This is a genomic window from Bacillus cereus group sp. MYBK108-1, from assembly GCF_051917185.1.
Taxonomy (GTDB): domain Bacteria; phylum Bacillota; class Bacilli; order Bacillales; family Bacillaceae_G; genus Bacillus_A; species Bacillus_A cereus.
In genome coordinates, this window is record NZ_JBQAHZ010000024.1 from 1 (window position 1) to 57,671 (window position 57,671).

The following is a 57,671-nucleotide window of genomic DNA, read 5'->3' on the forward strand; positions in this document are numbered from 1 at the left end:
ACCAAAAGTAAATGGATCACAACCAGCGATTCCAGCAGCAGGACAAGGAGTTGCGAACGGACCAAAAGTAAATGGATCACAACCAGCGATTCCAGCAACGGGACAAGGAGTTGTAAACGAGCCAGTAGTAAATCAACCCAAAATACAGGCAGCACCTGGTCAATCCGTACCAGCGGTACAGGGTTCAGCACCGACAGGGAGCCAACCAGAACCAAGTGTACAAGGTTCAGCGCCAACAATGAGCCAACCAGCACCGAAGGTACAAGGTTCAGCGCCAACAGTGAGTCAACCGGTACCGAAGGTACAAGGTTCAGCGCCAACAGTGAGTCAACCAGCACCAACGGTACAAGGTTCAGCACCGACAGTGAGCCAGCCAGCACCAGCGGTACAAGGTTCAACACCAGCGATGGGTCAATCCGCACCAGCGCTACAGCGCACAACACCAACAGTGAGTCAACCAGCACCAAGTGTACAGGGTTCAGCGCCAACAGTGAGTCAACCAGCACCAACGATACAAGGTTCAGCGCCAACAGTGAGTCAACCAGCACCAACGGTACAAGGTTCAGCACCGACAGTGAGCCAGCCAGCACCAGCGGTACAAGGTTCAGCGCCAACAGTGAGTCAACCAGCACCAACGGTACAAGGTTCAGCACCGACAGTGAGCCAGCCAGCACCAGCGGTACAAGGTTCAACACCAGCGATGGGTCAATCCGCACCAGCGCTACAGCGCACAACACCAACAGTGAGTCAACCAGCACCAACGGTACAAGGTTCAGCGCCAACAGTGAGTCAACCAGCACCAACGGTACAAGGTTCAGCACCGACAGTGAGCCAGCCAGCACCAGCGGTACAAGGTTCAACACCAGTGATGGGTCAATCCGCACCAGCGCTACAGCGCACAACACCGACAGTGAGTCAACCAGCACCAAGTGTACAAGGTTCAGTACCAACAGTGAGCCAGCCAGCACCAGCGGTAAAAGGCTCAACACCGACAGTGAGTCAACCAGCACCGAGTGTACAAGGCTCAGCACCGACAGTGAGCCAACCAGCGCCGAGTGTACAAGGCTCAGCACCGACAGTGAGCCAACCAGCGCCGAGTGTACAAGGCCCAGCACCAACAGTGAGCCAACCAGCACCAAGTGTACAGGGTTCAGTACCGACAGTGAGTCAACCAGCACCGAGTGTACAAGGCTCAGCGCCAGTGATGGGTCAATCCGCACCAGCGCTACAGCGCCCAACACCGACAGTGAGTCAGCCAGCACCGAGTGTACAAGGTTCAACGCCAACGGCACAAGGTCCAGCACCGACAGGGAGCCAAAAGAAAGTCGTTCAGCAAGAAAATAAGGTTATTCAAAAGACTGAGGTTGTACAAGAGACAGAGGTAATTCAAAGAAATCATGTGAAGCAAGAAACAGGAAGTGTCTCACAAGAAAATAATAAGCAGACTGTATTACAAAGTGAACGTTTGGATGATAATGCTGAACAAAAGTTTAGCGTTCATGAAGATATGTAAGTACTAAATAATAGAAAGGTGAAGATGTAATTGAGTTATGAGATCCCTAAAGAGATAAAATCACCGATTAAATTAATTTTCTCATTGTATGCAAAGGATCTATCCATCATCGGCGTAGGAACACTTTTCCTATTAAATGTTGGAAGTGAATTTGTCCACAATTGGTTTACCATTCCCTACTATATAGTAGGGTTTGGTGCTTTACTTTTTATGGTTATGAGTTCTTCCACAAATCCAGGAAAACGAAATTATGTTGCTTTATATTTTTTAATTAAGCGTAATAAAACTACTTATCATCCTATTGATGCTAATGCGATAGAAAATGAAATTAAATACTCAAATGAAAATAAGGAGGAAAAGAGAAATGAGTACAGAGCAAAAATTAAATGATGCTGCAGGTGTTCCAACAATAGTTGTACCTGTAATAACAGATGAAGAAAAACCAGAGAAATCTGGTTTTTTTTCTATAAAAAAGAAAGAAAAGAAACCGAAAAAGAATATAAAGAAAGAAAAAAAAGAAAAAAAGCCAAAGGTTCGAGTGCCAAACCAAACGATAAGCATGCTTCCTTTTGTACGGTATGAGGGGAATCATATTGTTCTAAAAAACGGAGTCATGGATATTTTACAAATTACTACTACTGATTTAAATACCCTAAATGAATCGGATGAAATGATGATGATCTATCAAAGGGTTAGGTACATGCGGAGTTATGCGTATGATTATAAAGAAGTATCTTTAAATTTTCCTTCTAATACATCTATCCAACAAGAGTATTGGAGAAAAAAAAGAGAAGAAACGCAAGATCCAATTAATCACAAATATATTGATCGTAAACTATTTGAATTGAACTTTTTAGAAGAAAAGAGAACGGATAGGGAGTTTTTCCTATTTATCTATGGTAGTAATAAAGAACAATTATCAGAAAGACGTAGAATGGCAGAAAACCATTTTAAAAATTCTTTTCCATTAGTAAGGATTACAAAAGAAAAGAAAATAGATGTGTTGTGTGTACTAAATAATCAAAATTCTAAATTGTAAGGAGGACTAATCATGGCGTTTGAATTAGCTAATATCATTCCTATGTTAAATAAAAAGAAAAAAAAGGGGGATCAAGATGAAAATAAGCAAAAACAGAAACATGATTTAGAATTTCTTGCGAAAATTCAACCGAAAGGCGGTTTAAGATTTGGTGATAACTTTGTAAGAAAAGGAGACGGTTATGAAGCTTGTATTCACATTGTTGACTATCCTACTAATGTAGATGCAAAGTGGATGAAGACGATTACTACAATGAAGAACGTTATAGTGGTTACAGATGTTTCTACAATGGAGAGAAGTGAGACTGTAACCAATATTAATAAGTCCATGTTAGAACAAAAAATGCGTTTTAGTAATGAAAAACAAGGGATTGCTCAACTAGATGCTGTTCAAAAGCATGATGAGTTAACAAAACTATATCATCAAATATCACAATTGGGAGAAGTCATTAAGTTGGTTCATGTTCGTTTATACGTTCATGGAAAAACGACTTTGGAATTAGAAAAGAGTGTTGGGGACGTTTTAACGGAACTAGAGGCACAAAGCTTCAAGGGGACTGTACTTTTAAATGAACAAGAGCATGAGTGGAAAGCTTTATTTAGCCCGTATGAAGAACAAATTACATACGCAAATAAGAGAGAAGGAAAGGGAATGCCTGGGCTTACATTAGCTGCTGGGCTTCCCTTTCATTATGCGCAATTACGTGATCCGAGAGGATCTTATCTAGGGACTACATTTACGGGTGGTAGTGTGTTATTTGATTTGTTTCATAAAGATAAGCAACGTAGATACTATAACGGTGTACTCATTGGAGAAATGGGTTCAGGGAAAAGTACACTTCTGAAAAAGTTGTTTTTAGATAATAAAATTAGAAATAACTTTATTAGGGGATTTGATGTAACAGGAGAATTTGAAACATTAATTAAAGAAGTAAACGGACAAATGGTGGCACTTGATGGTACACAAGGTTTAATTAACCCGTTGCAAATTTATCGTTCAAGGATAGACGATGAAGATAAAAAAACAATGGAAGAAATAGAGACACATTCTTTCTTACAACATCTTTCTAAGGCAGCTACTTTTTATTGTCTGTTATCTCCACAAGTTACAGATGCGGATATCCAGGAGTATAAAAAAGTACTTAGAGAGTTCTATGAATCATTAGGATTCTTAGAAAAAATAAAAACTACAGGTGTAACTAACTTAAAAAATGAAGAGTATCCTATCTTTTTAGAATTACTCGAATATGTAAAGAAAGAGCTGTACTCGAATGTGGAAGAGAGAATTATTAACCCTGGATTATCCCTTTCTAGATCAGCTAGGCTAGAGAAAATCGAATTAGCTCTTGATGATATTGTAAATGGATACGGTCATCTATTTAATGGACATACAACATTAGAAGACCTAACAAATGAACAAGTTGTATTCTTCTCTGTAAAATCATTACGTAGTTTGGAGAAAAAAGTTTTTAATGCCCAAATGTATAATGCATTTAGTTTGATTTGGGATCACCTCATTCAAATTGGTGAACCACAACGTAAAGGAATTTATAAAGATGGCTTTGACTTTGATCTTATAAGACGTTTGTTAGTTATTTTAGATGAATCACATTTAACGATTAATACGAGTAACCCAATTGCGGTAGACTTTATACTGGAATTTGCGCGTGAAGCCCGTAAGTATTTTGGTGGGCTTCTTTTTGCTTCACAATCAGTTCGAGATTTTGTTTCAGATGCAAAGGATAATGAGGTAGCAATTAAAATTAAAACACTATTTGAACTAACCCAATATAAGTTTGTCTTACAGCAAGATGCGAACTCATTAGATACGCTAAGGTACATTTTCCAAGGTCAGTTATCCGAAAGTGAGTTAAGGCAAATTCCATTATTACAGCAAGGAGAATGTGTTTTAGCCATTAAAGGTGTGCAGAACTTAACAATGACAGTAGAAGCCTCCGAAGATGAAATAAACCTCTTTGAAGGTGGTTTATAATGCATGGATATTAAAAAAATAATAATTAAAAAGATTCTTTTATGGCTTGGGATTCCTGGTGTTTTAATACTAGGAGTCCTTTTTATTGGGGCCATATCAGCAATATCAATATCTGGTTCTCATAAGTCCTCCAGTGGAAGTGGAGGGGGTTCTGGATTAATTATAGGTGCTGGTTGTAAATTAACAGGACAGGTTGATCGTACGAAGTTTGATGCAAAAATAAATCAATCTGGAGCGTTTGCGAATCATGCAGATGGATTTATGAAAGCAGCTGAATCAGCAAAGATTGATCCAGTACTATTAGCAGCTATTGCACTTCATGAAACGGGGTACGGGAAGTCAAATGCGGTTGTTAATAAAAATAATCCTGGCGGATTAATGGACCCAAAAACGAACTGGCAAACCTTACAAATCTTCTCAAGTTTGGAGGAAGGGCTTGTCTATATGGCAGGGAACTTAAATAGACTTTATATCTCACAAGGACTAACAACAATTGATCAAATCGGTGGGAAGTATGCACCAATAGGAGCAGACAATGATCCTGGTGGGCTTAATAAATATTGGGTTCCAACTGTTACAAAAATTGCTCAAGAATTAGGTGGAGCAATGCAATGTGAGGTTGTAGAGGGTGGAGGAACAGGAGAAATTAAAGTGGATGAAAATATGAAAGGAGACTTTCAATTTCCCTTTGTGGGAATCAATTATGTTGTTACAAGTGATTATGGCGGTCGTTGGGGAACACTTCATGCAGGGATAGATTTAGTGGCGTATCGTGGAGCACCGGTTAGCGCTGTAGGTGATGGGAAAGTTGTAGATGCTCGTTTATCTAGTTCGTATGGAAACATGGTTACAATTCAACATCCTAATGGAGTGTTTACACGTTATGCGCACATGGATGGATTAAATGTAACAACTGGACAAGATGTAAAAAAAGGACAACAGATTGGGATACAAGGAAATACAGGAGACTCAACTGGAACACATCTTCATTTTGAAGCTAGAAGAGGAAATGATTATAAACAAGGAACTTCTTTTGATCCAAGACAGCTATTGCCATTTCCACCAAGTCAATCTGCCAATCACTAAATAAAAGGAGGGTTTCGTTTGTCTGCATTTAAAGTTGGAAGTAATAAAAATAAAATTTACTATGCCATTATGATAGGAATTGTTGTTATTTTAACCATTTGTTTAACATCAAAAGAGTTTATGTTTAATGACGATCCTATTGTTCAAACTGAATTTAATCGACCGTTACCTGGATTAAACTATAATACTATTTATCTAAAAAAGTGGGAGTACAATCCAGATAAAGATATAATGCAAGTTCATCTTAAAACAGGAGAAAAAAGTGGAACGTATGTAAGTTCGAAATTATCTTTTACAGCTAAACAAAAAGGAAATGCTAAAGAACTACCAACGAAAGTTGTATTTAATCAAGGAGATACGTATGTTATCCAAGTCAGTGAAGTGCCAAAAGAATATAAGGTCATAGGTTTATTTGTAAATGAAAAAGCTGAGATTGATTCATTTGAAACTAGTACAACTACCGAAGGTGGAACCATTCAAAAAGCAGAAAATAATAATCTAAAGGAAAAGAAAATTGTCTTAACAGGGGATTATCGAAAAATAAAAACAAACAAAGATTTATTAAGAAAAAATGAAAATGAGTACGCACAAGATGAAACGGAAGAAGAATTACAATCTGTAAAGTTAGAAATAAATAATGTAAAGAAAACAATCCCATTACAAGATGAACTAACAGATAAAATAGTAAATGAAATTGAAAGAATTGAAGCAAATAAAGCATATCAAACGGAAGAAGAAAAAGAAAAAAGTGAATCAGAAATTCAAAAAAGAAAGCTTCAAATAGAACAATATAAAAAGAGAAAATTAGAGCTAGAAAGCAAAATAAAAGAGCTAGAAGCAAAAGAGAAAAACCTTCAGAAGAAATTAGAAGATCAGCGTAAAAAGTTTAATGTAGCAGAATGAAATTAAGCTATTTTAAAAGATAAAAAGAAATATAAACATTAAGAATATAATTATCAGATAATTTTCCGATTGTATAGAAAAAGTTATCTGATAATTTTTTTGCCATTATATAAGGAGTTTTGGTTCGAAATAAAGATTGGAATAAGTACATTGAAACTACATTGGATTTACATTGAAATTCCATTGGATTTACATTGAAACTACATTGGATTTACATTGGAAATACATTGAAACCACGATGAAACTACATTGAATTTCTCTTTCTGATGATATCACGTTTTTGTTAGGCTCTGCCTAACCTGTCACCTTCGGTGATAGCAAAAAACCCTTATGCTCTTGCAATTAAAATCACTAATTTGGAGGTTTTCCCCTATGAATGTGTTAATCCGTGATCTTGATGCTAGTTTAGTGAAACGAATTGACGAACTAGCAAAGGCAAAAAAAATTTCTAGACAAGAATTTTTGCATAGATACATTAGTAATCTTGCAGTGCTTCAAGATATGAAAGACCTACAAGATAAACATATAGAATTACAAAAACAAAGCATGAACCTCATAAAACAAAATACACAAACTATGAATCGTGTGTTGCGAGTTATTGAAGAAGTCGAATTGGATAATGATTAAATAAAAATATGCAAAGGAGCTTACATATGTCTAAGAAAAAAGTGGATAAGACTTATTATTTAAATGAAAATACAATCGCTTATATAAAAGAATTTGCAGAAGAAAATGGAATCAAACCTAGCCATGCATTAGAAAGAATTGTTGCTGAACATCAAAACCAAAATCATGATCTATTAGAACAGATTAAAGGAGCAGTTAAAGAAGTTGTTCATGAAGATTTAGGAAGAATTAGAGCTGGTACAAATCTAGCAGATAAACATACAAGGATGTTATTGCAATTTGCAAATCATTATTTTGCAGTGAATAAATTTAAGGACCTAGCTACAACAAATCAGTATAAGTCTAGAGGAATCGTACAAGCAGAAGAGTTTGTTAAAGACGAAATTTCAAATGCTCGGATGAAAAAGATAGAAAGAGAAAAAGGCACAAGTGATTCAAATTAGGGAGGGAATAAATGAATACACCTGGTGTAGTAATTAAAAGTCAATTTGTATATGCAAAAAATGATTTTAGTAAAAATCAAGATAAAGAATTTGGAGATTATATTGATTATATCGGAAGGAAAGACGCTGTTGAGAAAGAAAGAAATGAATTTAGTTCTTATCAAGATTATATGGGGAACGAGGAAAAAACGTCTTCACTTTTTACAAAAGAGGAAGACGTAGTTTCATTGGATGGTAAGAATAGATTAAAAGAGGCCTTTGAAAAGGCACAAAAAAACAAAAGTGTTTTATGGCAGGATGTAATTAGTTTTGACAATGAATGGTTAGAGAAACACGGTATTTATGACTCGAAAAGCAAAATGCTAGATGAAGAAAAATTAAAAGATGTAACAAGAAAAGCAATGGATGTCATGATGACCAAAGAACGATTACGTGATACAGCAATTTGGTCGGCAGCCATTCATTATAATACGGATAATATTCATGTTCATGTCGCAATGGTCGAACCTGTACCGAGTGCCGGAAGGATAATTTCCAAAGGCAGATTTAAAGGAATGCATCGAGGAAAAAGAAAACAAAAATCAATTGATGCAATGAAATCAAAAGTAGTAAATAGCATTATGAATCGTAGCGAAGAGTACAAAAAAATTAATGATCTAATACGAAATAAAATTGTTAAAAGTAAAAAAGATGTAAACCTTTCTGAGAAAAGAAAAATGAAAAAGTTGTTTGACGAAATTATGAAAGAGCTACCGGAAGATAAAAAACAGTGGCAGTATAATTATAATTCTATTAGTCATGTAAGAGATAAAATAGATCAATTAAGTGATATGTACATAGAAAAATACCATAAAAAAGAATTTGAAGAATTAAAAGAGAGATTAGAAGAAGAAATGGAGATGATGAAAGAAGCTTATGGCGGAAGTGAAGAAGATAAACAACGTTATAACCAATTTGGTGATACAAAGATTAACGATCTATATACTAGATTAGGTAACGCAGTTTTAAAAGAAATGAAGCAGGTAGCAAAAGAACAACAGCAAGCTGAATTTCAAAAGGGGAAAAATATTTTTTCTCGTGGTAAACGTATACGGTCTGGTTTTAAACAACGAACCAATATAATGAGAAGCTTAAAAAATATGAACCATCATATGAATAATGAATATGAACAATGGAAGAACCAAAGACAATATGAACAATTACAAGAACAAATTGAAAATGGATATGAAAGATAAAAATGAGAGTTTCTTGGGAGTATGTTGAGAGTAAATTATCTATTTTTAGAGATATAATTATATTATGAGATTATAGCCTATATACTAATTTCGATTGCGAATATTGATTTTTGATTAGATAAATATAGTTAATTAGTGGACTTCACATGTGAAGTTTTTTTATTGCAAAAAGTTCTAATGACTTTTGGGAAGAATAAAAAGTGAAAGGTTGATTATTGCGTGAGAATTTTTTTGAAGAATGGTAATATCACAAATTATGATACTAAAGTTGATGTAATAGTTAATGCATGGAATAGAAACTTTTTACCACGTTATTTGTTAAATGAAGCTGGTGTTTCAAAAGAAATTAGGAAAAAGGCAGGTCATGAACCATTTAAACAATTGAAAAAAGAAGGGCTATTAAAGCTAGGTGAGGCGGTTATAACTTCATCTGGCTTTTTAAATTGCAAAGCATTAATTCATGTAGCTGGTATTAATGCTTTGTGGAAAGCAACAGAGTATTCCATTAGGCAGTCAACTTATAACGCATTGCAATTAGTAATAAAGAAAAAATATAGTTCAGTTGCATTGCCGATCATAGGAAGCGGTATTGGAGGATTAAAAAAAGAAAAATGTTTAGCAATTATCAAAGAGGAATGTAAGAGGTTTATTCATCATGAAGTAGATGTATATATTATAGATGTTTGTGCCTCCTAGTCGATTTAATAATTTGGAAAGCTAGACTTGAAAGGAGGTGAATAGGTGAATAATTGGCTATTTGCATTATGCATGATAGTAGTTGCAAGTATTTTAAATGTGATTGTCTCATTTTTTATTAAAGGGGGGAGATTGCTTAAGGAGAGTCGTAAGAAAAGTAAAGGAGGAAAGGCACATAGAGTATGAGTTAGTAAAAATTTAAAGTGCAGTACGAAAGCATTCACTAGGAAATGGATTTGAAGCGGGGCATAAAAGGCTAGCTTTGTGCCTATCTCGATTATATGGGGGTATATAAGCTAAGAGCACAAGTTGTAGAGATGATATAATAACCTTATTAATAAAATGGGGGTTTTAATATGAAAAATAAAAAATCAGCGGAATTTTTATTAAATTATTCTTGGGAAGGAAAAACAAAAGGACAAATAATTTTAGAAATGGAATTACCTGATTATGAACAAGGTTATTTAGAAGATGCAATGAATGAATTAGGACCAAAAGGTAAATATTCTGGCATAGATCTAGATAGTTATTTTGTATTAAGAATGGCTATGGATGAAGATGATGTTGGCCCATTAAATGATGATGATATTATATATAAAAATTAATATAATAAGGAGAATTATTGATGGTAGAGTATAATTCTGGAGATATTGTTAGGGTATTTTATCCGTATATACCAAAGGTAAAAAATGAAAGTTCGGATATGTTAGAAAAAGGAAAAAACCGATATGGTTTAATAGTAAACGCTGGTAATAATAAAACGGTTGCTTTACCAATTATGGGAATCACAAGTCATAATGGGAAAACAGAAATACCAGGTTATGTATTAAGAACAGATGAAGTAAGGGTTCCAAAAGGTGTTTCTTATTACAAACATAGTCAAGGGGAAGTAAATATTCACGGTGTAATAAAAACGGAACGAATAGAATTTTTTGACGATGATGAAATTTCTAGGAAATTAACTTCTATTGATCTTAAAGGAAAAATTGAGGTAATGAAAAGATATAAAGATACAGTAAGCATTCCATATTTTAAAAGAACAATGGATGAAGATTCTCCAGGTCATAAAAATGTTATGGGAAAGTTTGAGCGTGCCATTATTGCTGAAAAATTAAGCTTTCTGACAACTGACTTAGGTGAATGTAAATATGAACATATGGGAGATACACTACTGAAAGTAAACAAAATACAATCATTAGGAAAATCAGATACGAATAAAAGAATCCATTTCTACGCTGTTGAATTAACAGGTGAAGAAAATAAGGATTCTTTTTTTTATACCATCGCTTCAATGAAGCAGCCTAAACAAGTTGCTAGAGAATGGGGAAAGCCAAAAGCAGCTGTTGATTGGTTAAAAGAGGATGAAAGATTTTACAATTTACAAAAGGATATTAGTACGGTGTTTAAAGAGCCACCGAATCCACACCCTAATAAATATAAAGCTTTTTCTTTATTCCGCAAAAATACACTAGAAAATGCTATGGAAAGATAAAAGAAATCTAAATTCAATACTTATGAAGTTTAGAGAGACTAAAAGAGTTGGTCTTTTTTATTTATTAATTTACACTTTTACACTTGTGTAAAAGTGTAAAGGTGATATAATAACCTTATTAAAATAATGGAGGTTTTGACGTGGAAAATAATAAAATAGAAAACAAAAAATCAAGTGCTTTTTTATCTAACTATTCATGGAAAGAGAAGGATAGAAAACAAATTATTGAGGAAATGGAACTTGAAGATTATGAACAAAAATATTTGGATCAAGCAATGAAAGAATTAATACAAGAAGAAAAATATAATGGTTTCGAATTAGATAAGAGAATTATGTTACTATTTGAAATGAATGAAGAAGAAGATGATGGATTTGATGAAAATGACGCTGAATATATGGGGTAAAAAAGTAGGTGAATAAAATGGAAAGATTTAAATCAGGTGATATTGTAAGGGTATTTTATCCTTTTAAACCAAAGGTGCTAAGTGAAGAAAATGAGGTGAAATTAGGGAAAACAAGGTTTGGTGTTATTATTAATGCCAAAAATAACAAAACCGTAGCTTTACCGATTCTTCAAATTCTTACAAGGGATGGGAAAACAGAAAAACCTAATTATAGAATGAGGGATGACGAAATTAAAGTTCCCCCAAATATTACATATAAAAAACCATCACTTCAAAAGAGAATTCCTATAAATGGAGTAATTAAAACAGAAAGAATCGAATTATTTAATTATAATGAAATAATAAAAAAAGTATCGAAAATAGATTTGGTTACTAAGAGCGCTATACTAAAGAATTACAAAGGTATTTTGAAAGATAAATCTTTTTTAGATTCATTAAATAGAGAATCACCTGGTCATAAAGAGGCAATGCAATGTTTTGAGCGTGTAATTATCGCTGAAAAATTACGTTTTCTAACTACAAATATAGGAGAATGCAAATACGAGTATATGGAAGATCAGTTGCTCAAAATCAATAAAATATTACCTTTAGGAAAATCAGATATGAATAAAAGAATCCATTTTTATGCTGTTGAATTAACAGCTGAAGAAAATAAGGATTCTTTTTTTTATACCATCGCTTCAATGAAGCAGCCTGAACAAGTGGCCAGAGAATGGGGCAAGCCAAAAGCAGCGGTTGATTGGCTAAAAGAAGATGAAAGGTTTTATAATTTACAAAAAGATATTACTAAAGTATTTAAAGAGCCGCCCAATTCACACCCTAATAGATATACAGCCTTTTCTTTATTCCGCAAAAACACAATAGAAAATGCTATGGAAAGATAAAAGAACTGTAAATTCAATACTTGAAACGGTTTAGAGAGACTAAAAGAGTTAGTCTTTTATATTTTCTGTAATTTACACTTTTACACTTGTGTAAAAGTGTAAAGGTGGTATAATAATCTTATTAATAAAATGGGGGTTTTGACATGGAAAATAATAAAATAGAAAACAAAAAATCAATTGAATTTTTATCTGATTATTCATGGAAAGGGAAAGATAGAGAACAAATTATTCAGGAAATGGAACTTGAAGATTACGAACAAAAATATTTAGATCAGGCAATGCAAGAGTTAGTAGCAGAAGGAAAATATACTGGATATCATCTGGATAGAAGGATTCTTTTACTAATTGATATGCATGAAGATGAGGATGATTTTGATGAAGATGATGTTGTTTATATCAGATAAAGGGATAGGTGAATCAAATGGGAATATATAAATCAGGTGATATTGTAAGGGTATTTTATCCTTTTAAACCGAAAGCTCTAAGTAATGATAATGAGCCACAGGTAGGAAAAAGAAGATTCGGTCTTATTATAAACGCTGGGAATAACAGTACTCTAGCCTTACCAATTCTTCAAATAACTTCGCATGGAGGAAGAACAGAGCAAACTAATCATAAGTTGAGAAGAGATGAAATTAAAGTTCCAGAAAATGTTACATATTACAAAGATTCAGCTCAAAGAAAAGTCCCTGTATATGGCGTGATTAAGACTGAAAGAATTGAATTCTTTGATGATGATGAAATATCAAGACCATTAACCAGCATAGATTTAGATACTAAGATTTCCGTACTAAACAATTACAAAGATATTTTGAAAAAGAGGATTTTTGTAGAAGTGTTAAATGAAGAATCACCAGGTCACAAAGAGGCAATGCAATGTTTTGAACGTGCGATTATCGCTGAAAAATTAAATTTCTTAACTACAGATCAAGGGGAATGTAAATATGAGCATATAGAAGACAAAATGCTTAAAGTAAATAAAATACAATCTTTAGGAAAATCAGATACAAATAAAAGAATCCATTTCTACGCTGTTGAATTAACAGCTGAAGAAAATAAGGATTCTTTTTTTTATACCATAGCTTCAATGAAGCAACCAAAACAAGTTGCTAGGGAATGGGGAAAACCAAAAGCAGCTGTTGATTGGTTAAAAGAGGATGAAAGATTTTATAATTTACAAAAAGATATTAGTAAGGTATTTAAAGAGCCACCAAATCCACATCCTAATAAATATAAAGCTTTTTCTTTATTCCGCAAAAACATGTTAGAAAATGCTATGGAAAGATAAAAGGAATCTAATACTGAATTAAGTCTAGAGCAACTGATAGAGTTGGTCTTTTTTATTATTTCTTTTTAAAAAGGAGGTGTAGGGTTGCTTCTCATAGATGTTTCACCGTATATGTTTTTTTGCAGCATCATATTATTTGTGTTGGTAATGTTTTATAAGTTAATGCACAAGCGTAAAGCGAAAAATATATTCTTAAAGTCAGGAATCAGAGATATTGATCAGATGGATGGAAGACAATTTGAATTCTTTCTTGAGGCTCTATTTATAAAGCTGGGATATAAGGCAGCTGTCACGAATGGTAGTCATGATTTTGGGGCAGATTTAATATTTAAAGGGAAAAATAAGATTGTTATTCAGGCGAAACGATATGGTTTTAAGAACAAAGTAGGAATTAAAGCTATTCAAGAAATTTATGCAGCTAAAGCCTTTTATAAAGCTAATGAAGCATGGGTAATCACAAATAGTACATATACATCATCAGCAAAACAGTTAGCAAGAGCATGTAATGTGAAATTACTAGATAGATTATCTTTACAGGAATTTATCGTACAAGTAAATCCAGAACAGAAACCAGCTGATATAAGAAAATCAGTAAAACCAGCTACAAGAAAGTGTCCGAAATGTGGAGAGGAATTGGTATCTCGAACTCATGATGGACGAGTGTTTTTAGGGTGTTCATCTTTTCCACAATGTAGACACACTGAAAAAGTGGCAAATTAATATTGGGAGGTATTAGAATGGGACGACTTTTTTGTTGGAAGAAATTTCCTCGAAAGAAATGTTATTTTCCACAGGAGATGAGAAATTTTTAATATCAATTAGAGATTTTGCAATTGATCACCTGGAGCAACATTTATAAAACCAAATTTCATATGGTAGATTCACAACTGTTAGAGAAGATTAAAATAAGCTTTTTTTACCCAGACTTTTCTAATTTAAAAGATACTTAAAATAGCCCCTTACTTTAAACAAGTAAGGGGCTATTTTTATTCATAAATAAAAATGAGAGTTTTACGGGAGGTTTTGGCTACTTATCTGGTCGGCAGCGAGGAAAATAAGGAGTTAACCTATTAGTATGGTAAAACAAAAAAATTAAATAAGGGAAGGGGGAACTTTATATGGAAAACGTAAGGGGAATGGAAGAAAGTCCATTTGCTTTTATAGAAGGATGCGTTAATGCTCTCTTTTTAGTCTTACCCTTCTGGACGTTAGTATTTTTAATCGTGTATTTGAATTTATTTTAAATCTCTACTTAAAAATAAATACATTTAGATGTAATTAGGAGTGCATAACGAAGAAAGAATTATTTGTCTGTGAAAAACCATCACAAGCGGAGACTTATGCGAAAGCTTAAGTGGTGGTGGCACAAGAAAAAAAGGGTATTTTGAGGGTAATGATGTTTGGATATATAGTAGAAAAGGTCGAATCCTTTTTAAGGAAGTGTAGGACGGTATGTCTTATGATAGTGTGTTTTTGGTTAATCATGTTTTTAGTGGCTGGAGAACACTTTTTATAAAGTCTTATAGGAAGTATTGGGAAATGGAATCTCAAACGTTTAAGGTTTGAAAACTTTCGTATATGGATTATAAGAAGGGAATGAAATATTTAATGAACTTCAAAAGTAGTAAAGGAAATGTATACAAAAAGATCACTTGTCTTGGAAACAGGTGATCTTTTTATTAGATAAATTTCTACTTGCCAACAGCAGGTAGTCGTTACCCTATTCATATGTTCAGTAAATATTATAACACAATTGTCTTTGTTAAAGTGACAACATAGCGCTATGCTAGAGCTAAAATTATAGCAATTCAATTCATTAATATTAATAAAATGCTATGGTGCCATGTTACTTTTGATTCGGCTTAATTTCTATCATTTAAATTTGAAAAATGTCACTAACCGTTATGCCTAATACTTGCATTTCTGTCCTTAATGAACGTTACGATTCGATTTTTATTGATTTGGTAGTCCTGTCTAGCAAGATATATTCGTGTATAAAATATGTCCCCTCATTTTTCTTTACCTTAACACCACATCTCACCCAGAAAATCTGTAGGTATATAAATTTTATATATTAAGTGCAGTTTCTTCACACTTGTTCTCATTAGAGTTTTCATAGTATGTATAGTACCTTTTTAAGGATACGTAAGTTTTAAATCCTACTTGCTTCACAATGTGTTCAGCTGTGCATTGCTGTTGAATCATTTTTAAAATAAAGGTATTTCGAAAATGTTGTGCAGAAATCCCTTTCCTCAAATTTGCCCGCTTTACCTCTAAACGAATCATTTTTTGAACGGAGATTTCCGTTAGAAATTTTGGTGCATCATCGTCATAACTCCAAAGGTAAGTACCGAGCATAAAATGAAAAGCAACAAAGAGTGGATCATCGCTGTGATATCTAGGGCGTACTGGTTCAGGAATAGTTTTATAGTAATGATATAAGTGTAATTTATCCTCTTCTTTTAACTGGATTGTACGATTGATTTTTGTATCTTCCGGAATAGATAATGTATTATTCTCGAAATGCACATGTTTCATTCGTAAAGCGACAAGCTCATGTAGAGATAATCCGTAGTCTAGGAGCAAGATTATAATAGAAAGATTTCGCTCTAAAATCATAGGACGGGTAGTTCTTTGTTTTTCTGTCAATCCTTCTAATGATGCAGATACTTGCTTTAGACGTTCCTCTTCCTGTAGAGAAATAAAATCTTCAGTACGTAATGCACGATTAGGTGGAGATATGTGAATAACACTTTCAATGGGGCTAGGTAAATCTAAATATTCGTACAGCCTATTAAGAACGATGTAAATACGATGTACCGTCTTGTCAGAATATTGACGTTCTTCTATTAAGTACGTAAAGAATGCTTCGAAATCCTTTTTACATAGAGATTCCCAACTAATGTCTTCAGAGAGTCGTTCAGATTGTTGTAGCCATTGAATGTAGCTCTCAACATCGTAAATATATCGCTTGATTGTAGAGGGTTTTCGTCCTTTATTTAATAAGTAAGAAGAAAATCCTTGGATTGTGTCTGTTTTTTTTTCTGTAATGTTACTGATTTTTATTTCCCCTCTCTTTATATCTTTTGACTACTCTATAAAATGTAGGGCTTGTCATATTGCACTTTTTCATAGCGTATAGCGCTGTGATCTTCCCATGTTTCCAATCGTTATATGCATCAATAAATTCTGGAGTTATTTCGGTTCTGGGTCTTCCTAAATGTTTTCCTTTTTTCTTTGCAGCGTCAATGCCTTCACGTTGGCGAGTTTTTATTTTTGTCCGTTCCTCTTCAGCAAGCCACGATAAAATTTGAAGTACCAAATCAGTAATGAGAGTTCCTAAACTATCTTTATATTGAGTTGTATCTAAAAGTGGCATATCTAATACGACAATATGAGCTTGTATGTTTTGGGTAATATCTTTCCACTCCTGAAGGATAGCTTCTTTATTTCTTCCGAAGCAATCCAGGGAATGAATATATAAAATATCATCTTTTCTTAACATGCGTTTTAGAAGTTGGTAGTGTTCTCGGTTAAAATCTCTTCCACTCTGTTTATCGACAAAAATATCTCGTTCGTCAGTGATGAGTTTTTTCATTGCTTCAATCTGACGATCCTCATTTTGATCCTTGCTACTGACCCTTATATATCCGAATTTTCTTGTATTCAAAATAAATAGACATCCCTTTCAAATTGTTTCTACTAAAATTATAACAAAAATACTTCAAAAGGTGTAATTAATTATTTAGCGCTTCAAAAGTTAGGTTTAAAACCTTTTGAAGCAATAAATTTAATAGAGTTCACACTGCTAAAAAAGGTTTACCTTTCTTAGCAGTGTGAAATGACTTTGTATCAGATAATCCAAATACACATTGAATGCTATTTGTTTTCAAACTCTTCTAGAATTTAGTTCTTTCATTTTAAACTACTTTTCAACGGCTCAATAATAGAACGTTCTAGTACAGGGTAAATATGATAAGTGTGAATTTTACAGGTATGAACTGCTTATCATATTTAGACATTCAAATAATGTTCAAAAAATATGTGGGGTGATTACAATGAGAAAGAAAAAAACTAGCAAACCAAGTAAGAATTTTAGCAGAATGAGAGAAAGGAAGGTAAAGAACAAGAGGGATGATCTAAATAAATCTAGGATTTCACTCAAGCTTGGAAACAATACCTCACTTGAGTGGGAAAAATGGACAAGATTTAGTCTGAAGACTTGTTTATTCAGTGCTGGGGTACATATTACGATGCTAGTGGTACGTACTCTAATCAAATATTTCCTATTAAGTTAAGAAAAGACCCTAAATAGGGTCTTTTTTTCTGAAATCAGAGAACAAACTTTATTATAAGTTAATATTAATTTTTATCCCCTGTCTTCCACTTTATCTAGTCCTAAAGTAGAATACACTATAAATCCTATGGTAACTACAATGATACCAGAAATGATTACCATGTATGTTTGATCGAAAATTCTATTTGTAATCGCGCCGAGCATAGCAATTAAAGTTGCTCCTCCATATGTTATAAATTTAGTTTGAAGAGCCTTTCTTTTTCTTCTCTTTTTACCGTTTACAACGCTTCCACCAATAATTCTTCCAGATATGCTAATATGTTCGAATTCAGTAGATATAAGTTTCAAAGAAACATAGTCCTTCGGATTGAATAGTATTGGTTTCATGGATAATGTACCTTCTGAACTAAAGCAATCAAATTCAACATTAAAATCTAAAGGATTAGACCTGTATATTTCTACATCAAATATACTAGCTGGCATGCCATCGCTTCTTAATAAATTGATTTTCAAAGGTTTGCTCTTTTCGAATTCTTCTTCTTTGATTGCTTCATTACCAATGTTTTCGATAGTTAAAATAGATAAACAAGCATCTTCTTTAATTTGTTGATCATTAAAAAATATCTTCATTTTGCTATGTAATTGATTAAATAATGGCGTTTTATTAATGATAACGTACTCTAACTTTTTTTGCTTTCTATTCTTTAAAAAGTAAAACAAACTTGACCCAACCGCTATTATACTCATAAGAAAAGCAATGATAGGTCCATAATTCTTAAAAAAATCTACTACTCCCGTCATTTTTATCCTCCTAATTTTCTATATGTATTAATTTTAATTCAAAAATGTTAAGTTAACTAGTATTCTTCTTTTTTTATTAGGATTTAGTCTGTATGGTAATTTAGATAGTTTTTATCTTTTAGGATGCTTGAATTTAATAAGAAACAAAATGTTTTATTAAGTGAAGATGTAATGTAAGGAAATAAAATCTTTTAAGAGCCTTACTACAGAAATATAGCAAGGCTCTTAAAGTTTATGTGAAATGGTTTATTCCTTGTTTATTTGAATTCTACATAATAATTTGCACCGACAATTCCAAAAGCAACTTTACATGGAAATGGTTTTTTTCCTGCTGAAGCAGATTGCATACAAGAAAGTACCCAATATTCCAGCTCTAAAGGTAAACGGTACGCTTGAAAATTACTATCATTGTTTTTTACGGTTACGATTGGTGTATTCACCCTATTTGTAGAAAAACCGTCCGTTGTTACTATTGCCATTGCACCATTAGCATGAAAACCTGCGCTAAACACTTCGTAAATCATTCCGTCTTTCTCATTAATAATCATAGGTATATTAAGTAAGGGATAGTTATTTATATCATTATGAATAATTGCTCCTACTGCGGTCTTTCTTGTCTGATTCCCCTGCATTTTTACACTCCTTTAAATAATCTAAACTTGATAACATCAATTTATGCTATTTAACATCTATTATATTAGAGAATTGCAGTTTCATCTTGTTATAAAAAGCATCTGTACATACAATAGCGCTATTTGACGGGTCAATATCTACAACGGTCATATAACTAGAGAGCAAATAACCGTCCTCATAATATGTAATCAATATTTCTTCTTCAGATACTAAGGAACATAATAGCATGTTTTCAATTCTTTCTTTTTCTTCAGTTGTTAAGATCGGACGGGTTACCTTGTTTTGTTCCTTAATCATTTCACGTATTCCGTCAAATTGAGATGTCAATGCGGCGAACGGAGTCCATTTGACCATTTTTCTTCCTTTTGGCATATTAGCATTGTTCACGATTTGTGGCCTCCTATTAGTGTGTTTCTGTATCTAGCTGTAGCGCTATGCGTGTAGGAAATCCCCCGCAAAATACTGTTCTTTCCAAACTTTGTGCGTATTTCATCCATTACTTTTGTCAGCTTTACTTCTTGTTCTCGTTGCGTGACATTATCGAAAAGAGAAATTTGTTCCTCCCCTTCTCGAATTAGATTCGTTAGAGAAATGTTTATGCTGCGAATGGGTTCGCCAGTGTATTGTTGATGTAAAAAGTATGTACAAATTTTATAAATATCCATTGTTAAGTTAGTTGGACGACTTAAAGTATGTGTTTTTCTAATACCACCGTTATAACTCTTGCTATAACCAACAGAAAAATGAACGGTTTGAGCAAGTTTGTTTTGTCTTCTAAGGCGATAACAGACTTCTTCAATGTGTTCCAGTAGAACAATCGGGAATTCCTCTATTGTATAGTCACGCATTAGAATTTGGCTTTTTCCAATAGAAGTTGTAGCAGGAACGTACTTCTCCGAAATACGGCTGAAGTCAATGCCGTTGCTATGTAAGTGCAATTCCTCCCCAATCTTGCCGAAACTCTGTTTTAAATATTTAAGAGGATAATTGGCTAAATCTCCGATACAATGTATTCCTTTTCGATTCAACTTTTCTTCTGTTTTGTACGAAATGCCCCAAAACTTATTAAGCGGTCGTATGCTCCATAACTTCGTAGGGACATCTTCATACTTCCAAAGAGCAATTCCGTCCTTGTTCTTCTTAGCTTCAATGTCTAAAGCAACCTTACTCATGAGTGGATTAGGAGCGATTCCAATTGTACATTCAACTCGTGTATGATTATATATTTCACGCTTGAAATTCATAGCGAATTCGTAAGGATCGTTGGCAAATAAATGAATGCTATCGGTAATATCCATAAAAAATTCATCGATGCTGTATTGGTGAAAATCCTCAATAGGAACGTATTGTAAAGCTAGTTTTGTTATGTAGTTGGAGCATTTAATATAAGTTCCCATAATTGGATTTACAACTAGAATATCTTTACGACGAGGAATCTCGTATAGCCTTGCCATCTTCTTTACGCCCAACGCTTTTAATGGGGCTGTTGCTGCAAGAACAATTGAACCATTTCTATTTACATCGCCGACTACAGCCAACTTTGTATGCATGGGATCGAGTCCCATTTTGATGCAACTCACTGAAGCATAAAAGCTGCGTAAATCAACACATAAGATGATTCTATTCGGTAGGATTGAATAGTCATACATCGTGATTCCTCCCAAAATAAAAGAACGTTTGTTCTTATTATACACGAACTCACGTTCTCTTATGAAGAGGTTTTATAAATAAAATTTGAATATAAATATTTTGTTAAGCAGAATATTTAACGAAAAGCTTGAATCCCCAAAAACGAATCTTTACATCTAATTTTTTCTTTCTTCCCTTTGTTTTTTTCATAGTTAAAATATCCTCCTTTTTTATAACTAGCACAACAGAAGCCTACGTTGCGTATTATAAGAATTCTTTCCCTGTTTTTTAAGAGTAATTTTAAAAAAATATGATTTTTTTGAAACAAATAATATCACGAATGATTTCGTGTGATTTCCAATCTACCTATTCCGACAAAACCTAGCAAAGACTGTGCGAGCTTCGTCGATGGATTTTAAGAGGTATTAAACCCTGGATATGGAACTTTGCTTATAGGAGGTGGTGTAGCGCTATGTCAGAAGTAGAAGTAGTATATACCAGCAGTGAGGTCTATAGTCGTTTAGGGGTAAGTGGCAGTACACTTAGAAAGTATTCGGATGTCCTTGAACGTGAAGGGTATGATGTAAGAAAAAATAGTCGAGGGAGAAGGGAATATACAGAATTTGATATTGTACTTATTGAACAGTTAGTAGAGTTGAGTAAGCAAGATGGTATGACTTTAGAAAAAGCTGCGAAAATGATTGCAAAGCAGTTTGGAATCGCTAATAAGAAAGAAGAATCCCAAGATACTGATCCAGTCCCTTATCAAATGCAATATCAATTTCAACAACAATATAGCGCTATGGTAGAAGAAATTAATAAGGTGCAGCAAGCAAATCTAATAGAAATGGAAAAGAGATTAAGTGATCGTATAGATCAGCGGAATACATTAATTGAGGAAGATATGAGAGATCGTAAAGAACGTGAAGAAAGGATAGAAAAGAGGTTGGAGCTAAGGGATGATAATCTTATGAAGATGGTCAGAGAGATTCAAGATGCAAAACGTACTATTGTATCAGCCCAGGAAGAAATAGCGGCAGCACAAAAGAAAACCTGGTGGAAATTTTGGAAGTGAGTACATTCATTAGTGGGTGTACTTATTTTTGTGAAAAATAGTAAAAAGGGCTACTCAATATGAATACCCCTTTTTTATAAATTGCTAGAAAATAACGCACTAATAACTATTTAGAATACTTTTCAAACGCCTTACTAATTACTACAAGTCCTGTTACGAAAGAAAGTGTTCTTATAATTAATTCAGCAACTAGCAAATCACCCATAGTCTTTGAAACATCATATAATTCACCAGTAATAATAATTGGTGCCATGATTATTAGAATTCCTATTAGGATTTGAATGAACAGAATATATTTAGGTTGCAGAGAGATCACCCCCATTAAATTAGCATGTATAATGAACCTAACATGTAATTAAGAAGTAATCGACTTTTTAAAAATTTATCAACTTAAAAATACACATTTCCTTCTTTATAAGTATATTTATAGTGACTCGTCGCATAAGACGCACTAAAACCTACACTTCCATGCGTCCCTACAGTAATAGATACATTACCATCAAAAGTAGTTGTACCATTATTATGAAAATCACCATTAACAATATAGAAAATTCTGTTAGGACCTTCTAAATTTGCTTGAACTGTACCACTGAACGTTTTACAAAGACCACTTGCATCTCTATTCATATTAATATGTTTTATTTCCTTAATACCCCTGAAGCTTTCACTCCATTCATTTGTTTCACAATAAAATACATAAGATTTGGGATGCTCTACCTTTCATCATGGAAAGTATATTAATTATGAAGAACTATAAAATTCGTATTAAAGAAGCTACTAGAAGAGGGAGAGTAGGAAAAGGTGTTGCCCAGACGTTAGATACATCTTGTAATTAGGCAGTAGTAACAAAGGATTTTAGAGTTAGGCGGCTTACACCCAAAGAGTGCTGAGCGCTCCAGGGGTTTCTGAGTTGGACGTTTGATTGTGCAAAGGAAGTAAAGTCAGACACACAATTGTACCGACAAGCAGGTAATTCTGTAAGTGTACCAGTTATTTATGTGATTGCCTAACGATTGCAGTAATTAGGTATTTTAATTTCAATAACGCATTAATAGTTCTTATAGGGGTAGCACCACACATCCATCAACTTAAGGTATATGTTTATACAAAGGCGGATCTTTCCATGTAGTTTTTCATTATTTTTTATAGATATCCTAAAAGTAGGCATATCAAATAAACCCTGACGGGTTACAATTTTTTCACTATAATTATGCTACCTGATGAATGGAAGTGGTATACTCATAAACAACACCCAAAATATCAAAGACCGTTTTTTCTCATATCTGTGGGATTTTCGTCCGTTTCGCTGTAGGAGGTTAAACAGACGAAGGAGAATCTTTGATAATTCTTGGGTGTTTTTTTGTAATGCTTGATGAAACAGTAAGAAATAATCTTTAATCATGTACATCGCTTTATATTCACTTAGCTCTTTCTGTTTCTTACGTAACAGGAGTTCTCTCATTTTAAACATAGTAGAAGAACATAATAGGATACTAATGAGTTGTCCATAAAGGTGACATTCTAGCCGCTCTTGTTTTATAGTTTTACAACGATGAATTTGAAACCAAGATTTCCATATTTTAAATAACAGCTCAATTTGCCAACGCAGTGAATATAAATCATAGATTTTCTCTTTTGATACCCATTCCGAAGGAATGTTTGTCATATATACCGTAATTCCTTGTAAAAGCTTCGTACGATCTGTATATGTAATCCCTTTTTTCTTTTCGCGAATCGCTCGATCGCGTAGGCGTTTCTGTGTTTGCTCCTCCGTACATCTATAAACCACAATACGAGTAGGAAGCTTGTCTTTACTCCCTACATATACATCATGTAACTCATACAATTGGCCAGGTTGTAATTCTTTCATGATATCTTCCAGATAAACTTGTATATATACTGGTCTCAATTGAGCGGGTTTTGTTTTAAATACCACTGTTTCGAATTCTTTTCTATATATTTTAGTTGGTAATTTAAGGCGTGATAAATAATATCCTTGCTTATCTTGGATAGACTTAAAGTCTTGTAAACGAAAATATCCTAGGTCACGAATATATAGTTCATTCTTTTGTATCATACCTGTTCGAGTCGCACCATACGCCTGATCACTCCGTTTTCCTGGTTCAATTTTCACATCAGAAAATTCTCCACTCAATAAGTCATACTCTAGTTGAATTTTTACACCAGCTTTATGACTGCATCCTCCGGCACCAGGATAAGTAGCCGCGAATCGATCTGGAACTTGAAAGGTTGTAGAATCAAGGATACAAATGCGCTCAAAGTAAGCAGAAAGAGAATGAGAAATCTTAGATAATCCTCCAATTTTAGCTTGTAGAAGTGTAGTAAATACAGTTCGAAAGAAGGCTACAGAAGCCGAATTAAATCGTCGATTAAGTCCCTCCGGACTTAATAAAACTCCTGTTGAAGTTTCTAATTGACTACAAAGTTGAGTAAGAGAGGTAGTAGCGACCTGTTGATTTAACCATACACACAAAGATAAAAAATGATGCCCATGGCATTTACGTTTTCGTTTCATGCCGCCTGCTTCTATAGCCAATTGATTAAGTGTAGCGGGAGACATATATCGATATAACTCTTCGGCAAATAAAGATAACTCTTGTTTTTGATGCATATTCATAAAAAGCACGTCACCCTTTCTCATTAATATAAGAGAATGGTAACGTGCTTTTAACTTCAAGAATAGTCCAAGTCCTTAAGTTGATGGATGTGTGGTGCTACCCCATGATGAATTCATTTTATTTAATAATTTATCAAATAGATAATGTGTCATTCGTAATAAAAAAATAAATATTTTAATTGTAAGCGTCAAATATTCCCCACCTACTATTTGTAAATAACCCATGAGATAATCTCCTTACATACTACATGTGGAGGTTTTTTTATGAAAAGGCACCGATTAAAGAAAGAGTAGATATGTGCTCGTAAGCTGATGTTCAAAGTCACCTGCGTGGGACACTTTATGGTTTTGGAACGTCAGGCATGGAGGGCAATAATTGCCACTCTTTTTATTCAGATTGGGCTACATCAGCGAGTGATTCTCTTAATTTTTTTAAGTGCCCTTCAAACTACTAATTTATAGCCTCATAACAGGAAATAATCTCTTTACTAAAGGATGGTAATATTTTTTAGAATATTTTATGTTCAAGGAAGCATGCTATTAATTGATTAGAATCTATTAATAATAATATGTAAGGAGGAGTTCTAATGGCAGTTTTGGTAACATACGTCGGTACGTCACCAATCCCAGGGACTAGTTCCGCTTATAAGATTTGGACATACAATATCACTACTACCCCTGGCGGCGGATCTGGAGAGATAAAGCAAGGGCAGCGGTGGGCTTTCGCGCTTCCGAGTAACATTAATGTGCAAGACCCGAGCTTCTTCCCTGATGTGAATATACTGAAAGGGACATTCGTCACCCCGGATCCTGAAAATGACCGCCAGTACGTAGGTGGTACGGTAATCGATGACGGCAGTTTGACCATCAATTTCGTTGCCCCAGCCCGCACGTCTTCCGGCCAGGTGTCCCTTTTCAAGTATTCTCCTGGCGAACATTGGGTATCTGTACCCTTCGCTGCTACGCCAACCGGTACGCCTAACAATACACAGAACCTGCCCCTGCCTGCTGCCGGTGCACCGGCGTACACAGGTCGGCCCGTACACGACTTCGTGGGCACCCTGCCGTACGCCAGTGAGCTCTTCGGTGTCTACCAGCCACTTGCTGGGTTGATTGGTTTGCAATGCGGTCTGTCGGCTGCCGCAGTGCATCCTGAGTCTGTGTTTGGAGAGCTGAGTTCCGAGCAGTTCAAGGGGGACAGCGCTCGTACCTTGAAAGACAAGGTACTGGCCGCGTTAGTGGAGCGTTACGAAACCGAACCAACCGGCGTGCTATCCCCGGTTGGATTGGTGAACCTCTTCCGAGAGTACTTCTTCGAGTTCGATACCTTCCTCGGTAAGCCTGCGGGTCACATTTGGGTCAGCCCCGGCGGTACTGTGGAGGTCGTAGAGACCAGTACCCGACGCACGCTGGTAGAGAAGGTGGCCGAGCTGTCAGAGGAAATTTCCCGTAAGACGGAGGAAAGCCTCACGAATCAGGACGATGTCGCTGACGCCATTAAGGAGGAAAACTCCAATGACACCAAACTTGGTGTCAGCGCTACCGGTGGCGTGAGCACACCGATTTACCATGCAGACGCGAGCGCAAGTTTCAGTACCCAAAACACCGTCAAACGGGCCTCGGAGACAATGCATAAACGTACCCGGACACAGACCGCCAAGGTTACCAGCGAGATTAAAAGGAACTTCAGGACTAGTTTCAAGACCGTTACTGAGGCCACGGACATCTCTAGCCGCCGCTATATCCTGCAGAACTCTACTACTGAGCTAGTTAATTACGAAATGCGTCGCAAAATGCGCAAGGTCGGTGTTCAACTACAGCATGTCGGTACAAGGTTGTGCTGGCAGTTGTACATTGGAGACCCTGGCAAGGACCTTGGACTCGGGGACATGGTTCATGTGGTCGAAGGCCCGGACCTTACTGCAATCAAAAAACCCGAGAAATTGCCAGATCCGGAGCCCAAACAAGTGACCTTCCGCTTTAACGTGCCGTTTAAACCTAAGCCGGGGACAGATGAGGATGCCAAGCTAACGTATACACCCCATCCACAAAACGCGTGCCGCGGGTTGAATCCAACTTCTCCTGGTATCGACGACACCATCCAGTTCTGCTTTGAGGAGCCGCTACCGCCCCCTCCACGGGACTATGAACTCAGCAAGGTCTTTTCTGTGGACCGTCAAGGCGCTCAGGTTGATCTTCTGCAACCGACTCTCCACCCGACGACGAACACCATCAAGGTGCAGCTAACTTTCGTCAATTTCCAAGGCAGGAAGTCTTTGCCTCTTGACATTGTCTTACTCTATGAACCGACGGAAGCGCTCAAGCAGAAGATTAATACGCTCAACGCTGAAGCCGAGGCTGCTTATAAAAAGGAGGTAGCACAGCTACAGCACGAAGCTTATGGTAAGGCTGTTCGCGAAAGACTTCAGCTAATTAGTTCAATGCGCACTCGTTCTCCCGAGGATCTGCGCAGTGAAGAACGTCGATCGGTATTTCGGAGTCTTATCCGAAGGTTGGGGGAACTCGGTCATTATCCGCAGAATCCTCAGCAGCTTCCTTACCTGGAATCAGAGCAGATTCAACAGTTTTTCGATGTGGACGAGATGCTATACTTCGTCGCCCCTGACTTCTGGCGGCCCGGCCCGTTGTGCTCTCCACCACCCACAAAAAACAGTGTCGGTAGGTACCCTGTGCCCCCAGAGGAGGAGCCAGTAGCTGGGACCAAGACACTGCCGCTTGCGGGTCAGACCGTAGCGGGGTGGTACTCTAGGGCGGACGAGTATAAGGCAATGAACTCTGTAGAGGTAGCATGCTTAACCATTAATTCGGCTCCTACTACTGTTGGTGACATAACAGTTACTCTTAATGGTGTGACTCAAAATGTGGCTATTGACCCATCCGTTCAATTGACAGCTACTGATGTTGCAACTTTGATTAGGGGAACATCTTTCTCTGGATGGACAACTAGCGGTAAGGGTGTAACCGTTACATTCACAGCTACTTCTACTGGACCCATGACTGACGCAACTTACTCTCCTGGTTCAACTGGTGCTGCTGGTATCATGACTACCACTATTCAAGGTACGAGTGTTGGGCAGGAGCCTCCCGCATCCGAGTGGCGAGTAAACTATCTCATCACCGAGCAAACCCAGCCAGCACCGATGGGCAGTTCGCTAGGATGGCTGATTCAGATTGACGGCGATGAGCGCCGGAATGAGTTTCTAAACGCCGCGTGGGCGAAGGCGATCCTGCCGATCCGGCCCGGACAGGAAGCCACCGCCATCGACTGGATCACTAAGGTCGAAGGTGAGGTTGCTCTTGGCCGTGACTACTGTTACCAAGAGGGAGACCCTGAGGAATTTCGGGGCAAGAAGGTCGGCGAGGTATTGAAAATCATCGCTAAGCAGCTCAAAGAGGCTAATAAAGACTACAAGAAGACTTTAGCCTCGGAAAAGGTCTTCGAAACTGGTTTTGATCCCTTGAAAGGTGGCTTTCGACCAGCTGAGCCTTACGAGGTTTTCGACCAATGGATCGAGATACTACCGACCGATCAAGTAGCTGCCGTGGCAGTACGCTACGACCCTAAGACTGGTCAGCAAATCTAAGGGAAAGGGCGATGACTCTATGACATCGCCCTTTTAAATGTGATGAAATGGCTTATAGAATTTCAATCCATTAGGAGGCGAGGTATTGAGTCCTCTTATCGGTAATTAATGGTTATTGATGAAGAAAATCCAGAAATCTTTTTAAAAAAATTTTCGATAAAATAAGCGGTATGTTAAAAGTGTAATAACTAAATAAGAGTATGGTAAAAAGCTTTTTCACGATATTCCTATGGTTAAACAAATTAATAGGCTAAAGTCGGAAATTGAAAACTAAATTCATATTTCGCACTTCTATAATCTTCAATGTCTTCTGAAACCTAAACTATCCGTGATTTGAACAAAGTTAGCTTAAATTCCAGAAGTTCGGATGTATAAGACCCCCTTACAATCCATAAATTACAAATATACCGTAGGTGGGAATCTTCATTTCCAAAAACAAGAATACCATAGTTTTACAACAAGTAAGAGTAGTACTCAATCGCTTGAATTTGAAACCACCCAAGAAGTAATAGGAGGTATTAAATACTAGACTAGTGCTATTAGCGGTACAGCAACTTCAATGCCTTATTCATTATTGTATATATTATTTTAGCGATGGTTAACCAATTTGCGGAGTAGCTGCAAATGCAATCAATGCTCAATTACACAACGAAGGAATGAAGTAGATGAGGAATAAAGATTTTGTCACATTAGGGAAACCCATCCCTGGCGTAATAGCACCACCAAAACGGCCAGGGCCGCCGATGGTACCAGCACCAAGTCAGATCATACAGCCGGGGCAGTCATTTAAAAACAGCTGTAGTACTGACACAGTCGAGATTGCAAAACTCCCTCATCAGGGAATCGATATTGGGTGGCCTAACGAGAGAATAAAGTGGGAGAAGCTGACCAAAAATGTATTGAAATGGTTTGACAGCGCACCCACGCCTTCGTCAGGTAATATTGTCGTGCCCTATATCTATGGCCGCTGTGCGTTCGACGACATAGCCGAAGCTCTTGCCACAGCAAAATCATCCGACCATCGTATCTATCTGATCGGTTGGCATGTCGAACCATGGACGCGTATGAAAAACCCACTTGGCGGCAACCCACCGGCTAACACACTTCTTCAGGATTATTTGAGAAACACGAAAGCACAAGTCCGTGGTTTGTTTTGGAATACGCCATTCAAGAAAAAACCTGGCGACAATAAAGCAATAGCTGACTTCATCAACAGTCTGCCTAACGGAGTCGCTCTCGAGGATGATCGCCTAGTTCCCGCAGATTTGCCCAATCGTGGCCCAAACGCCCACCACCAGAAACTCTTAGTCGTCAACGGCGATCGTGGTCTTGTGGCTTTTCTCGGCGGAATGGACTTGAACAATACACGGGTTGACGTGGGGGGGATGGCTCCATTGCATGACGTACATATTCGCTTGAACGGTCCTTCCGCAGCACAGGCCCTCAGCGTCTTCCGTGACCGATGGATGGACCATCCTTCAACTCCTGCGCTAGATACAGCTAAATTCCAAATGACACCGGAAGCTGTTAGGCAAGATTTTTCCCGCGTCGCCGCCTCACAATCGAGAGACATGGATACGAATATAGATTCAGAAGGAAAAGTCAATAGGAGAAGGATGCTGGTTTCGATCGGACGAACCTTTCCCAACCTGTCGAAATTCAAACCAGGAGACTCTTATAAGTTTAAAAGCCCTGACCAGTCTGCTTGGCAACTTGTCATGAACGGTATCACCAATGCACGAGAGTACATCTATGTTGAAGATCAATATCTTGTAAGTCGCCGTGTAAAGGATTTGCTAGTTGCAAAGTTAAAGGAGCCAAATTTCAAATTCCTCCTCATCCTGATGAGCAACTCTTATCATTTTGAAAACAGCGATGAGATTAATAAGTGCGAATTCCCCTATCTGATTGGAGTACGCAACGAGTTTCGCACTGACCTAGCGAAAGTCGACCCTGGGCGCAAAAAGTGGCGCATGTTCTGCCTGAAAGAAACAAAGGATCCAGGTCGTAGAGCTTGGTGCGGCGACTTTGTACACTCGAAACTGTGGATTATCGACGACGAGTACGTAGCTGTAGGATCTGCAAATTGTGACGATCGTGGATACACTTATGACACAGAGATTATGGCGGGTATTACGGAGGAACCTATCGAACGTGCTGCAGGAGGAATGTTTGCCCGTGATCTTCGGATTGCGCTTTGGCGTAAACATCTTGGCCTTCCGCATGCACAATTTGTGAACATAGCTACCGGGTTGAGACATTGGCTTAACCCTCCTCCTTCAGCTATGGTTTATGACTCCTCCGATTTAGAAGTGAGTCCACTTTTAAATGGTACAAAAGGACTGACGCGAGAAAACACAAACGCAAATTTCGCTTGGACTCATTTGTTCGATCCCGACGCGGACAAACTCTGATGTCTCCAGATAACCGTTAGAGGGGTACGGCAACTTGCCCATCAACTTAAAGTTTTATTTCACCCCCAAAACGAAAAAAAGAGCTGACTTTTCAAAGTAACTACCTGTAGAGAAAGAAAATTTTCGTTTAGGGGGTTCTTCAAAACCTAAGCTTGATGGCGATGGGGTAGCACCATTAAAAACTTTAATCGCTCGGCTAATTCAACAAGCTTCTCTCCATATTCTAATAGCGTATTACTTTCTACAATTCAGAAAGCGGAAAAATGATGGAATTCAACGACTATTCCCTTTAAAATCATAGTTTTAAGGTGATTACGATTAATTAATTGAATATTCATTTAAATATTTATAAATAAATTATAATATTATAAAAAATAGAAAAATATGGTATCTTTATTTATGTAAAATACTTACCAAAAAAGGAGGATTTTCCATGTTTAAAAAAATAACTAGTGGTATTTTAGTAACAGGTTTATTATTCTCTGCTACAGGGAATGCATTTGCGGCACAGGAAACGAAAGCTAATAATGGAGAGGTAACTTATGCATCCATTTCATTCAAAGCTGCTGAAAATTCTAAGAGTCATTCTTTAAATCAAATAAATAGTCCTGGTATTACAACTGGTACATATGTAGTACAAAAGGTGAGGGAAACAGGTGGAAAGATTTATATGGAGGCGTTCCCTAAAGGGATTTTTATTCCGGAAAATCAGCCAAAGTCTATAGCTGGGACTTTTGACAAATCACAATTTGTTGGTCTTGAAAAATTAAGAGTTGGTTCTGAAGTTTCCCTTGTAATTTCTGTTTCCGGTGCTAAAATCTATGTTCTTTAAATTTTTATAGGTTGGATTTGTTTGATAAAAAAAGAATCTTTGAAGATCTATCAGAAGGAGAAATTTATTTTCATAATATCTGTATTTAATAGAATGCGAAATGCTATAAATTATTCTTCTGTTGATTATGATTCTATTGAACAAAAATTGACTTTTAAAGGTGAGAAAAAGATAACAGAGAACTACTTGATTGAATTTGCTGAAGAAAATTATGTGGTTTGTAATTCGTTAAATAGTTACATGTGATGTAAAAGAAGGGGCTGCTCAAATTGAGTAGCCCCTTCTTTTTAACCTGCTAAACGTGTTTTTATTTTACTTGAATTCAACATAAAATTTTGTGTCTATAATTCCAAAAGCAACTTTGCATGGAAATGGATTTTTTCCTGCTGAAGCAGCTTTCATACAAGAAAGAACCCAATATTCAAGTTCTAAAGGTAAGCAGTATAATTGAATGCTACCATCGTTATTTTTTGCTGATACAATACGAGTTCGTTTAGTTTTACTAGTTCTTTCCTGCTGTATTCCTCTATTTTAGTAGATTGTTGTTTTTCCTTATGATTCATAGAAGACCACCTTTTAAGCTAGGTATAAGAAGCTCTAATAAGATAATACACTTTTACACAAGTGTAAAAGTGTAAAAAAATAAGACTTACTAAAATAGATAAATTAGTAGATGATAAGGGGGATAAAAATAGTAAACTTAAATAAGTAATTGTATATTGTGAGGGCGGTTGAGTTGCTATCCTTTCTCTTATTTAAAGGAGAATGGAGGTGACTTTACATAGATTTTTTACAGCTTATGCAAATAAGCTAGTCAAAAAACTCGGCAGTAAACGTAAAAGAACCGCCCCCTAAAAATGCCTGCAAGCGAAAGAGCGGTTCTAAAAAAAGATAATTTAATTTTAGTAACCAATCACCTTGCGGTAGCAGTTACTTGGACAGGATGTTGACGCATCCTGTCTTTATTAGTTTATACACACTGTTTAAAAATATACTAGCTGCTATTAATTGTTATAGCAATTATTAAACAAATTGTTAATCAATTTGTTTGAAATTCTAGTAATTATGGTTGGTGTTTTACTAGTTGTAATAAAGATGAACTATAAGGAGCCTATACTTAGATTTTTAAGTATTTAGCGCCTTTGAATACAATTGCATTAGATAAGCCTAAAAAAACTGTTATAGAAGAATATGAAAAGCTTTTTTTCAGAAAGTATTTTAATAATAAATTAGAATTTTAATGATTATTCAAATCAATATCATAACCGGAACTTTTTAATTCTCTTGCAAGTTGAAGCTCCTAACTCCCCTCAGATCCCATTGAAATATACACCACTCCAGATACATCATTTGGTGTTTCAACTGTATCTTTCACTAATGTAGCCACATTTTCTCTGCCTATTTTCCCTATTAAAAATTCATGCTCAAAAACAACATTTTGTCTCGCTTGAGGATTTAAATTTTTCTCTTCCCCTACTTTTGAACCAAGATCACATGGCGTGTATAAGACTACGCCAAATCCTACATTTGAATAGGATTCAATTTTTTCAATTATTGTTTTTCCACCGCAAACTTTTGTGATTTTAATAATATAAATATAAAATATATCTCTATGATTACACTACACTATTTATGGGGTGGAAAGAATTTTAACTATAAAGAATCAAACAAGGGAAATAATATCTTTCTTTTTTCGTAAATTCTCTTTTTAGTACTTACGGCTATTCAATTCCATTGTTCGGACTTAGTACCTGTTTTCCTGGATATTTGGAATGGTTATAGTTCGTAATTTAGTGAATTTAGGGATTATGACCAATAAAGATTATTCGTTTTTTGAATTTTATTTTTACTTACTAATTCATTAAAAAAATTGATTTAAGGATATAAAGATTTGAGACTTTTTATGCCTAACATTAATTTGAATCGAATCGAATCGGATCTATTCCATCACGAAGAGCGTTTAATATAAAACGGTTTCTTAAAGTGGTTGGAGTAACATGTATATTAGGGGTCACCATATATGCCCATCAACCTAAGAAAAGCAAATACCCCAAAACAATAAAATTGACATCTCCAGATGAAAATGGACAATGTTTTTGAGGATGCTTCAAAATATTAGCTTGATGGCAATGTGACAATACCCCAACTGTAAAAAGATAGATTTTTTGTTATTTTATACTTTACCTATATATGATAAAATTTTTTATAGAAAAGATATATTTTCGTAAAATTATATCTTTTCATATATCAATCGAGGTGATGCATTTGAAAGAAGTAACTTACAACTGTGGATTAGAATTACTATCTGATATGATTACTGGTAAATGGAAGATGTTAATATTATTTTACTTAATTTCTGAAAAGAAGCGTTTTAGTGAATTAAAATCTTTACTACCTGGAATAACTTCAAAAATGCTGACAAAACAGCTACGCGAGTTGGAACAGAGTAGGTTAATTAGGAGGAAAATATATCAACAGGTACCAATGAAAGTAGAGTACTCTCTTACATCTAAGGGATATGAGTTAGAAGCTATTTTATTTCAAATGTGTGAGATTGGTACAAATTATTTAGAAGATATTAATGAACCTAATATTGTATTTCAAACTATCTAGAGCGCAAGTATTTTCATTATAATATTTTAAATTTAAAACAAAAAAATCACCCGTATTTTAAATTTTCTAACTTACTACGGGTGATTTATCTTTACAGTTTAATATTAAGTTTAAAGGAAATAATTTCCACTTGATATTTCACGTTAATTTTAAAATAGATAATTAATCTATTGTTTTTATAACTCGACAAGGGTTTCCTACTGCAACTACGTTAGGTGGTATGTCTTTTGTGACAACACTTCCCGATCCAATAATACTATTTTCCCCAATAGAAACCCCCATATTTATTACTGTATTTCCTCCAACCCAAACATTATCAGCAATGTTTACAGGTGCTGCAATTTCATATCCTTCTCTTCTAGCCTGTGGTTCTTTAACATGGTTTACAGAATAAATCTGTACTCTTGGTCCAAGCCACACATTATCTCCAATTGCGACTTTACCACAATCTAAGATAATGCAATCAAAATTTGCAAAGAAATTATCACCAACCTCAATATTGTAACCAAATTCACAACGGAAATTTGGCTCTATAAACGTATTTGAACCATTCTTTCCAAGAAGTTTCTTAATCAGTAGTTCACGATAGTCACGTTCTTCATCAGTTGTTGCATTATATAATCTTGTAATTTTCTTTGCATTTTCTCTTGCCTTGACTAATTCACTATCAAATCCACAATATATTTCGCCCAATCGCATTTTTTCTTTCACGTTCATCAATAAAATCCCCTCTCCGCCCTTAAATAAATTTATCATATATTCTTTTCTTGTATTAATAATCTTCTAACCTAAACAATTTTAAAGAAGAAATCCTGGTTGATAGAACATTCTCTTCAACCAAGTGTTATCAAGTTATTGGAAAAAAGATGTATAGACCATATATGACAACTTAATTATATTCACGAAATTAGAAAAGTCAACGAAATCAGAATTTTCATTTTAGATTCTACAATGGTTTTATATTATGAATGCTATTAAAATTAATATGGAGATTATTTAACATTACTACCTTCTAATTGCTTTTGTATATGGTATTGTCCCCATTCACACATACAATCAAGTACAGCAGTTAAAGTTTGTCCATACTCGCTTAAAGAATACTCTACTTTTGGCGGTACCTGACTATGAACAGTACGTTTAATAATTCCATCTGATTCTAATTCTCTTAATTGTTGTGTCAGCATTTTTTGGGTAATGCTTGGCATAGCACGTTTAATTTCACTGGTTCTCTTTTTTCCATTTAGTAAAATACATAATAATACTACTTTCCATTTACCACCTACAACATCAAGAGTTGCCTCAATAGGAAAATTATATTCTTTCATAAAATCGCTCCTTTTACTAGTATTAAGTCTATAATGTTTTTGAAATTAAATAAAAAACTAAGCCTCCTCTATTTTTATAGGAACTTCAAGGTTCCTATAGCACTTTAAGGTTCCTATAGCACTTTAAAGTGCGTACTTTAAAGTATGTACTTTAAAGATTAGTATATATTACATGATATCAATATTACTGAATATAAAAATAGTATTGATATTTTTTATTATTTATTATTTTTTGAAAAGGGGAAATTTCATGAAAACACTTGTAATCATTGCACATCCAAATATTGAAGAATCTCGAGTAAATAAACGCTGGCTTGAGGAGATTAAAAAGCACCCAGAAGAATTTACTGTACATGAAATATATAAACGTTATCCAGATTGGAGTTTTGATATTGAATATGAACAAAATCTATTATTAGAACATGATCGTTATATTTTTCAGTTCCCATTCTATTGGTACAGCTCTCCGCCATTATTAAAAAAATGGTTTGATGATGTTTTAGAATACGGATTTGCATATGGTTCTAAAGGAGATAAGCTTCAAGGAAAAGAGTTTGGCCTAGCAATTTCTGCTGGTGTAGCAGAGAAGGAATATCAAGCAGGTGCAGCAAACGAGTATACATTGAGTGAATTATTAAAACCTTATCAGGCTTCATGCCTTTATACTGGAATGAAGTTCTTACCGACTTTTGCTGTATATGGTGCAGAACACAATAACTTATCAGATGAAAAATTAGAAGAAAGTGCTAGAAACTACATACTTCATATGCAGGATTTTTCTAAAGAAGTGAAAGTTTAATCACATTTTTAGGAAGATACAATTTCTATTTAGGATCCTATATCTAGGATCCTTTTTTATTACAGGATTCCTTAGGAAAAACCAAGAGATTCGTAGCATATTTCATATGTTTTTCCTTAAGACAATAAAAATGACATGAAATTCATTAAAAATAATTAACTAATTAAAAGTTATTATGTATATAACAAGATACTTTGACACAATAAAGTGCCTACTTTTAATGATTATTTTTAGAATATATAATAAAAAAGGAATTTTAAGAAATTTCGAATTTAGGAGGAGAACATATAAAGCTGTTTTATGCCGCTACATAGGTCAGGGAATTATTTTTTTAAAATAAATCAATCTAATTAGTTGAGGTGATCTCTTGCAACTTAAAGAAGAAATTTTTCTATCGAAGAATAAAAGTAAACAATATGAGACTCCTTTAATTACTGGTGTGAAGAATTATATAAATAGTGATTATTTACAAATGCATACACCTGGTCATATAAAGGGAAGAGGATTAGATGAAGAATTTACAACCTACTTTGGAAAAAATACCTTGGATTTTGATTTAGTGGGTATACCGCCATTAGATTATTTACGTCATCCTACTGGTATTATTCACGAGGCACAGGTACTGGCTGCGGACGCTTTTGGAGCTGATTACACCATTTTTAGTGTTCAGGGCACTAGTAGCGCCAATGTAGTTATGATAATGAGCATTTGTAATCCAGGTGATAAAATTATTATTCCTAGAAATGTACATGCTTCTATTGTTAGTGGACTAATTTTATCTGGTGCAGTACCAATCTTTATATCTCCTGAGATTGATTCTGTCTATGGTGTTTGCCATGGGATTAGCTTAGAAAATATAAAGCAAACTCTAGAAGCTCACCCTGATGTTAAAGGTGTATGTGTAATAAACCCTACTTATTATGGCGCTGTAACTGATTTGAAAGCCATTATTGATTATGTGCATTCTAAGGGAATACCAGTCATAGTGGATGAGGCTCAAGGATCACATGTACATTTCCATCCGGATCTCCCTATATCTGCAATGGAAGCAGGTGCAGATATTGCATCCTCAAGTATGCATAAAATGGGCGGTTCATTTACTCAAACAAGTGTGATCAATGTTCGAGAAGGATTGGTGAGTCTAGATAGGGTTAAAGAAAATTTCTCTTTAATTACGACTACTAGCGCATCCTACTTATTAATGGCTTCTTTAGATGCAGCTCGCAAACAACTAGCAGTTAATGGAGAAGAATTGTTGCAAAGAGCATTAAATTTATCTCGCATTGCAAGAGGTTCAATTAATAAAATTCCAGGGCTTTCTTGCTTAGGACCAGAGGATTTGAAGGGTTTAAGTTCTAGTTTTGCTTTAGATGAGACAAAGCTTTGTATAAATGTGACAAACTGGGGCGTAACAGGTAGGGAAGTTGAAAATATCTTACGTGATGATTATCGCATAGAAGTTGAGCTTTCCGATGTGAATAATATTCTTTTTATTGTAACAATTGGTCATAATGAATCTGATATTGAACAACTACTACAATCATTAAAGTCATTAGCTATTCGATTTGAGAATGGTTCAATACCAATTGATTTTGATCGAGTAACTAAGAGTAAAAGTGCTATAAGAACATTAACTCCACCTACATTGGCTATGACACCTAGAGAAGCGTACTTCTCCAAATTTGAGTATGTAGATTTAGATAAAACTATTGGAAGAGTGGCAGCAGAATCCGTTCTGGTAACACCGCCAGGGATACCTGTCCTTTTACCAGGCGAAGTTATTACAAAAGATATCGTGAATTATCTAAAATACTGTATTGAGTTAGGACTTTCTGTGCAAAGTAGCAATGGTTTACATGCTATTAAAGTCATTGATAATAAATAAACTTTTATATTTAAAAATTAGGAGGAATTTACTATGGAATTTCAAAAACAATTTGATGCAATTGTAGAACAACATATTAACTCATTACCTAAGGATTACTTATTAGTTCTTCAAGAAAGATTTAAAAATGAAGGTTTAGCAATGATGAATGACATGTTACCGCAACCTCTAATTGCAGCTATGTCTGCAGAAGCGAAATATCTTCTTTCTGAAAATGCAAAACGTCGTGATATTACCATTAAAGCTACAGGGAATACTCCACGTAACTTTAATGTAGTAAATCGAGATAATATTCATGAGGATGGAAAATTAATTCCAGCATTCTTTAAGTCTGAAGTACTTTTAAATTTCTTAACCTTCTTAAACAATAATGAGCCAGTTCACCGCATTCCTTATACACCAGAAGAGTTTATTATTAATAACCAACAGAAAACAGGTGACACACACGGATGGCATTGGGATGACTATACATTTGCTTTAATCTGGGTGATTGAAGCTCCTAAAGAAGGTGAAGGTGCTCTTGTTGAGTATGTGCCTGATACTGTTTGGGATAAAGAAAACCCAGAGTCTGGATTAAAAGAAGTTTTAGAGAGCCGTGAAATTAAGAGTTTGTATGTTCCTAAAGATCATTGTTACTTTATGAAAGCCGGCACTACATTGCACAGGGTTACACCATTAAATAACGACTCTCGTCGTACTGTTGTTGTTTTCAGTTATGCATCCGAGGAAGATATGTCTAGAGAGATTTCTCATGAAACTATGGGCGAAATTTATGAAGATAACAAAGAATTAGTAGGAGTTTAAACTATACGGTGAGTTAAACATCTTTAGAGTCGGAGAGAAATTCTTCCGACTCTTTATGAAATAACCTCTACAAAATCAAGAGTGTTTGAATAAACCTGTAAGAATTGATGTTATTTCTAAATACTCCAAAAAATTTATATGGGGGATTTTATGAGTTCTGAAAGAGCAACGGTAACTTCGCATGTTGACAATATAGCTCAAAAAAGCACGGAACATCCTACAAATACATTAAAAAAGACATTAGAAGCTAGGCACCTTACTATGATTGCTATTGGTGGTTCAATTGGAACAGGACTATTTATTTCTAGTGGTACATCCATTCAAATGGCAGGTCCTGGAGGCGCTCTAATTGCTTATATTTCAATTGGAATAATGGTATACCTACTTATGATGAGTCTAGGTGAAATGGCTACTTTTCTACCTCATTCGGGTTCATTTAGTGTGTATGCCTCTAGATTCGTAGATCCAGCTCTCGGATTTGCTCTGGGCTGGAATTATTGGTATACATGGGCCATTACCATCGCAGTAGAGTTATCAGCTTCTGCTATTATAATGAAATTCTGGTTCCCTTCTATTCCAGGCATTGTTTGGAGTGCTGCTTTCTTAACTATAATATTTCTGCTTAATTACTTTTCCACCAAGTCATTTGGAGAAGCTGAGTTTTGGTTTTCTTTAATTAAAGTAATAACAATTATAGTTTTTTTATTAGTAGGATTACTCACTATTCTTGGGATTATTGGTGGGGAATTTGTTGGATTTAAAAACTTCACTATCGGTGAAGCCCCTATTCCCTCTAGTGGTCTAAGCATCTTATCAGTTTTTATGATTGCTGGATTCTCTTTCCAAGGAACAGAATTAGTAGGGGTTGCAGCTGGTGAGAGTAAGAACCCTAAGAAAAATGTCCCTAAAGCTATAAAACAAGTATTTTGGAGAATTTTACTCTTTTACATTTGTTCTATCTTTGTAATTGGGCTGCTTATTCCATATACGCATCCTTATTTAATGAATATAGATATTGAAAATGTCTCGATGAGCCCTTTTACAATAGTCTTTGAAAAAGCAGGCTTATTATTTGCTGCATCTGTCATGAATGCTGTAATTTTAACATCGATTCTATCAGCTGCTAATTCTGGAATGTATGCATCTACTAGAATGTTATGGTCCTTAGCCAGAGAAGGAAAAGCTCCAAAATCTCTCATGAAAATAAATAAAAATGGTGTACCAATTAATGCTCTAATTGTTACGGCTCTAGTAGGAATGTTTGCTTTTCTTTCTTCTTTTTTAGGCGAAGGAAAAGTATTCATGTGGTTGTTAAGCTCTTCCGGCCTTTCTGGTTTTATAGCTTGGTTAGGAATTGCGTTAAGTCATTATCGATTTCGCAAAGCATATATAGCCCAAGGAAAAGACATTGATGATCTTCCTTATAGAGCTAAATGGTTTCCATTCGCCCCTATAATTTCAATAGTACTATGTATTGTTGTTATATTAGGACAAGAATATGAAAATATTGTAAATACGAATGTTTCATGGGTTGATTTATTTGCGACATATATTAGTGCAATTTTATTTTTATGTATTTGGTTTGGGTATAAGATAAAATATAAAACTAAAATTGTTGATCTTAAGCAATGTGATTTTAATTAAGAATTTTCTTTTTTTAAATCTATTTATAATACTCAACATTTAAACTTAGGAGGAATTTTATTATGTTATTAATCGGCACAGAAGTATTACCATTTGAAGCGACAGCTTACCAGAATGGTGAATTTATTGATGTTACAGAAAAAAACTTCAAAGATAAATGGAGTGTAGTTTGCTTCTACCCTGCTGACTTCACATTTGTATGCCCTACTGAACTTGAAGATTTACAAAATCAATATGCAACTTTAAAAGAACTTGGAGTTGAAGTATACTCTGTTTCAACTGATACTCACTTTACTCATAAAGCATGGCATGATAACTCAGAAACTATTAATAAAATTGAATATATTATGATTGGTGATCCGACTCAAAAAATTTCTAGTAATTTCAATGTATTGATTGAAGAAGAAGGCCTTGCTGCACGTGGCACATTTATTATTGATCCAGATGGTATTATCCAATCCGTTGAAATTAGCTCTGACGATATCGGTCGTGATGCAAGTATCCTTGTAAACAAAGTAAAAGCTGCACAATACGTTCGTAATAATCCAGGCGAAGCTTGTCCAGCTAAATGGAAAGAAGGCTCTGCAACACTTAAACCAAGCCTTGACCTTGTAGGTAAAATCTAATAAATAAACAAAAAGAAATACAATTTAAGGAGTAAGACACAATGTTACTAGACGCAGATATCAAAGGACAATTAGCCCAATATCTTCAACTGATGGAAAGTGATGTATTACTAAAAGTTAGTGCAGGATCTGATGACACATCTAAAGATATGCTAGCTCTTGTAGATGAATTAGCAGCAATGTCATCAAAGATCAAGATAGAAAAAACAGAATTAGAAAGAACACCAAGTTTTAGTGTGAATCGTGTTGGTGAAGATACAGGGGTAGTTTTTGCAGGTATCCCTCTAGGACACGAATTTAATACCCTAGTTTTAGCGTTACTACAAGTTAGTGGCCGTGCTCCAAAAGTTAAGCAAAAAGTCATTCACCAAATTAAAAATATTCAAGGTAAATACCGCTTTGAATCTTACATTAGCTTAAGCTGCCACAACTGTCCTGATGTTGTACAAGCACTGAACTTAATGAGCGTTTTAAACCCTGATATTACACATACCATGATTGACGGCGCTTCATTTAAGGAAGAAGTTGAAAGTAAAGACATCATGGCAGTACCAACAGTATTCTTAAATGGTGAAACATTTGGAAGCGGCCGTATAACGTTGGAAGAAATTCTTGCAAAACTAGGCGTTGGCCCAGATGCATCAGAATTCGCTGATAAAGATCCATATGATGTACTTGTTGTTGGTGGTGGTCCTGCTGGTGCAAGTGCAGCAATCTATGCAGCACGTAAAGGTATCCGCACTGGTATCGTTGCTGAGCGCTTCGGTGGTCAAGTAATGGATACTATGGGCATTGAGAACTTCATCAGTGTAAAACGTACCGAAGGTCCTAAGCTAGTAGCAAACCTTGAAGAGCACGTAAAAGAATACGACATCGATGTAATGAATCTACAACGTGCGAAACGTTTAGAGAAAAAAGAACTTATTGAAGTGGAACTTGAAAACGGTGCCATTCTGAAAAGTAAGAGCGTAATCGTTTCTACAGGTGCTCGCTGGCGTAATGTTGGCGTACCAGGTGAAGCTGAGTTCAAAAATAAAGGTGTAGCATACTGCCCACACTGTGACGGTCCATTATTCACTGGAAAAGATGTGGCAGTTATCGGTGGTGGTAACTCGGGCGTTGAAGCAGCAATTGATTTAGCAGGTATCGTAAAACACGTAACTGTTCTTGAGTTCATGCCAGAACTAAAAGCTGATGCTGTATTACAAAATCGTCTGTACAGCTTACCAAACGTAACTGTATTAAAGAACGTTCAAACGAAAGAAATTACTGGTAGTGACAAAGTAGAAGGTATTTCTTACATCGATCGTGAAACTGAAGAAGTTCACCATATCGAATTACAAGGTGTATTCGTTCAAATCGGTCTTGTACCAAACACAGACTGGTTAGGTGAAACAGTTGAACGTGTTCGTGGTGAAATTGTTACAGACAGGCATGGCGCTACAAACGTACCTGGTGTATTTGCTGCGGGTGACTGCACAAATACACCATACAAACAAATCATTATTTCAATGGGATTAGGCGCAAACGCATCTCTAGGTGCATTTGATTACCTAATCCGTAACTAACAGCATAATTTGATAACAATTAGAAAGTATTAAATTTGTTAATAAAGAACCTATAAAAATCCAATATATCCTATCCTTAAAACCAGGTATATTACCAAGAAGGTATTATATCTGGTTTTTGTATGTGTTATAAAAATTAAGGTTTCAAATTTAATCCTCTCATTTTTCAATAGGTTGCTTTCTATTTAATAATTCACTTACCAATATAGTCTTCCTTATTTGTTAATTTATTTATGATTGCAAAATTTCTTGTATTTCTTCAATACGTGAATTTATAAACTTTGCAATATCTTCAATTTGCTATACTTTATTTCGAATGTAGCTTAATAAAGAGGCAAATTGAATTAAAATGGAATACATTAGAATGCTACGTTCAGATTCAAGGAAATGAAGATAAGTTAAACGCTTTAGATTTAAAGGGCGGGAAAATAAAAATTTATTTTAGTACATTGGATAAAGCGCCTGAGACACCAGGAATTTATCGTGTATATGCAATAAAAAGAATCGATTTTGGAGGATTCCATTTGGCTAAGGGTTACGAAAAAGCAGAAGAAACAGAACTACCTAATATAGTAAAAGAAAAAATAAAGACGATGAACCCAGCATAATATAGATTATCTATTTGGGGTTCTAATTGTTTTTTGAACCACTTATTAAAAGTTATAGATTTTTAGGGTGCAACTTTACAGACAGCCTGTAAAAATTAGTTTTGTAAACAAATGTTGTTAAAATCGATATAAAAAGTTAACGGAACTTGACTTCTGTTGACTTAAATTTGTGAATAGCGCCTAAACGTGCCTTGCTCTAATAGGGGGATATAAAAAAGAAACGAAGTCAAATTGACTTCGTTTCTTTTTTGCTAATTATTTTTTTCTAGAATACGTTCAACCTCATCAACACTTAACTTGCTTGCTTTAGCAATCGTTTCAAGTGGTACACCAAGTTCATGCATACCTTTGATCATCTGTATCTTTCCTTCTTGAATTCCTTCATTACGAGCGTGAGCAAACTTCGCAGCCTCATCCATTAAAGCTTTTTCTCTTGCCTCATATGCTTGACGGAAAGAAGAATCTTGACTCATGCGTTCCCACTTATCCATTGCTTTTTGTAAAATTGGGTCTTGGTTCATGGCAATTTCCTCCAATGTTTGGGTAAGGCGTTCATCTTCATTCGCCGGTAGTAATAATAACCAACGTACAAAGGAATCCTCCCACGGATTTATTTGTTCATTTCGCCACTGTTGCATGAGTTTTGGAATCTCTACAATATGAATTTCTATATCCTCACTTAATACCTTCTGTTGTTGTTGATTCCACAGAATTCCTGTTGTATGAAATGTTTCATATTCTGGAAACATGACGAAATTTAATAAATTAATCGTAATTGTTTTGTGAAGAGAACTATATGGCATTCCCTTTTGTAGCTGGGATGTGTATAGTCTTCCCCAGTAATATAAACTTCTCTTAATCATGTCATGATTGTTATTCAGCTGTATTTCTACATTTACCTTTGTGCCTGTATCTAATGTAGCGGAAATATCTAAAATCGATAATTTATCTTCTTCATGTTCTCTATGCAAGTGTGGATCTTCTAATTGCAGCGAAACAATAGGTGCTTCTAAAGAAGCCTGTAACATCGCGTTTAAAAAAGCAATTAGAATGTCTTCATTTCCACTTGTACCAAATAATTGTTTAAAAGCAAAATCAATACGTAAATTGACTAACTGTTGATTGGACATGGGTTTTCCTCTCCCCACCTCATACGATGTTTTTCTTTTATTGTACATAAAAGAGTGGTAACCATGCAAATAAGTCCTTATCACAACAGACATAAGAACTTACACCAATATTTATAATATATCGCTGATTTTTGTGAGTTTAACATTTTGTATGTTTTGTAAAACTCATTTATTAAATAAAAAAATCCCTTCACGATTTGTGAAGGGGTCAGTATACATTGAAAGGGTACTTCCATTTTAATATGTAAAAGAAAAAACTCGTATTGATAAAATTAATCTTTTTGTTTTTGCCGTTTTTAATCCACTATAAAGAAACTGTAAGGATTAAATTCACCCTATATAGAGTTTTTGTGTTCCTCATTAGACATGTATATTTGATAAATCATAATTTATTATGCAATATTGCATAATAAATACCTGTTACTCCTGCTATAATTTTGATTATAAATTGTTGCATCCAACATTTTATAATCTTCTATATTCATTAATATAGAAACCCTAATTGCAGGAAAAAGGAAAGAATATTGGTGGTTCTTCCCTTTTTCCTTATTTTTTTAACTTTCTAATGATTCATTCTATAGTCTAAAATATTTTTATTAATGAAACCTGTTAAAATACAAAATTTTAGTTAACAAACGAGAAATAAACACCTCATTATTATTTCTGCTATATTTAAAGGGCTTTTTTCTAATACAATAAGAAAAACAAAAAGAACTTGTAGGAATCCCTACAAGTTCTTTTTTAGATAATGTAAAAAAGTTAAAACAAACTATCTCATAATTTAAATCGGAGCAAACACTCTAACTACGGGTTGCTTTCATTATATACCAAACCTTGACATGTAGAGTTTTAATATTTGAAAATTATGTGAATTAACTATAAGAACATAAATTTCATATTGTAACTAAATATTATTCTTTAATATATGTAAATGAAATTTTCTATAACTGTTTTGCTTATGATGAAGAAATCAGTTATAGAAAATTAAACAAACGTTTGTTTAATTATTTTAGTTATAAATTAATTTGTGAGATATGTGGATGAGATTAAAGAGTTACGGGGTTTACTTGTCTGCGTAGTTAAATCCCTTATTTATTATATAAATTTTATGCAACAAAGAAAAAAGCATCCGCTATGGATGCTTACTCTATATCTATCAAGATGTAAACGTTGAAATGTTAGGCCCTTCTTGGTGCTATAGTGATTTTTATGTCATAGTTCCTAATCTATGGAATTAATATGTTTTTCTATTAAAATTGAGCAATCCACCAATAAAGAAAACAATAAAACTAATCAATACAATTGAAATACTTTTTGTAGAAATAAATAATAATTCAGTTTCACTTCCCGTAGGTACCATAGCTAGAAGAGGTTGAGACCATGGATAAATTGGGCCAAAACGTTCAGATTGACCAATTATGATACCAGGTATTGTTAGGGCAACACATATTATCATTGGGGCCGCAAAACTAGACCAAATTGCAGAAAGCCACATTTGAAGGGCAATTAAAGGTAACGTTGTAAATAATCCTCCTAATAGGCTTTTGAATACATATGTTGTTGGAAAAGGATCAGTTAACCCAATACTATGTCCCACTATAATTATTGTTAAAAAGAATAAACACTGGGTAATAATTATAAAAAACACTACAAAAATGGCTTTAGTACAGTAAAGTTGATAACGCTTTATAGGTTGAACTAAAAGTTGCTTCCATCCGCCATTTAGATGATCTTGACGGCAGATTAAAGCTGCAAATAATCCTGTTAATAGTGGTAGGAATAGCATGGCATGCATTACGGTGGCCAATCCATATAGCATTTTCCAGTTTCCTGAATTCGACATGACACTTCCTACATTTATATAAGTTAAAACTCCCGTTAAAAGAGGACTAATAAATAATAACATCCATATGTTTGTCTTTTTAATTTTATGAAATTCAACTAAAAATAGTTTTAAATTTAGCATTATTTATCCACGTCCCTTTTAACAAAATCAAACGTTGCTATAAAAAGTAATAACATTCCTACTATAATTCCGCATATTGTAACTGTATTTGATTGACTAGCAATTGAAGGGAATTTCCATAAAATCCAATCAGGTAAGGAGTTTGAGAACATAGCCACTACTGTTCCTAATACCCCCACCATTAATGTAATTCCTTGATTTTTATATACAATAGAGAGCCATAATTGTAATGCGAAAATTGGTAAAGAAGAAATGTATGGGAAAAAACTAATTTTTATTACTTCTAGCCATGGAATAGAATTCCCAAACTTTAGGTTTATGCCTAAAAAAACACTACCTATAAAGAGAATTAAACAAGATAATAGTAATAAGCTAAAACTTAATATGAATTTAGTTACAAATATTTTTCTCTTTTCTATCGGGAGTATTAAAAGGTGCTTCCAAGATGTAGAGCTATGTTCTAAATGAGCTAATATAGAAGTAATAATCGTAATACCCAATAGTATGGCTGGAAGAGAGAGGGACTGAATGTTTGAAAGTAGTCCTCCCCACAAATTACTTTTATACTTTTCTGTTAAGAAATCATATCTTAAATGGAAGTTTATTGATTGAAGTATAATAACTCCTATTGGAGCTATTACTATTAAAAACCAAATCCACTTGCGCTTTAATTTAAGACATTCAGATGCTAAGAGGGACTTGTACATCGCTCTGTTCCCCCTTCACGATGTTTAGGAAAATATCTTCGAGTGAATTTTTCTCTTCCTCAATACGGAATACAGATATATCATTAATAACTAAATTCTTCACAATATTAGCTATGGCTGCATTATTAGTATTAGATATAATAATTTCACTTTGTTCCATTACTGAAGGGGTACCACTAGCAAGAATAATTTTCCATGCTTCCTTAGGTTTATCAACTAAAATCTTAATGGAGTTCTGTGAATGTTGTCGTAAAACCTCAATTTTATCTTGGAAAATAAGTCGTCCCTTTGAAATTATTCCAACATATGTAGCCATTTGATCTATTTCACTTAGTAGATGGCTAGAAACTAATATAGTAATGCCTCTTTCTTTTGCAAGACTTTTTATTAATTCGCGCATTTCATGTATACCTTGGGGATCAAGTCCATTTGTAGGTTCATCTAAAATTAATAATTTAGGATCACCTAATAGTGCAATAGCGAGACCAAGCCGCTGTTTCATCCCTAATGAGTATTCTTTGACCTTTTGTTGAGCAGCATCTTGTAATCCAACGGTTTTTAAAACATCATGTATTTTTTCCTTCGGTACATTTCTTAAAAGTCTGTAAACTTCTAGATTCTCAATTGCGTTTAGATGTGCATAATAAGAGGGATTCTCCACCAGTGCTCCAACATCAGATAAAATAGATAAACGGTTTTTATTTAAATTCTTTCCAAAAACAGTAATAGTTCCTTCGGTTGCCTTAATTAAGCCTAATAACATTCTAATACTAGTTGTTTTCCCTGCACCATTCGGTCCTAAAAAACCATAAATTTCACCTTGAGGAATTTTTAAATTTACGTCATTTACAACAATGCTATTTTTATATTTTTTAGTCATATTATTTGTTTCAACAATATATTTCATATTAACACCACCTTATATCCATTATAGTAAGTGAGGGTTAATATGAAGTTCTAAAAAGTTTAAAATTTGTTTAAATTTATTTTTTTACATAATATAGTAATTGTTATATAGTTAAATAAACAAAATTTATTTGATATTAAAGGGTGAGAACGTGAAACACATTATTTGTATCGAAGACGAAATTGATATAGGTAAACAAATAAAAATCGATTTAGAAAAGCAATCTTACAGAGTTTCGTGGTTTACCTCAGAAAAAGGGTGTTATGAGGCTATTAAAATTGCGGATTTAATTATCTTGGACATTATGCTTCCAGGATTAGACGGTTTTACACTTGGGCAGAGGTTTAAAAAAAACTACCCAGACATCCCAATAATTTTAGTAACTGCACGTACGGCATTAGATGATAAATTACAAGGACTATCATTCGCTGATGATTATTTAACCAAGCCGTTTCATTTTAAAGAATTATTAGCAAGAATAGAAGTTTTATTAAGGCGATATAATAGACTAGAAGATACCATACAAACAATTAAGCATCTTCAAGTTTCTACAAAGGAATACCGAATTTTTAATACTATAACAGATAAAGAGGTAGAGCTAACTGGTAAGCAACATCAAATTTTCTTTTATTTAATGCAGCATCTAAATCAGACATTAACAAAAGAGCAAATATTTGAATCTATTTGGAACACTTCTTATATAGAAGGAGATAAGACACTCATGGTACATATTCGATATTTAAGAGAAAAAATTGAAATAGACCCAAGTAATCCAACAATAATTGAAACTATACATGGAATAGGCTATCGATTAAGAGGATGAAGAAGAGTACATCTTTATTAAAAAAGTATATTTTTATTATATTGATTGCTATAGTTATAATTCCGGTCACGTTTCCATTGACTTCGATAATTTTCACATTATCTTATATGCAGCTAGACACTTCTGAACCTTATTACAGTACTAAAGAAATTGAAAAAGTTTGGAATAAAAATTCTATGTTGTTGAATGAAGAAAACCCTGAAGAAATTAAAGAGTTTTTTCATTCTATACTTAAAACTTATCCTCATGCTTCTATGTTTTGGGTCGATAAGCAAGGTCAAGCTCATTTTCCAGTTTCAAATCCGTCTAATATACCAGCACAATGGACAGTAAGTTATGGTATAGACTTTATGAAAAATAGTATAGATGGAGATTCTTATACTGTAATAAATTATATTGGGAAAGAAAAGAAAGAAGCTTTTATGGTAATTCAACTTCCTAAAAAATATATTAAATATCCGGTTCTACGAATGCAAGAAAAATATAGTACCGTTTTTATTATTATGATTATATTTATTTTATTAACATTTTTAATTCTCTCATGGATCTTTTTTAGAGGTATTAGAAACCGATTAAGTCAGTTACAAGAATCAATGCGGCTTTCTAAAGAAGAACCAATACCTAAAAAAGTTGAAATATCAAAAATGGATGAAATCGGTTTGTTGGAGCAAAGCTTCAATAATATGATACAAATTCTAGAGGAAAGTCGTTTAAAAGAACGAGAAGAAGCTGAATTTAGAAAGGAACTAATTGCTAATCTTTCTCATGATTTAAGAACCCCTTTAATGGTATTTCGTACCCAAATCAATGTATTAAAAGAAGAAGTAACATCGAATAAGGGAAAAGAAACTATATTATTATTGGATGATAAAATTAGTTATATTGCTGAACTTATTGACAATTTATTTTCGTACTCATTATTGACGAATAAAAAATATCCATTTAATCCAAAAAATATAAACATCACATCTTTATTAAGAAAAAGTATTGCCTCTTGGTACAATACTTTAGAAGAACAAGGTTTTTATATAGATATTAAAATTCCAGAAAAGGAAATCTATTGGCATATTGATCCAAACTGGTTTCAGAGGATTATTGATAATGTTATACAAAATGTGATTAGATATGCAAGTGAAGGAAAATACATTGGTATATCTATATGTGAGAGAAACAATGAAGAAACCATTTCAATTATCGATTATGGTCCAGGATTCCAATATCAAAACCATTCAAATAAAGGGGCTGGGATAGGATTATCTATCATTTCTCTTATGTCAATGGAAATGGGTATAAACTGGACTATTGACTCTACTTATGGAAAAACTATAATTATATTTCAAAAAAGCAAAAAAACATCTAAATAGATGTTTTTTTGCTTTTTTGAAATACGAAACAAACAATACTAAAAATTTGATAATTTTATGTTTAAATTGCTAATTAACTATGCCTAAGAATATATTAATTGTAGCGATTTTTTATTCAATTATGTTCCAATAAAATTTTGGTAGAATCACTTTTGGTATAAAGTTTAAAATATTCTCCTTTTAAGTCCATTAATTCAGTATGTGTACCTTGTTCAACAATTTCTCCATCATCTAAAACATAAATTATATCGGAATCTACAATTGTTGAGAGCCTATGAGCAATTACGACACAAGTACAGCCAACACTTTTGAAATGATTAGCAATCTTTTCTTCATTAATTGAATCTAGAGAACTAGTAGCTTCATCTAAAACTATAATTTTTGGTTCATTTAATAATGCCTTTGCAAGTGCGATGCGTTGTCTTTGTCCCCCAGAAAAATTCAATCCCATATCTGAGACTAGAGTATTATAATGCATAGGCATTCTTTCAATTTCATCTGCAATTTGTGCAATTTGTGCAACTTTTTGGACAGATTGTATATCTACATTCTCATGCCCCAGACGGATGTTATCGTAAATAGATTGGTTAAACAAATAAATTTCTTGAGGGACAACCCCCATTTGTTTTCTTAGTTGTTTTTTCTTAATATTTTTGAGATTTAGAGAGTCATAATAAATTTCACCGCTATTTGGATTATATAAACCTAGTAATAATTTCCCTAAAGTACTTTTCCCTGAACCAGAAGCTCCGACAATAGCCACTTTTTGTCCGCTTTTAATATGCAAAGATAGATTTTTTATAACAGGACTCGAGTGTTTATTGTAAGAAAACGTTACATTTTCTAACTTTATATCCCCTTCGATTGGATTAGGAACCAATTGTGTTCCTTCCTTTTCAACCTCTTCATTCGTAATATCTTGTATTCTTTCTAAAGCGTTAGTAGCTGATATAAAACTATTCCATGTTTGAAAAATAGAAAAGCTATAGTTAAAGTACATGACTGTCAAAGAATAAAAAGCAATTACTTCTCCCAAGGTAATATTTTTCTCAATATATAATTTTAACCCAAGTAAAAGTACTAAAAAAGGGGAAATGGTTTGCATCATTTGAGTAAAAGTTGTATATACATTCTGTAAATTAGCCTGTTTTTTGTATCTAACTAGAACATTTTTTAATTTACTTTTCCAAGCGCTATATATATCGTCCTCAATACCAGCTACCTTAACTGTAAATATCGCTGAAATGGCTTCAGTTTGAGTTGTACTCAATTTACTTCGTTCTACCATCTCATATAAAGTATATTCCTTGATAGAAGGACGCATAATTAAAGTAAAACCAATACTTATTAAAAATAAAATTAATACTAAAGCTGTTAAAATAGGTGATTTGTATAACATATAAAATGTCATAAATACAATGGCACTGATGTCCATTATACTACCTATCACTTTTTCTGATAATAGATCTCGTATTGCATTTATAGTATTTATTCTATATAACAAATCCCCTTTGGCTCTTATTTCAAAAAATTTGTAGGGAACTCGTAACAGATGACTAAATACTTTTCCAAGCAGCGAGTAATCTAGTAATGCTCGCAAATCAATAATATATTTTCCCCTCATAAGTAAAAGTAAACCATATAGTATTAATACACCTGCAAAGAAAAGAATAGTATTTATGTTCAAGCTGTTGTGGAGAGTAACACTATCAATTAGCTTTTGAATCATCATAGGAATTGACAAAGTAATGGCGCTAACAAGAAAAGTAAGCAAGAAAAGCTTAAGAAATAGTAGTTTATTACTAAAGATATTTGGCAAAAAAGTTTTAAAAGCATATTCCTTCTTAGTAATTGGTATAAATTTTTCGGTTGGCTCCGTTGTCAAAACATAATTAGAAAACATCATTTCTACTTCGCTTTCTAACATCCTTCTCCTGCCAAGTGCCGGATCCACTATATAAAATTTATTATTTTTAATTTTTTCTAAAACTACAAAATGATTCTCATTCCAATGTATTATTGCCGGAAGTTTAATTTGTTTCAAACCTTGTACAGTGGTCTTGTATACACGAGAATGAAAACCCATCTCATTTAAAAGTCGATATAAATGCTTTAATCCAGTACCATCTCTTCCAGGTTCTAAGTATTTTCTTAGGTCACTAAGAGAATGATTACTATTATAATATCTCAATATCATTGTGACACAACAAAGGCCACATTCTGTTTGTTGTAATTGTTCAACAAATGGTACTTTATTCTTATTTGAGTAAAACATTTTCTCTTCACCAACTTTTATTTATATTAAGCAAAAAGGATAGTATATATTTTCAATTAATATGCAACTAAGCTATCAAGAATTTTGATAGCTTAGTTGCAATAAAAAGTGAAATTTGTATTGCTAAAATTATTCCAGCCAAAGAATACCTGGCATCGAAAGGTCTGATCCATTTTTTAAAATTGAATACCCACAACCTGATAGACCAACCATTAAACCATAGATACATATAGATCTAAAATATCCTTCATTCCAATCTTCATTAATAAAATCTGTATAGATTTCATTATATGTATTAAGACATCTATTTTTTAAGTATGAATCACCTAAAATATCTGCCGCATATTGAAGTATATCTAGGTTTCCTAAATCACCATGACACAAGGTATCATTATTACCGAATCCTAATTTAATAGTGGTGCTGAGGGCTATTTGGATTTCATTGTCAATTAAATCATCAGAATAATTATTTTGTTTTAGTATAAGTCGATTTAAAAGGATACCAGGTGCTCCATGACACCAACCAACGCTAGTTGCATCATTTGCTGCATTGATATACCAGTTTTCATCTTTTGTATTAAACATTAAACGTTCGTAATTTAATGATTTTTCTATCAATTTTAAGATTTTAGGGCTTTTATTAATTACATATAGTCGCATTAACATTGCAGATATTCCACTTGTTCCATGGGCAAATCCAGTGTATCCTTCAGTTTCTAAATTAGAGCCCCAAAATACAGAGTCATCAGAATAGTAAGTAGCACCATCTTCAATAGTCTGATAAACTTGATTCGCCATATTTAAAAGCTTAGATTTTTTAGATTTATCAGCTGTTTTATTGTAAATAGAGAGAATGACTCCTAAATAACCAGATAAGCCACCAATAATGTCATAACGCTTATTCGTATTCATGTCATTTATATAAAAGTCTATATTTTCATATGTAAAATCAATAAATTCTTTATTATTAAGTATCTTTCCTAAATGGAATAAGGTATAAAAAATACCACTAATGCCTGCAAATGCCCCAATTTCAAAGTCTTCATCATCAAACATATTGTCTTTTTTGTAATCTAGTATAATTTTTACATATTCAATACATGGCCTCATGGACTCAATAGCAGCTTCTTTAAATTTATTATCATCGGTAAGAACACCTAAATACCCTAAAAATAGGGCAATACCACTATTACCTTTGTAAAGATCATATTCTACTGGTGATATACGAGTTGTAATTTCTTCTTTACCATACATCATCAATCCAATCCATGTTCTATCAGTTTTAAGATTTTCTTTACCAGTAATACTATTTTCAAGTAAATGATTTCCTATTTTGACCAAAGATTCATATTGATCCTTTTTTGATATAGGGATAAAGTCATGTTGAATTGAAAATTCAGTATTTGTCCTTAAACTATCTTTCTTATTTTCAGTATGAATAAAACTTAAATCAATAAATTTTATTTGTTCATTTAAATCTTTAATACTGAAATTTTGTATTTTTTGAAAGACACTCTCTAAAGGAGAGTTTTTCAAATTTAAATTTTCAATAATTTGACCCTTAGAATCTGTTATTTCTTCTAGACTAGTATTAGTTGTAAAATATGGTATATCACCTATAAGTAAATCCTCAAATTCATGCCGGGATATCTTTTCGTAATTTTCCATATATTTATACAATGATATTCTGTGTAATAAAATCTTTCTATGCATTGAATTTCTTAATAAATCTGGATGGTAGCTGGATCTTAGCAATCTTGTGTATACAAAAGTTGGTTTAAAAATTATTCTACATATTTTATTAGAGAACAATTCATTTATTTTGCAAATGAACATTTCTTTATTGGTCATAATCCATTGATAAGTTTGTGTGAATCCTTCTTGAATTTCATTAATATAACTTTCAATTTTTTGATTATGATTATTTAGTTTAGGATTATTATTACGTGGTTCTAAAGGCATATAATCACGAACAACCCTTAGATTATCACTATTATTATTTTGAATGGTTTCAGATTTAAAAGGAGCAAGTTGTGTTTGATCACCTCCGACACCGCCTAAATCGAATACATTAACATCAGATTTATCTTTTGTAACAAGTCGACTTGGTAATAAAAGAATTGATAAAACAGATGAGTCAATTCTTTTATTACAATTATTAATTGCACTTGTTTTACTTTGATTAATTTCTTCTAATTCACCATGAATAAGCGATTCTAAATCGATAAGAACTGGATGCTCTGAACTTGCAATTAGGTTTTCACTATGAAAATCTTTTGCATTTAATGCATGGAGAATGCATAATAGATGTCCTATACGATTATAAAAATATGCTACTTGCTTTTCATCCGTACACTCTTCAAATTTAATATACTCCATCCAACCGCTTCCTTGGATGGAATATGTTTTAGCTGCTTTTAGTTTTTTCATACCGGAAATCTTTTGCTCATTAATCCAATTCAGTAAATTATAATATCCTTCCTCAAAATCTAGATTTCTAGGTTTATAAACTAATTTAATACCCGATGTAAAATGTAAGATTGAAACACTCTTTCCACTCTGGTGTGTATCTCCAGAACCAGTTTCAATATCGATTAGGCTTCCTAATTCTTTACCTTGGTTAAAAAGCAGTGCCAGGTTCTTGATTTCTAATGATGTATTTTTTAAGTTTTCAATTATAAACTCTAAATAATTCTTAACTTTAAGTTTCATAAGGAGTATTAAATGTCTATATTCTGTATACAAACCTTTAAGAAAATTTGTATCATTTAATAATGAATTTTGAAAGTATACAAATCTTTCTTCTGAAGTTGTCCCTATTAATAAATCATTATGCTTTGCTACATTAATTTCTAAAATTATCGTACGGTATGCCATTGGATATACTAACTGAATAATTTTAATGATTAAATTTTTAAAAAATTGTTCCTTGTTTTCTAGAATATTAAAATCATTTATTACGTCATAATACGTATGTATATAATATTTAACGATGGGTTTAAAAAAATTTAAAAATTGAATATCTCCATATAACTCCTTATTTTTATCAAATATGGAGTCTATCTTTTTCATTTTATTATCATCAACTAGATTGAATAAATCTGATATTTCAATTTCAGATTTACTCAATTTATCCTCTTCTTTGATCCACTCTTGTTCTAAATCTTTAAGATTTTTATGTCTTACTTCTTTTGAAATTTCTTCAAATTCATTTATATTTTTCACTTCTGGAAATAAACTCATCCAATAATTTATTACATCTGAAAAGTTAAAATCTAATTCCGTGTTTACTGAACTCTCCATAGAAATCCCTACTTTTTTATGATATAGTAATTAAATTTATCTTATATTTTATTTGAAGTTTATAAATTTTGGGGGAATAACAGAATTTATTTTGGTTAGGAGACTTAGTTCATTTCCCATGGAAGATGAACTAAGTCAAGATAACATAAAATCACTTATTATCGTACGTCAAAAAAAAAAGAAGGGATAGGGTGATTTTTTCTCACCCTTTATTAAGATAAAACATTTTAATGATATTCGATAATACGCCTGTTTATTAATATATTTATAAATCTTTAGATTTCACTTTGAATGATGGTAGTTATTTTACTCATACAAAATAAAAAAATGACGATGATATTTTTATCATCGCCATTTTTTTTATTTTTTAAATTAGCTTCCGCAACTGATTGTTCCCATACATTCAGCAGAGTATGTACACATTTTTCCGTAGTTTCCTTTAAGTCCTGCTGCGTGTGCAATAGCAGCTGAAAGATTATAACCACCATTAACATTATTCATTTCTTGTTCATTAATCTCTTCTAATAAATTTCCAGCTGGATGTTTCTCCGCCATTGAATATTTGTTTTGTAAAACAGGATTTTTTGAGAAATTTTTCATTTTAAAAGCCCTCCAAATGTATTTTTTTGAAATTATGTTATCTATTTACAGTTTAAGGGTAAAAATAACATCTTGGAAGGGTGATTTTTTCTTGACGTATTAAATTATTTTCTGAGGAGAAAATCCATTAACTTTTTCTATTACCGACCTTGTATTAGTACAATTCATTTTTTTTAGAATATTATGTATGTGACTTTTAATAGTATTCTGTGATTTGAAAAGGATACGTTGTATTTGAGATCGACTATACCCCTTTTCTATAAGGTTGTATACTTCTCTTTCGGAACAAGTTAAATTGTTTAACAGAAACTCTTTTTTTAAAAAACAATAATCATTAATTAAAACCGTAAAAGGATTACACTCTTTGCAGCTATCTTTTATTTTAAATGGAAGACTAGAATATTCTTCTTTTAAGATATAATTTGTTACACCAGCAGCAAACGAGGATTTTATTAAGTTAATATCTTTTATAGCTGTAAATATAATTATTTTTATATCTGGGCATATATTTAAGATTTTATTAATTAAATTAAATTCTTTCTCTTCTTCAATACATAAAAGAATAACATCTATATTCAAAGTTTTTACTAATTCCAATAACGTAACTGTATCACTTGTGGTGGCGATTATTTTAATATCTTTACTTTCTTTTATAGTATTATGTATTTTACTCATATAATCGGTATTTTTTTCAAGAAGCAATAGTTTAATAATATCCATTATAACTGCTCTCCTTTTAATAAAAAAATTTATACGTAATTTATTGGATAAATTAAATATATTCCACATCAACTTTAGTCCTTTAGATAATTATTCAAATTAATTAGATATCTAATTAATTTCCGTTTTAGCAAAATAAAATTAAAATTCTTTATATTTCTCTATGTATGTCTGCGAATACTTAAACTCTAGAAATAGTGCGTAGATTTCGATTAATTTCAAGAAATTCCTGATTTAGTTGTCTCTGTAAAGCCATGATTCATATATACTAAATTAGTAAGTTTTTTTATAGAAATTTTGCCATTTATCTAACCTGTAAAATTGCTCTTTATATTAAAAATTGTTTAAACTCTTCTCATATAAATTGCACTTGTTACTGGTTTTATATTTTTTTAAAGCAGAAAGGGTAATGCTTAAACGTTTGATAAGAGTTTGATTCATGGAACCATTCTATTCGAGAAAATTTCGTATTATAAAT

At 33.7% G+C, this 57,671-nt stretch carries 53 protein-coding genes and 4 pseudogenes; 34 read left to right on the top strand and 23 right to left on the bottom strand.

Going from position 1 to position 57,671, the window contains the following annotated elements; all coding sequences use genetic code 11:
* The 19 genes and pseudogenes from ACTFSL_RS24505 to ACTFSL_RS24595 form a co-directional block, all read left to right on the top strand.
* Window positions 1–1,513 (top strand): annotated as a pseudogene (locus ACTFSL_RS24505) (hypothetical protein); the annotation flags it as partial.
* 30 nt (window positions 1,514–1,543) lie between these two features.
* Window positions 1,544–1,903: a DUF5592 family protein gene (locus ACTFSL_RS24510; protein ID WP_153579543.1), complete on the top strand. Its 360-nt coding sequence runs from the start codon at window positions 1,544–1,546 to the stop codon at window positions 1,901–1,903.
* A complete protein-coding gene (locus tag ACTFSL_RS24515; protein WP_098295801.1) occupies window positions 1,878–2,552 on the top strand; it encodes a hypothetical protein in 675 nt (224 codons plus the stop codon). Before ACTFSL_RS24510 ends, ACTFSL_RS24515 begins: the two co-directional genes overlap by 26 nt.
* A 12-nt stretch (window positions 2,553–2,564) precedes the next feature.
* Complete coding sequence (locus ACTFSL_RS24520) at window positions 2,565–4,544, top strand: VirB4 family type IV secretion system protein (protein ID WP_098855207.1); 1,980 nt, start codon at window positions 2,565–2,567, stop codon at window positions 4,542–4,544.
* Window positions 4,545–4,547: 3 nt separating this feature from the next.
* The gene (locus ACTFSL_RS24525) at window positions 4,548–5,630 is read left to right on the top strand and encodes a peptidoglycan DD-metalloendopeptidase family protein (RefSeq protein WP_153579545.1); all 1,083 of its coding nucleotides are present in this window, start codon (window positions 4,548–4,550) and stop codon (window positions 5,628–5,630) included.
* A gap of 18 nt (window positions 5,631–5,648) precedes the next feature.
* Window positions 5,649–6,533 carry a hypothetical protein gene (locus ACTFSL_RS24530; protein WP_440042542.1) on the top strand — a complete coding sequence of 295 codons (885 nt, stop codon included), beginning with the start codon at window positions 5,649–5,651 and terminating at the stop codon, window positions 6,531–6,533.
* Window positions 6,534–6,905: 372 nt separating this feature from the next.
* Window positions 6,906–7,160 (top strand): ribbon-helix-helix protein, CopG family, encoded by a 255-nt coding sequence (locus ACTFSL_RS24535; protein ID WP_440042543.1) that lies wholly within the window; start codon window positions 6,906–6,908, stop codon window positions 7,158–7,160.
* Between the two features lie 26 nt (window positions 7,161–7,186).
* Window positions 7,187–7,603: a hypothetical protein gene (locus ACTFSL_RS24540; RefSeq protein WP_440042544.1), complete on the top strand. Its 417-nt coding sequence runs from the start codon at window positions 7,187–7,189 to the stop codon at window positions 7,601–7,603.
* Between the two features lie 11 nt (window positions 7,604–7,614).
* Window positions 7,615–8,838: a MobP2 family relaxase gene (gene mobP2, locus ACTFSL_RS24545; protein ID WP_440042545.1), complete on the top strand. Its 1,224-nt coding sequence runs from the start codon at window positions 7,615–7,617 to the stop codon at window positions 8,836–8,838.
* Between the two features lie 219 nt (window positions 8,839–9,057).
* A complete protein-coding gene (locus ACTFSL_RS24550; RefSeq protein WP_137050836.1) occupies window positions 9,058–9,534 on the top strand; it encodes a macro domain-containing protein in 477 nt (158 codons plus the stop codon).
* 45 nt (window positions 9,535–9,579) lie between these two features.
* Entirely contained in the window at window positions 9,580–9,720 is a 141-nt protein-coding gene (locus tag ACTFSL_RS24555) for a hypothetical protein (RefSeq protein WP_153579550.1), read from the top strand.
* A 170-nt stretch (window positions 9,721–9,890) separates the two neighbouring features.
* Window positions 9,891–10,139 carry a hypothetical protein gene (locus tag ACTFSL_RS24560; protein ID WP_153579551.1) on the top strand — a complete coding sequence of 83 codons (249 nt, stop codon included), beginning with the start codon at window positions 9,891–9,893 and terminating at the stop codon, window positions 10,137–10,139.
* Window positions 10,140–10,159: 20 nt separating this feature from the next.
* Window positions 10,160–11,026 carry a hypothetical protein gene (locus tag ACTFSL_RS24565; protein ID WP_088338628.1) on the top strand — a complete coding sequence of 289 codons (867 nt, stop codon included), beginning with the start codon at window positions 10,160–10,162 and terminating at the stop codon, window positions 11,024–11,026.
* 140 nt (window positions 11,027–11,166) lie between these two features.
* Window positions 11,167–11,430: a hypothetical protein gene (locus ACTFSL_RS24570; protein WP_194803781.1), complete on the top strand. Its 264-nt coding sequence runs from the start codon at window positions 11,167–11,169 to the stop codon at window positions 11,428–11,430.
* Window positions 11,431–11,447: 17 nt separating this feature from the next.
* The gene (locus tag ACTFSL_RS24575; protein ID WP_153579552.1) at window positions 11,448–12,314 is read left to right on the top strand and encodes a hypothetical protein; all 867 of its coding nucleotides are present in this window, start codon (window positions 11,448–11,450) and stop codon (window positions 12,312–12,314) included.
* A gap of 143 nt (window positions 12,315–12,457) precedes the next feature.
* Window positions 12,458–12,718 carry a hypothetical protein gene (locus tag ACTFSL_RS24580; protein ID WP_153579553.1) on the top strand — a complete coding sequence of 87 codons (261 nt, stop codon included), beginning with the start codon at window positions 12,458–12,460 and terminating at the stop codon, window positions 12,716–12,718.
* 17 nt (window positions 12,719–12,735) lie between these two features.
* Complete coding sequence (locus ACTFSL_RS24585; RefSeq protein ID WP_153579554.1) at window positions 12,736–13,602, top strand: hypothetical protein; 867 nt, start codon at window positions 12,736–12,738, stop codon at window positions 13,600–13,602.
* Window positions 13,603–13,749: 147 nt separating this feature from the next.
* Window positions 13,750–14,322 (top strand): restriction endonuclease, encoded by a 573-nt coding sequence (locus ACTFSL_RS24590; RefSeq protein WP_440042574.1) that lies wholly within the window; start codon window positions 13,750–13,752, stop codon window positions 14,320–14,322.
* 398 nt (window positions 14,323–14,720) lie between these two features.
* Window positions 14,721–14,846 (top strand): hypothetical protein, encoded by a 126-nt coding sequence (locus ACTFSL_RS24595; RefSeq protein ID WP_267239965.1) that lies wholly within the window; start codon window positions 14,721–14,723, stop codon window positions 14,844–14,846.
* Window positions 14,847–15,669: 823 nt separating this feature from the next.
* On the opposite strand, the gene ACTFSL_RS24600 is transcribed toward ACTFSL_RS24595, so the two are convergent.
* From ACTFSL_RS24600 to ACTFSL_RS24625, 6 genes are all read right to left on the bottom strand, one after another.
* Complete coding sequence (locus ACTFSL_RS24600) at window positions 15,670–16,683, bottom strand: tyrosine-type recombinase/integrase (protein WP_440042575.1); 1,014 nt, start codon at window positions 16,681–16,683, stop codon at window positions 15,670–15,672.
* Entirely contained in the window at window positions 16,655–17,272 is a 618-nt protein-coding gene (locus ACTFSL_RS24605; protein WP_440042548.1) for a recombinase family protein, read from the bottom strand. Before ACTFSL_RS24605 ends, ACTFSL_RS24600 begins: the two co-directional genes overlap by 29 nt.
* A 699-nt stretch (window positions 17,273–17,971) precedes the next feature.
* Entirely contained in the window at window positions 17,972–18,700 is a 729-nt protein-coding gene (locus ACTFSL_RS24610) for a hypothetical protein (RefSeq protein ID WP_440042549.1), read from the bottom strand.
* A 257-nt stretch (window positions 18,701–18,957) separates the two neighbouring features.
* Window positions 18,958–19,332, bottom strand: a complete 375-nt coding sequence (locus tag ACTFSL_RS24615; protein WP_440042550.1) for a hypothetical protein — start codon at window positions 19,330–19,332, stop codon at window positions 18,958–18,960.
* Window positions 19,333–19,378: 46 nt separating this feature from the next.
* Entirely contained in the window at window positions 19,379–19,720 is a 342-nt protein-coding gene (locus ACTFSL_RS24620; RefSeq protein WP_440042551.1) for a YolD-like family protein, read from the bottom strand.
* Window positions 19,717–20,982 carry a Y-family DNA polymerase gene (locus tag ACTFSL_RS24625; protein WP_440042552.1) on the bottom strand — a complete coding sequence of 422 codons (1,266 nt, stop codon included), beginning with the start codon at window positions 20,980–20,982 and terminating at the stop codon, window positions 19,717–19,719. The genes ACTFSL_RS24620 and ACTFSL_RS24625 overlap by 4 nt, the downstream gene beginning before the upstream one ends.
* Before the next feature lie 452 nt (window positions 20,983–21,434).
* Between ACTFSL_RS24625 and ACTFSL_RS24630 the strand changes: the two genes are divergently transcribed.
* Window positions 21,435–22,037, top strand: coding sequence for a DUF3967 domain-containing protein (locus ACTFSL_RS24630; protein WP_113304574.1), 603 nt, complete (start codon window positions 21,435–21,437; stop codon window positions 22,035–22,037).
* 106 nt (window positions 22,038–22,143) lie between these two features.
* On the opposite strand, the gene ACTFSL_RS24635 is transcribed toward ACTFSL_RS24630, so the two are convergent.
* Both ACTFSL_RS24635 and ACTFSL_RS24640 read right to left on the bottom strand, forming a co-directional pair.
* Window positions 22,144–22,359, bottom strand: a complete 216-nt coding sequence (locus ACTFSL_RS24635) for a hypothetical protein (RefSeq protein WP_332285172.1) — start codon at window positions 22,357–22,359, stop codon at window positions 22,144–22,146.
* Window positions 22,360–22,427: 68 nt separating this feature from the next.
* The gene (locus ACTFSL_RS24640; protein ID WP_440042554.1) at window positions 22,428–22,664 is read right to left on the bottom strand and encodes a hypothetical protein; all 237 of its coding nucleotides are present in this window, start codon (window positions 22,662–22,664) and stop codon (window positions 22,428–22,430) included.
* 116 nt (window positions 22,665–22,780) lie between these two features.
* Between ACTFSL_RS24640 and ACTFSL_RS24645 the strand changes: the two are divergent.
* Window positions 22,781–23,047, top strand: a pseudogene (locus ACTFSL_RS24645) (DNA cytosine methyltransferase).
* Window positions 23,048–23,245: 198 nt separating this feature from the next.
* Here ACTFSL_RS24645 and ACTFSL_RS24650 read toward each other — a convergent pair.
* Window positions 23,246–24,675: pseudogene (locus ACTFSL_RS24650) on the bottom strand (IS4 family transposase).
* Between the two features lie 75 nt (window positions 24,676–24,750).
* Window positions 24,751–24,900, bottom strand: a complete 150-nt coding sequence (locus ACTFSL_RS24655; RefSeq protein WP_440042556.1) for a hypothetical protein — start codon at window positions 24,898–24,900, stop codon at window positions 24,751–24,753.
* 362 nt (window positions 24,901–25,262) lie between these two features.
* On the opposite strand from ACTFSL_RS24655, the gene ACTFSL_RS24660 reads away from it, so the two are divergent.
* The 3 genes from ACTFSL_RS24660 (at window position 25,263) to ACTFSL_RS24670 (ending at window position 31,526) form a co-directional block, all read left to right on the top strand.
* Window positions 25,263–28,280, top strand: coding sequence for a hypothetical protein (locus ACTFSL_RS24660; RefSeq protein ID WP_440042557.1), 3,018 nt, complete (start codon window positions 25,263–25,265; stop codon window positions 28,278–28,280).
* A gap of 665 nt (window positions 28,281–28,945) precedes the next feature.
* Entirely contained in the window at window positions 28,946–30,694 is a 1,749-nt protein-coding gene (locus tag ACTFSL_RS24665; RefSeq protein ID WP_440042558.1) for a phospholipase D-like domain-containing protein, read from the top strand.
* 433 nt (window positions 30,695–31,127) lie between these two features.
* Window positions 31,128–31,526 (top strand): hypothetical protein, encoded by a 399-nt coding sequence (locus tag ACTFSL_RS24670; protein WP_088338644.1) that lies wholly within the window; start codon window positions 31,128–31,130, stop codon window positions 31,524–31,526.
* Window positions 31,527–31,954: 428 nt separating this feature from the next.
* On the opposite strand, the gene ACTFSL_RS24675 is transcribed toward ACTFSL_RS24670, so the two are convergent.
* The 3 genes and pseudogenes from ACTFSL_RS24675 to ACTFSL_RS24685 form a co-directional block, all read right to left on the bottom strand.
* On the bottom strand, window positions 31,955–32,089 hold the full coding sequence (locus ACTFSL_RS24675; RefSeq protein ID WP_256942748.1) for a hypothetical protein: 135 nt from the start codon (window positions 32,087–32,089) through the stop codon (window positions 31,955–31,957).
* A gap of 737 nt (window positions 32,090–32,826) precedes the next feature.
* Window positions 32,827–33,132 (bottom strand): TIR domain-containing protein, encoded by a 306-nt coding sequence (locus ACTFSL_RS24680; RefSeq protein ID WP_440042576.1) that lies wholly within the window; start codon window positions 33,130–33,132, stop codon window positions 32,827–32,829.
* Window positions 33,133–33,401: 269 nt separating this feature from the next.
* Window positions 33,402–33,532: pseudogene (locus ACTFSL_RS24685) on the bottom strand (tyrosine-type recombinase/integrase); the annotation flags it as partial.
* Between the two features lie 253 nt (window positions 33,533–33,785).
* On the opposite strand from ACTFSL_RS24685, the gene ACTFSL_RS24690 reads away from it, so the two are divergent.
* On the top strand, window positions 33,786–34,139 hold the full coding sequence (locus tag ACTFSL_RS24690; RefSeq protein WP_088338647.1) for a winged helix-turn-helix transcriptional regulator: 354 nt from the start codon (window positions 33,786–33,788) through the stop codon (window positions 34,137–34,139).
* Window positions 34,140–34,301: 162 nt separating this feature from the next.
* On the opposite strand, the gene ACTFSL_RS24695 is transcribed toward ACTFSL_RS24690, so the two are convergent.
* Both ACTFSL_RS24695 and ACTFSL_RS24700 read right to left on the bottom strand, forming a co-directional pair.
* Window positions 34,302–34,856 carry a sugar O-acetyltransferase gene (locus tag ACTFSL_RS24695; protein ID WP_063539150.1) on the bottom strand — a complete coding sequence of 185 codons (555 nt, stop codon included), beginning with the start codon at window positions 34,854–34,856 and terminating at the stop codon, window positions 34,302–34,304.
* Between the two features lie 275 nt (window positions 34,857–35,131).
* On the bottom strand, window positions 35,132–35,464 hold the full coding sequence (locus tag ACTFSL_RS24700) for a winged helix-turn-helix transcriptional regulator (protein ID WP_063539148.1): 333 nt from the start codon (window positions 35,462–35,464) through the stop codon (window positions 35,132–35,134).
* A 250-nt stretch (window positions 35,465–35,714) separates the two neighbouring features.
* Between ACTFSL_RS24700 and ACTFSL_RS24705 the strand changes: the two genes are divergently transcribed.
* The 7 genes from ACTFSL_RS24705 to ACTFSL_RS24735 all read left to right on the top strand — a co-directional run bounded on the left by ACTFSL_RS24705 (window position 35,715) and on the right by ACTFSL_RS24735 (window position 43,398).
* Entirely contained in the window at window positions 35,715–36,263 is a 549-nt protein-coding gene (locus ACTFSL_RS24705; protein WP_063539146.1) for an NAD(P)H-dependent oxidoreductase, read from the top strand.
* A gap of 367 nt (window positions 36,264–36,630) precedes the next feature.
* Window positions 36,631–38,148, top strand: coding sequence for an aminotransferase class I/II-fold pyridoxal phosphate-dependent enzyme (locus ACTFSL_RS24710; protein ID WP_228546496.1), 1,518 nt, complete (start codon window positions 36,631–36,633; stop codon window positions 38,146–38,148).
* Between the two features lie 33 nt (window positions 38,149–38,181).
* Window positions 38,182–38,952, top strand: coding sequence for a HalD/BesD family halogenase (locus tag ACTFSL_RS24715; RefSeq protein ID WP_063539144.1), 771 nt, complete (start codon window positions 38,182–38,184; stop codon window positions 38,950–38,952).
* A gap of 150 nt (window positions 38,953–39,102) precedes the next feature.
* Window positions 39,103–40,596, top strand: a complete 1,494-nt coding sequence (locus ACTFSL_RS24720) for an amino acid permease (protein WP_440042561.1) — start codon at window positions 39,103–39,105, stop codon at window positions 40,594–40,596.
* Window positions 40,597–40,658: 62 nt separating this feature from the next.
* Entirely contained in the window at window positions 40,659–41,222 is a 564-nt protein-coding gene (ahpC, locus tag ACTFSL_RS24725) for an alkyl hydroperoxide reductase subunit C (protein ID WP_063539142.1), read from the top strand.
* Window positions 41,223–41,263: 41 nt separating this feature from the next.
* Complete coding sequence (ahpF, locus tag ACTFSL_RS24730; RefSeq protein ID WP_088338648.1) at window positions 41,264–42,790, top strand: alkyl hydroperoxide reductase subunit F; 1,527 nt, start codon at window positions 41,264–41,266, stop codon at window positions 42,788–42,790.
* Between the two features lie 281 nt (window positions 42,791–43,071).
* Window positions 43,072–43,398, top strand: coding sequence for a hypothetical protein (locus ACTFSL_RS24735; RefSeq protein ID WP_088338649.1), 327 nt, complete (start codon window positions 43,072–43,074; stop codon window positions 43,396–43,398).
* A 251-nt stretch (window positions 43,399–43,649) separates the two neighbouring features.
* Here ACTFSL_RS24735 and ACTFSL_RS24740 read toward each other — a convergent pair whose 3' ends face one another.
* From ACTFSL_RS24740 to ACTFSL_RS24755, 4 genes are all read right to left on the bottom strand, one after another.
* Window positions 43,650–44,528, bottom strand: a complete 879-nt coding sequence (locus ACTFSL_RS24740) for an Rpn family recombination-promoting nuclease/putative transposase (RefSeq protein ID WP_063539130.1) — start codon at window positions 44,526–44,528, stop codon at window positions 43,650–43,652.
* Window positions 44,529–45,762: 1,234 nt separating this feature from the next.
* Window positions 45,763–46,494 carry an ABC transporter permease gene (locus tag ACTFSL_RS24745; protein WP_063539128.1) on the bottom strand — a complete coding sequence of 244 codons (732 nt, stop codon included), beginning with the start codon at window positions 46,492–46,494 and terminating at the stop codon, window positions 45,763–45,765.
* Complete coding sequence (locus tag ACTFSL_RS24750) at window positions 46,494–47,201, bottom strand: ABC transporter permease (protein WP_088338652.1); 708 nt, start codon at window positions 47,199–47,201, stop codon at window positions 46,494–46,496. Before ACTFSL_RS24750 ends, ACTFSL_RS24745 begins: the two co-directional genes overlap by 1 nt.
* Window positions 47,176–48,108 carry an ABC transporter ATP-binding protein gene (locus tag ACTFSL_RS24755; RefSeq protein WP_243821250.1) on the bottom strand — a complete coding sequence of 311 codons (933 nt, stop codon included), beginning with the start codon at window positions 48,106–48,108 and terminating at the stop codon, window positions 47,176–47,178. Before ACTFSL_RS24755 ends, ACTFSL_RS24750 begins: the two co-directional genes overlap by 26 nt.
* A 151-nt stretch (window positions 48,109–48,259) precedes the next feature.
* On the opposite strand from ACTFSL_RS24755, the gene ACTFSL_RS24760 reads away from it, so the two are divergent.
* Window positions 48,260–48,931, top strand: coding sequence for a response regulator transcription factor (locus ACTFSL_RS24760; protein ID WP_063539122.1), 672 nt, complete (start codon window positions 48,260–48,262; stop codon window positions 48,929–48,931).
* Entirely contained in the window at window positions 48,928–50,295 is a 1,368-nt protein-coding gene (locus ACTFSL_RS24765) for a HAMP domain-containing sensor histidine kinase (protein WP_063539120.1), read from the top strand. Before ACTFSL_RS24760 ends, ACTFSL_RS24765 begins: the two co-directional genes overlap by 4 nt.
* A gap of 115 nt (window positions 50,296–50,410) precedes the next feature.
* Here ACTFSL_RS24765 and ACTFSL_RS24770 read toward each other — a convergent pair whose 3' ends face one another.
* From ACTFSL_RS24770 to ACTFSL_RS24785, 4 genes are all read right to left on the bottom strand, one after another.
* Window positions 50,411–52,570 (bottom strand): peptidase domain-containing ABC transporter, encoded by a 2,160-nt coding sequence (locus tag ACTFSL_RS24770; protein WP_063539118.1) that lies wholly within the window; start codon window positions 52,568–52,570, stop codon window positions 50,411–50,413.
* A 129-nt stretch (window positions 52,571–52,699) separates the two neighbouring features.
* Window positions 52,700–55,873, bottom strand: a complete 3,174-nt coding sequence (locus ACTFSL_RS24775) for a type 2 lanthipeptide synthetase LanM family protein (RefSeq protein ID WP_440042563.1) — start codon at window positions 55,871–55,873, stop codon at window positions 52,700–52,702.
* Between the two features lie 372 nt (window positions 55,874–56,245).
* Window positions 56,246–56,473 (bottom strand): plantaricin C family lantibiotic, encoded by a 228-nt coding sequence (locus tag ACTFSL_RS24780; protein WP_063539114.1) that lies wholly within the window; start codon window positions 56,471–56,473, stop codon window positions 56,246–56,248.
* A 99-nt stretch (window positions 56,474–56,572) separates the two neighbouring features.
* A complete protein-coding gene (locus ACTFSL_RS24785) occupies window positions 56,573–57,193 on the bottom strand; it encodes a response regulator transcription factor (RefSeq protein ID WP_063539112.1) in 621 nt (206 codons plus the stop codon).
* Between the last annotated feature and the right edge of the window lie 478 nt (window positions 57,194–57,671).

Bases quoted from the DNA above. Each gene is read 5' to 3' on its own strand.
- ACTFSL_RS24515 (WP_098295801.1), top strand. From the start codon at position 1,878: ATGAGTACAGAGCAAAAATTAAATGATGCTGCAGGTGTTCCAACAATA.
- ACTFSL_RS24520 (WP_098855207.1), top strand. From the start codon at position 2,565: ATGGCGTTTGAATTAGCTAATATCATTCCTATGTTAAATAAAAAGAAA.
- ACTFSL_RS24525 (WP_153579545.1), top strand. From the start codon at position 4,548: ATGGATATTAAAAAAATAATAATTAAAAAGATTCTTTTATGGCTTGGG.
- ACTFSL_RS24535 (WP_440042543.1), top strand. From the start codon at position 6,906: ATGAATGTGTTAATCCGTGATCTTGATGCTAGTTTAGTGAAACGAATT.
- ACTFSL_RS24540 (WP_440042544.1), top strand. From the start codon at position 7,187: ATGTCTAAGAAAAAAGTGGATAAGACTTATTATTTAAATGAAAATACA.
- mobP2 (WP_440042545.1), top strand. From the start codon at position 7,615: ATGAATACACCTGGTGTAGTAATTAAAAGTCAATTTGTATATGCAAAA.
- ACTFSL_RS24560 (WP_153579551.1), top strand. From the start codon at position 9,891: ATGAAAAATAAAAAATCAGCGGAATTTTTATTAAATTATTCTTGGGAA.
- ACTFSL_RS24565 (WP_088338628.1), top strand. From the start codon at position 10,160: ATGGTAGAGTATAATTCTGGAGATATTGTTAGGGTATTTTATCCGTAT.
- ACTFSL_RS24575 (WP_153579552.1), top strand. From the start codon at position 11,448: ATGGAAAGATTTAAATCAGGTGATATTGTAAGGGTATTTTATCCTTTT.
- ACTFSL_RS24580 (WP_153579553.1), top strand. From the start codon at position 12,458: ATGGAAAATAATAAAATAGAAAACAAAAAATCAATTGAATTTTTATCT.
- ACTFSL_RS24585 (WP_153579554.1), top strand. From the start codon at position 12,736: ATGGGAATATATAAATCAGGTGATATTGTAAGGGTATTTTATCCTTTT.
- ACTFSL_RS24590 (WP_440042574.1), top strand. From the start codon at position 13,750: ATGTTTTATAAGTTAATGCACAAGCGTAAAGCGAAAAATATATTCTTA.
- ACTFSL_RS24595 (WP_267239965.1), top strand. From the start codon at position 14,721: ATGGAAAACGTAAGGGGAATGGAAGAAAGTCCATTTGCTTTTATAGAA.
- ACTFSL_RS24610 (WP_440042549.1), bottom strand. From the start codon at position 18,700: ATGACGGGAGTAGTAGATTTTTTTAAGAATTATGGACCTATCATTGCT.
- ACTFSL_RS24615 (WP_440042550.1), bottom strand. From the start codon at position 19,332: ATGCAGGGGAATCAGACAAGAAAGACCGCAGTAGGAGCAATTATTCAT.
- ACTFSL_RS24625 (WP_440042552.1), bottom strand. From the start codon at position 20,982: ATGTATGACTATTCAATCCTACCGAATAGAATCATCTTATGTGTTGAT.
- ACTFSL_RS24630 (WP_113304574.1), top strand. From the start codon at position 21,435: ATGTCAGAAGTAGAAGTAGTATATACCAGCAGTGAGGTCTATAGTCGT.
- ACTFSL_RS24635 (WP_332285172.1), bottom strand. From the start codon at position 22,359: ATGGGGGTGATCTCTCTGCAACCTAAATATATTCTGTTCATTCAAATC.
- ACTFSL_RS24640 (WP_440042554.1), bottom strand. From the start codon at position 22,664: ATGAATAGAGATGCAAGTGGTCTTTGTAAAACGTTCAGTGGTACAGTT.
- ACTFSL_RS24655 (WP_440042556.1), bottom strand. From the start codon at position 24,900: ATGGGTTATTTACAAATAGTAGGTGGGGAATATTTGACGCTTACAATT.
- ACTFSL_RS24660 (WP_440042557.1), top strand. From the start codon at position 25,263: ATGGCAGTTTTGGTAACATACGTCGGTACGTCACCAATCCCAGGGACT.
- ACTFSL_RS24665 (WP_440042558.1), top strand. From the start codon at position 28,946: ATGAGGAATAAAGATTTTGTCACATTAGGGAAACCCATCCCTGGCGTA.
- ACTFSL_RS24670 (WP_088338644.1), top strand. From the start codon at position 31,128: ATGTTTAAAAAAATAACTAGTGGTATTTTAGTAACAGGTTTATTATTC.
- ACTFSL_RS24675 (WP_256942748.1), bottom strand. From the start codon at position 32,089: ATGAATCATAAGGAAAAACAACAATCTACTAAAATAGAGGAATACAGC.
- ACTFSL_RS24690 (WP_088338647.1), top strand. From the start codon at position 33,786: ATGCATTTGAAAGAAGTAACTTACAACTGTGGATTAGAATTACTATCT.
- ACTFSL_RS24695 (WP_063539150.1), bottom strand. From the start codon at position 34,856: ATGAACGTGAAAGAAAAAATGCGATTGGGCGAAATATATTGTGGATTT.
- ACTFSL_RS24700 (WP_063539148.1), bottom strand. From the start codon at position 35,464: ATGAAAGAATATAATTTTCCTATTGAGGCAACTCTTGATGTTGTAGGT.
- ACTFSL_RS24705 (WP_063539146.1), top strand. From the start codon at position 35,715: ATGAAAACACTTGTAATCATTGCACATCCAAATATTGAAGAATCTCGA.
- ACTFSL_RS24715 (WP_063539144.1), top strand. From the start codon at position 38,182: ATGGAATTTCAAAAACAATTTGATGCAATTGTAGAACAACATATTAAC.
- ACTFSL_RS24720 (WP_440042561.1), top strand. From the start codon at position 39,103: ATGAGTTCTGAAAGAGCAACGGTAACTTCGCATGTTGACAATATAGCT.
- ahpC (WP_063539142.1), top strand. From the start codon at position 40,659: ATGTTATTAATCGGCACAGAAGTATTACCATTTGAAGCGACAGCTTAC.
- ahpF (WP_088338648.1), top strand. From the start codon at position 41,264: ATGTTACTAGACGCAGATATCAAAGGACAATTAGCCCAATATCTTCAA.
- ACTFSL_RS24740 (WP_063539130.1), bottom strand. From the start codon at position 44,528: ATGTCCAATCAACAGTTAGTCAATTTACGTATTGATTTTGCTTTTAAA.
- ACTFSL_RS24745 (WP_063539128.1), bottom strand. From the start codon at position 46,494: ATGCTAAATTTAAAACTATTTTTAGTTGAATTTCATAAAATTAAAAAG.
- ACTFSL_RS24750 (WP_088338652.1), bottom strand. From the start codon at position 47,201: ATGTACAAGTCCCTCTTAGCATCTGAATGTCTTAAATTAAAGCGCAAG.
- ACTFSL_RS24755 (WP_243821250.1), bottom strand. From the start codon at position 48,108: ATGAAATATATTGTTGAAACAAATAATATGACTAAAAAATATAAAAAT.
- ACTFSL_RS24765 (WP_063539120.1), top strand. From the start codon at position 48,928: ATGAAGAAGAGTACATCTTTATTAAAAAAGTATATTTTTATTATATTG.
- ACTFSL_RS24770 (WP_063539118.1), bottom strand. From the start codon at position 52,570: ATGTTTTACTCAAATAAGAATAAAGTACCATTTGTTGAACAATTACAA.
- ACTFSL_RS24775 (WP_440042563.1), bottom strand. From the start codon at position 55,873: ATGGAGAGTTCAGTAAACACGGAATTAGATTTTAACTTTTCAGATGTA.
- ACTFSL_RS24780 (WP_063539114.1), bottom strand. From the start codon at position 56,473: ATGAAAAATTTCTCAAAAAATCCTGTTTTACAAAACAAATATTCAATG.
- ACTFSL_RS24785 (WP_063539112.1), bottom strand. From the start codon at position 57,193: ATGGATATTATTAAACTATTGCTTCTTGAAAAAAATACCGATTATATG.